The organism is Streptomyces sp. NPDC001530, assembly GCF_042894545.1.
GTDB lineage: Bacteria > Actinomycetota > Actinomycetes > Streptomycetales > Streptomycetaceae > Streptomyces.
On record NZ_JBIAVS010000023.1, the window covers coordinates 1 to 57,671 of the forward strand.

Annotated in this window: 44 protein-coding genes and 5 pseudogenes (1 of these 49 running past the window's edge); 32 read left to right on the forward strand and 17 right to left on the reverse strand. The window is 71.5% G+C overall.

Going from position 1 to position 57,671, the window contains the following annotated elements:
- Positions 1-218: 218 nt before the first annotated feature.
- Positions 219-407: pseudogene (locus ACFY0T_RS38270) on the forward strand (IS1380 family transposase); the annotation flags it as partial.
- A gap of 712 nt (positions 408-1,119) precedes the next feature.
- Positions 1,120-2,619 carry an FUSC family protein gene (locus ACFY0T_RS38275; RefSeq protein WP_388882186.1) on the forward strand — a complete coding sequence of 500 codons (1,500 nt, stop codon included), beginning with the start codon at positions 1,120-1,122 and terminating at the stop codon, positions 2,617-2,619.
- 41 nt (positions 2,620-2,660) lie between these two features.
- Here ACFY0T_RS38275 and ACFY0T_RS38280 read toward each other — a convergent pair whose 3' ends face one another.
- The 3 genes from ACFY0T_RS38280 to ACFY0T_RS38290 are packed head-to-tail and all read right to left on the reverse strand — an operon-like array spanning position 2,661 to position 3,826.
- Positions 2,661-2,921, reverse strand: a complete 261-nt coding sequence (locus ACFY0T_RS38280; protein ID WP_388881721.1) for a tyrosine-type recombinase/integrase — start codon at positions 2,919-2,921, stop codon at positions 2,661-2,663.
- Positions 2,849-3,412 (reverse strand): hypothetical protein, encoded by a 564-nt coding sequence (locus ACFY0T_RS38285; protein WP_388881724.1) that lies wholly within the window; start codon positions 3,410-3,412, stop codon positions 2,849-2,851. The genes ACFY0T_RS38280 and ACFY0T_RS38285 overlap by 73 nt, the downstream gene beginning before the upstream one ends.
- Before the next feature lie 9 nt (positions 3,413-3,421).
- Positions 3,422-3,826 (reverse strand): hypothetical protein, encoded by a 405-nt coding sequence (locus ACFY0T_RS38290; protein ID WP_388881727.1) that lies wholly within the window; start codon positions 3,824-3,826, stop codon positions 3,422-3,424.
- 523 nt (positions 3,827-4,349) lie between these two features.
- Here ACFY0T_RS38290 and ACFY0T_RS38295 point away from each other — a divergent pair.
- The 3 genes and pseudogenes from ACFY0T_RS38295 to ACFY0T_RS38305 all read left to right on the forward strand — a co-directional run.
- Positions 4,350-5,011 (forward strand): annotated as a pseudogene (locus ACFY0T_RS38295) (FUSC family protein); the annotation flags it as partial.
- A 1,009-nt stretch (positions 5,012-6,020) separates the two neighbouring features.
- The gene (locus tag ACFY0T_RS38300; protein WP_388882189.1) at positions 6,021-7,163 is read left to right on the forward strand and encodes a nitric oxide synthase oxygenase; all 1,143 of its coding nucleotides are present in this window, start codon (positions 6,021-6,023) and stop codon (positions 7,161-7,163) included.
- Positions 7,164-7,301: 138 nt separating this feature from the next.
- The gene (locus tag ACFY0T_RS38305) at positions 7,302-8,348 is read left to right on the forward strand and encodes a lactonase family protein (RefSeq protein ID WP_388881730.1); all 1,047 of its coding nucleotides are present in this window, start codon (positions 7,302-7,304) and stop codon (positions 8,346-8,348) included.
- Positions 8,349-8,424: 76 nt separating this feature from the next.
- Here the strand turns inward: ACFY0T_RS38305 and ACFY0T_RS38310 are convergent, their stop codons facing one another.
- From ACFY0T_RS38310 to ACFY0T_RS38325, 4 genes are all read right to left on the reverse strand, one after another.
- Positions 8,425-9,348 carry a sirohydrochlorin chelatase gene (locus ACFY0T_RS38310; RefSeq protein WP_388881732.1) on the reverse strand — a complete coding sequence of 308 codons (924 nt, stop codon included), beginning with the start codon at positions 9,346-9,348 and terminating at the stop codon, positions 8,425-8,427.
- 166 nt (positions 9,349-9,514) lie between these two features.
- A complete protein-coding gene (locus ACFY0T_RS38315; RefSeq protein ID WP_388881734.1) occupies positions 9,515-10,501 on the reverse strand; it encodes an N-acetylglucosamine kinase in 987 nt (328 codons plus the stop codon).
- Complete coding sequence (locus tag ACFY0T_RS38320; RefSeq protein ID WP_388881737.1) at positions 10,498-11,175, reverse strand: uracil-DNA glycosylase; 678 nt, start codon at positions 11,173-11,175, stop codon at positions 10,498-10,500. Before ACFY0T_RS38320 ends, ACFY0T_RS38315 begins: the two co-directional genes overlap by 4 nt.
- 213 nt (positions 11,176-11,388) lie before the next feature.
- Positions 11,389-12,474, reverse strand: a complete 1,086-nt coding sequence (locus tag ACFY0T_RS38325) for a WD40/YVTN/BNR-like repeat-containing protein (protein ID WP_388881740.1) — start codon at positions 12,472-12,474, stop codon at positions 11,389-11,391.
- Between the two features lie 271 nt (positions 12,475-12,745).
- Here ACFY0T_RS38325 and ACFY0T_RS38330 point away from each other — a divergent pair, with 271 nt between their 5' ends.
- Together ACFY0T_RS38330 and ACFY0T_RS38335 are read left to right on the forward strand one after the other, a co-directional pair.
- Positions 12,746-13,324 carry a hypothetical protein gene (locus ACFY0T_RS38330; RefSeq protein ID WP_388881743.1) on the forward strand — a complete coding sequence of 193 codons (579 nt, stop codon included), beginning with the start codon at positions 12,746-12,748 and terminating at the stop codon, positions 13,322-13,324.
- 315 nt (positions 13,325-13,639) lie between these two features.
- Positions 13,640-13,915: pseudogene (locus tag ACFY0T_RS38335) on the forward strand (Dyp-type peroxidase); the annotation flags it as partial.
- Here the strand turns inward: ACFY0T_RS38335 and ACFY0T_RS38340 are convergent.
- Positions 13,846-14,187, reverse strand: coding sequence for a hypothetical protein (locus ACFY0T_RS38340; RefSeq protein ID WP_388881746.1), 342 nt, complete (start codon positions 14,185-14,187; stop codon positions 13,846-13,848). The pseudogene ACFY0T_RS38335 and the gene ACFY0T_RS38340 overlap by 70 nt on opposite strands.
- A 283-nt stretch (positions 14,188-14,470) precedes the next feature.
- Between ACFY0T_RS38340 and ACFY0T_RS38345 the strand changes: the two are divergent.
- The 3 genes and pseudogenes from ACFY0T_RS38345 to ACFY0T_RS38355 form a co-directional block, all read left to right on the forward strand.
- Positions 14,471-14,653, forward strand: a pseudogene (locus tag ACFY0T_RS38345) (hypothetical protein); the annotation flags it as partial.
- A 6-nt stretch (positions 14,654-14,659) separates the two neighbouring features.
- A pseudogene (locus tag ACFY0T_RS38350) lies at positions 14,660-14,926 on the forward strand (hypothetical protein); the annotation flags it as partial.
- The gene (locus ACFY0T_RS38355) at positions 14,808-15,107 is read left to right on the forward strand and encodes an ArsR/SmtB family transcription factor (protein ID WP_388882192.1); all 300 of its coding nucleotides are present in this window, start codon (positions 14,808-14,810) and stop codon (positions 15,105-15,107) included. The pseudogene ACFY0T_RS38350 and the gene ACFY0T_RS38355, both read left to right, overlap by 119 nt.
- On the opposite strand, the gene ACFY0T_RS38360 is transcribed toward ACFY0T_RS38355, so the two are convergent.
- A complete protein-coding gene (locus tag ACFY0T_RS38360; protein ID WP_388881749.1) occupies positions 15,093-16,448 on the reverse strand; it encodes a nucleobase:cation symporter-2 family protein in 1,356 nt (451 codons plus the stop codon). The two genes, ACFY0T_RS38355 and ACFY0T_RS38360, sit on opposite strands and share 15 nt — an antisense overlap.
- Before the next feature lie 226 nt (positions 16,449-16,674).
- Entirely contained in the window at positions 16,675-18,024 is a 1,350-nt protein-coding gene (locus ACFY0T_RS38365; protein ID WP_388881752.1) for an FAD-dependent oxidoreductase, read from the reverse strand.
- A gap of 213 nt (positions 18,025-18,237) precedes the next feature.
- Here ACFY0T_RS38365 and ACFY0T_RS38370 point away from each other — a divergent pair, with 213 nt between their 5' ends.
- Complete coding sequence (locus ACFY0T_RS38370; protein ID WP_388882195.1) at positions 18,238-18,702, forward strand: DUF6214 family protein; 465 nt, start codon at positions 18,238-18,240, stop codon at positions 18,700-18,702.
- 9 nt (positions 18,703-18,711) lie between these two features.
- Here ACFY0T_RS38370 and ACFY0T_RS38375 read toward each other — a convergent pair whose 3' ends face one another.
- Positions 18,712-19,362 (reverse strand): DUF305 domain-containing protein, encoded by a 651-nt coding sequence (locus ACFY0T_RS38375; protein WP_388881755.1) that lies wholly within the window; start codon positions 19,360-19,362, stop codon positions 18,712-18,714.
- 193 nt (positions 19,363-19,555) lie between these two features.
- On the opposite strand from ACFY0T_RS38375, the gene ACFY0T_RS38380 reads away from it, so the two are divergent.
- Positions 19,556-21,058: an LVIVD repeat-containing protein gene (locus ACFY0T_RS38380; RefSeq protein WP_388881758.1), complete on the forward strand. Its 1,503-nt coding sequence runs from the start codon at positions 19,556-19,558 to the stop codon at positions 21,056-21,058.
- On the opposite strand, the gene ACFY0T_RS38385 is transcribed toward ACFY0T_RS38380, so the two are convergent.
- Positions 21,046-21,789, reverse strand: coding sequence for a TetR/AcrR family transcriptional regulator (locus ACFY0T_RS38385; protein ID WP_388881761.1), 744 nt, complete (start codon positions 21,787-21,789; stop codon positions 21,046-21,048). The two genes, ACFY0T_RS38380 and ACFY0T_RS38385, sit on opposite strands and share 13 nt — an antisense overlap.
- Before the next feature lie 237 nt (positions 21,790-22,026).
- Here ACFY0T_RS38385 and ACFY0T_RS38390 point away from each other — a divergent pair, with 237 nt between their 5' ends.
- Positions 22,027-22,272 (forward strand): DUF2630 family protein, encoded by a 246-nt coding sequence (locus ACFY0T_RS38390; RefSeq protein WP_388881764.1) that lies wholly within the window; start codon positions 22,027-22,029, stop codon positions 22,270-22,272.
- 16 nt (positions 22,273-22,288) lie between these two features.
- On the opposite strand, the gene ACFY0T_RS38395 is transcribed toward ACFY0T_RS38390, so the two are convergent.
- From ACFY0T_RS38395 to ACFY0T_RS38410, 4 genes are all read right to left on the reverse strand, one after another.
- Positions 22,289-22,981, reverse strand: coding sequence for an HAD family hydrolase (locus tag ACFY0T_RS38395; protein WP_388882198.1), 693 nt, complete (start codon positions 22,979-22,981; stop codon positions 22,289-22,291).
- Between the two features lie 38 nt (positions 22,982-23,019).
- Complete coding sequence (locus tag ACFY0T_RS38400) at positions 23,020-23,688, reverse strand: phosphatase PAP2 family protein (RefSeq protein ID WP_388881767.1); 669 nt, start codon at positions 23,686-23,688, stop codon at positions 23,020-23,022.
- 472 nt (positions 23,689-24,160) lie between these two features.
- The gene (locus ACFY0T_RS38405) at positions 24,161-25,096 is read right to left on the reverse strand and encodes a M56 family metallopeptidase (protein ID WP_388881770.1); all 936 of its coding nucleotides are present in this window, start codon (positions 25,094-25,096) and stop codon (positions 24,161-24,163) included.
- A gap of 110 nt (positions 25,097-25,206) precedes the next feature.
- Positions 25,207-25,755 (reverse strand): DUF5134 domain-containing protein, encoded by a 549-nt coding sequence (locus tag ACFY0T_RS38410; RefSeq protein ID WP_388881773.1) that lies wholly within the window; start codon positions 25,753-25,755, stop codon positions 25,207-25,209.
- A 179-nt stretch (positions 25,756-25,934) separates the two neighbouring features.
- Between ACFY0T_RS38410 and ACFY0T_RS38415 the strand changes: the two genes are divergently transcribed.
- The 3 genes from ACFY0T_RS38415 to ACFY0T_RS38425 all read left to right on the forward strand — a co-directional run bounded on the left by ACFY0T_RS38415 (position 25,935) and on the right by ACFY0T_RS38425 (position 31,216).
- Positions 25,935-27,590, forward strand: a complete 1,656-nt coding sequence (locus ACFY0T_RS38415) for an FUSC family protein (protein ID WP_388881776.1) — start codon at positions 25,935-25,937, stop codon at positions 27,588-27,590.
- Between the two features lie 425 nt (positions 27,591-28,015).
- Complete coding sequence (locus ACFY0T_RS38420; protein ID WP_388882201.1) at positions 28,016-28,507, forward strand: MarR family winged helix-turn-helix transcriptional regulator; 492 nt, start codon at positions 28,016-28,018, stop codon at positions 28,505-28,507.
- 162 nt (positions 28,508-28,669) lie between these two features.
- Complete coding sequence (locus ACFY0T_RS38425) at positions 28,670-31,216, forward strand: cellulosome protein (RefSeq protein WP_388881779.1); 2,547 nt, start codon at positions 28,670-28,672, stop codon at positions 31,214-31,216.
- A 58-nt stretch (positions 31,217-31,274) separates the two neighbouring features.
- Here ACFY0T_RS38425 and ACFY0T_RS38430 read toward each other — a convergent pair whose 3' ends face one another.
- Positions 31,275-32,039, reverse strand: coding sequence for a VOC family protein (locus ACFY0T_RS38430; protein ID WP_388881781.1), 765 nt, complete (start codon positions 32,037-32,039; stop codon positions 31,275-31,277).
- A 149-nt stretch (positions 32,040-32,188) separates the two neighbouring features.
- Here ACFY0T_RS38430 and fabG point away from each other — a divergent pair, with 149 nt between their 5' ends.
- The 16 genes from fabG to ACFY0T_RS38510 form a co-directional block, all read left to right on the forward strand.
- Positions 32,189-32,941: a 3-oxoacyl-[acyl-carrier-protein] reductase gene (gene fabG, locus ACFY0T_RS38435; protein ID WP_388881784.1), complete on the forward strand. Its 753-nt coding sequence runs from the start codon at positions 32,189-32,191 to the stop codon at positions 32,939-32,941.
- Complete coding sequence (locus ACFY0T_RS38440; RefSeq protein ID WP_388881787.1) at positions 32,938-33,756, forward strand: thioesterase II family protein; 819 nt, start codon at positions 32,938-32,940, stop codon at positions 33,754-33,756. The genes fabG and ACFY0T_RS38440 overlap by 4 nt, the downstream gene beginning before the upstream one ends.
- The gene (locus ACFY0T_RS38445) at positions 33,753-34,688 is read left to right on the forward strand and encodes a TauD/TfdA family dioxygenase (protein WP_388881790.1); all 936 of its coding nucleotides are present in this window, start codon (positions 33,753-33,755) and stop codon (positions 34,686-34,688) included. The genes ACFY0T_RS38440 and ACFY0T_RS38445 overlap by 4 nt, the downstream gene beginning before the upstream one ends.
- A 15-nt stretch (positions 34,689-34,703) precedes the next feature.
- Complete coding sequence (locus tag ACFY0T_RS38450; protein WP_388881793.1) at positions 34,704-35,696, forward strand: TauD/TfdA family dioxygenase; 993 nt, start codon at positions 34,704-34,706, stop codon at positions 35,694-35,696.
- Between the two features lie 7 nt (positions 35,697-35,703).
- A complete protein-coding gene (locus ACFY0T_RS38455) occupies positions 35,704-36,705 on the forward strand; it encodes a beta-ketoacyl-ACP synthase III (protein ID WP_388881796.1) in 1,002 nt (333 codons plus the stop codon).
- Positions 36,706-36,789: 84 nt separating this feature from the next.
- Positions 36,790-37,050, forward strand: coding sequence for an acyl carrier protein (locus tag ACFY0T_RS38460; RefSeq protein ID WP_388881799.1), 261 nt, complete (start codon positions 36,790-36,792; stop codon positions 37,048-37,050).
- Positions 37,051-37,052: 2 nt separating this feature from the next.
- Entirely contained in the window at positions 37,053-38,477 is a 1,425-nt protein-coding gene (locus tag ACFY0T_RS38465) for a condensation domain-containing protein (RefSeq protein ID WP_388881803.1), read from the forward strand.
- 46 nt (positions 38,478-38,523) lie between these two features.
- Positions 38,524-39,540, forward strand: a complete 1,017-nt coding sequence (gene sbnA, locus ACFY0T_RS38470; protein ID WP_388881806.1) for a 2,3-diaminopropionate biosynthesis protein SbnA — start codon at positions 38,524-38,526, stop codon at positions 39,538-39,540.
- Positions 39,534-40,550 carry a 2,3-diaminopropionate biosynthesis protein SbnB gene (gene sbnB, locus ACFY0T_RS38475; RefSeq protein WP_388881809.1) on the forward strand — a complete coding sequence of 339 codons (1,017 nt, stop codon included), beginning with the start codon at positions 39,534-39,536 and terminating at the stop codon, positions 40,548-40,550. Before sbnA ends, sbnB begins: the two co-directional genes overlap by 7 nt.
- 112 nt (positions 40,551-40,662) lie before the next feature.
- Positions 40,663-45,525: an amino acid adenylation domain-containing protein gene (locus ACFY0T_RS38480; RefSeq protein WP_388881812.1), complete on the forward strand. Its 4,863-nt coding sequence runs from the start codon at positions 40,663-40,665 to the stop codon at positions 45,523-45,525.
- Positions 45,526-45,570: 45 nt separating this feature from the next.
- Entirely contained in the window at positions 45,571-46,494 is a 924-nt protein-coding gene (locus ACFY0T_RS38485) for an ornithine carbamoyltransferase (protein WP_388881815.1), read from the forward strand.
- Positions 46,491-47,828 carry an MFS transporter gene (locus ACFY0T_RS38490; RefSeq protein ID WP_388881818.1) on the forward strand — a complete coding sequence of 446 codons (1,338 nt, stop codon included), beginning with the start codon at positions 46,491-46,493 and terminating at the stop codon, positions 47,826-47,828. The genes ACFY0T_RS38485 and ACFY0T_RS38490 overlap by 4 nt, the downstream gene beginning before the upstream one ends.
- On the forward strand, positions 47,821-48,591 hold the full coding sequence (locus ACFY0T_RS38495) for an ABC transporter ATP-binding protein (RefSeq protein ID WP_388881821.1): 771 nt from the start codon (positions 47,821-47,823) through the stop codon (positions 48,589-48,591). Before ACFY0T_RS38490 ends, ACFY0T_RS38495 begins: the two co-directional genes overlap by 8 nt.
- A gap of 8 nt (positions 48,592-48,599) precedes the next feature.
- Positions 48,600-51,080 carry an FtsX-like permease family protein gene (locus tag ACFY0T_RS38500; protein ID WP_388881824.1) on the forward strand — a complete coding sequence of 827 codons (2,481 nt, stop codon included), beginning with the start codon at positions 48,600-48,602 and terminating at the stop codon, positions 51,078-51,080.
- Positions 51,081-51,357: 277 nt separating this feature from the next.
- The gene (locus tag ACFY0T_RS38505; RefSeq protein ID WP_388881827.1) at positions 51,358-51,573 is read left to right on the forward strand and encodes an MbtH family protein; all 216 of its coding nucleotides are present in this window, start codon (positions 51,358-51,360) and stop codon (positions 51,571-51,573) included.
- A gap of 109 nt (positions 51,574-51,682) precedes the next feature.
- Positions 51,683-57,671: the 5' portion of an amino acid adenylation domain-containing protein gene (locus ACFY0T_RS38510; RefSeq protein ID WP_388881830.1), read on the forward strand. It continues 4,946 nt past the right edge of the window; 5,989 of the gene's 10,935 nt are visible here — the first part of the coding sequence; its start codon is at positions 51,683-51,685; the stop codon falls past the right edge of the window.

The following is a 57,671-nucleotide window of genomic DNA, read 5'->3' on the forward strand; positions in this document are numbered from 1 at the left end:
CATCTCGAAGCGTGGAGGACGGCCGCGTCACGCATGCCCGGAAACGGGAGGCTTCAGCAGGTCGGATGACGTGCGAGGTTAAACATCAAGCTTAGCCTCGCGCTTTCACGAGGCGGGCTTTCCGACTGGTGGTCAAGAAAGCAGAAAGTGCCTCTGACCAGCGAGAATGAGGATTGCTGAGGTCCTTGTTTCCCGCCACCGTCGGAGGCACTTCCCAGGTGAAGAAGCGTATCGGGTCCTACCCGTGTGTCCGCGTCGAGGGCGGCGGCCGGGCGGTGGTCTCGCAGGCCGGGGACGTGCTGCTGGTCGACACGGTCCGCAAGACCGGGCTGGATCAGGCGATATCGGCGGCGCTGTCGCCGTGGCGCAAGCCCCGTGCGGTGCACGACCCGGGCAAAGTCCTGGTGGTATCCATGAGGACGGGCTCCACTCGGCGGGCCCTTCGAGGAGGGTTGGGCGCACGCTGATGCCATCGGGAGGGGTGTTCACGGCGTCGAGCATCGGAGTCCTTTAGGCGGGCATCGGTCAACACATCTTCCGCAGTGCGCTACTGCCACGTATCGCACACGGACGACACCTATGCTCCGGAGCATCCCCGGTTTCCATAACCGGGGATTCGCTGCTATATACGGTCGGTCCGCCAGCAGGTTTGGTGTCCGTGAGCGGTCGGTTCACGGCCGCTGGACAGACGGGCTCGCTGTGAGCCGAAATCGGGTACGTCTCCACGATCGTCGGGGAGCCGGCCAGGTGAGATGCGGCGGAAGTTGCCGTGAGATCGCAGATGGGCGTGGGCGCGTGGCGATCGACTGCCAGAGTCCGGTGGAGTAGGTCACGTGCGGCCGAGGGCCTGGGCGATGTCTGATCCGTTGGCCTCCCACCAGTCGACATCGAGGCTGATCAGCTGTGCCATTGGCACAGCCCATGGCACGACAGTTGAGCCAGTGGGCCGAGAGGTGGTTATCTTTGTCCTATCCATGTACTTACGGCGCCGCGCAGCGCCGGACGGCGACGAGGCCGGATCCGGACCGCGGTGCCTTCGTTGTGTCTGCTTGCTGTCCCGGACGGCCGCTGGTGCGACGCGTACCACTGCAAGGGGGGCGGCCGACCGCCGTGAAGAGGATGTTCGTGGCTCCGGACCCGGGGCGCCTGCGACTGCGGAACTCGACCCGTGCCGTCCTCGGTGTCGCCGTAGCCGTCGCCGTATCCGAGCTGTGCGGGCTCTCGCTCACCGCGTCGATCACCGGGGGGCTCGCGGCGCTGCTCGCCCTCTTCACTGTCACCGACACGACCGTTCGTGACCAGCGGATCACCACTGCCCTGCTGCCCACCGCCGGATTCCCGCTGCTGGCGCTCGCCACCACCTTGCACGGCATCACCCTGGCCCGCGACGCCGCGTTCCTGTTCGTCGTCTTCTGCGGGGTCTACGCTCGCCGCTGGGGCCCGCGCGGCCACGCGCTCGGGATCTTCGCGTTCATGAACTTCTTCATCACGCAGTTCCTGCACGCCGTCCCCGCCCAGCTGCCCGAGCTGTACGCCGCCGTGGGCCTGGCCCTCCTAGCGGCCGGCGCCGTGCGCTTCGTGCTGTGGCCCATCGAGCGCCGTACCCTGCCCACCGCAGCCCCGCCGGCCCTGCCCGGCACCGGCCTGGCGCGGCCCACCACCCGGCAAGCCTTCCAGGCCACTGCTGCCTGCGCGCTCGCGCTTTCCGTCGGGCAGGTGCTCTCCGAAGACCGTTGGTACTGGGCCGTCGGCACCGCATGGTGGATTTTCGTCAACACGGCCTCCCGCGGCGAGACCCTGGTCCGTGGTTTCCGCCGTGTCCTCGGCACGTTGATCGGTATAGCCGTCGGTCTGCTGGTCGCCATCCCGCTGAACGGCGCGCCCGCGCCGACGGCCGGACTGGTCGCCATCTGTGTCTTCGGGATCTTCTACACCGCCGCCGTCTCGTATTCCTGGATGATGCTGGCGGTGACGGTTATGGCCAGCATCCTCTACGGGCTGCTGGGCGTGCTGGACCCCAGCCTGCTCGTGCTCCGCCTCGCAGAGACAGGTGTGGGCGCGGTGTGTGCCGCGCTGGCCGTGGTTCTCGTGCTGCCGGTCACCACGCACGCCACGAACGATGCCTGGATCCAGCGGGCACTGCACTCTGTGCACACCGCGGCGGCCGAGGCGGCGGCTCGCCTCGCCGGTGACGCCGAGGCCGACCCGGCCCCGCACGCCGCCGAGTTGGAGCTGCTGCTCGGCCGGGTACGGATGTCAGTCGCCCCGCTGGTGCACCCGTTGAGCCCGTTCCGTGCTCGGAAGGCGCGCGCCCGTCACGTCATCGAGCTGCTCGACGACTGCGCCTGCGAGGTGCGGGGTCTGGTCTCCGTTGCCGCCGATCCAACCGCGTCGCATGACGCCCGTCTGGCCGCTGCCTGCTGGCGGGTCGAGGCCGCCGTGGAGGCCCTCACCGTCGGCGAGATGCGGAGCAGTCGGGTGACGACCGCCACCCGCGAGACGCCCCATCAGTCGGAAACCGAGTCAGCCCTCGTCCATCTGCACGGCCTGGAGAAGGCCCTGTCGGAACTGGCGATGCCGCTTGGGCCCTCTCCGCGCTCTCCATTGGTCGGTTCCTGAACCGCTCGACTCAGGTGCGACGCTCTCTGATGAGCAGGCGCTCAAAGTCGCTCGTTGAGGATCTTGGCTGCTCTCGTGATGGAGCCCGGCAGGAGGTGCCGGTAGATCCGGCAGGTGACCTCGATTGATTTGTGTCCCATCCATTCGGCGACGTCAGTGATCGGAATGCCGTGGGTAAGGCAGTTCGATGCGAAGTAGTGGCGGAGGGAGTACATCGTGTACTTGATCTCTACGTCCGCCCGTTCGAGACACCTATTCCATCGCCACCGCAGGGGCTGGTCCCCGTAGAAGTAATGCTGCATGCGCTGGTTGCCGGACCCATTTCCCTTGACGAGGAGGTATCCGTCCTTGTCTGCCCCGTACGTATCGGCGAAATATGAGAGATGAATTCGTGGGTCTTCCTGGGCAGGGGAACTTCACGGAATTCTCCGCGCTTGCGGTGCTTCAGCGGTGCGGGCTTGACGCTGTTGCCGTGGATCTGCTCGCTGATCCGGTAGACGTCGTCAGCCACGATCGACTTGATGTTTGCCGCATGGGCCTCTCCGTTGCGATGGCCGCAGCCGGACATGAGCTCAATGACAAGTCGGAGATCATCGTCTTCGGCTGCATCGCGGATGGCATTCAGCTCTGCGAAGGTCGGAATGATCACCTCGTTCGGCACATAGTCAGGAGGGGCGATGTCTAGGAAGGGGTCCAGCGTGATAGCCCCGCGATGACGTGCCGCGTCGATGACGAGTTTCAGGACAAGGTACGCGTTCTTCTGGCTGGCCGAGCCGACCTTGTCCAGTTCCATGCCATTGAGTCAGTCCTCGATCACTCCAGGTGCGAAGGTACCGACGCGGCGGCTCCCGAAGCGCGGGTTGATCTGGGCCTTGAGGCTGCCCTCGTACTGGGCGATGGTGTTGGACTCCAGGCCGCGCTTCCGGTTCGAGATGTAGCGAGCCGAGAAATCCTCGAACCGCATCTCGGCTATCTCCTGGGCTTCTGTGTTCCCATTCTTCAGCGGGCCCTTCTTCGCTTGGTAGACCTCGGTGAGCCGAGTCGTCGCCTTGTCCTGAGTGGCGTAGCCGGCCTCTTCGCGCTGCCGGCCTGTGGCGTCCCGGTACCTGATCTTGTAGGGATGGGGACACTTGGACCAGCGACCCTGGGGGTGCTCGCACTCCTTGAAAAATGTGCCCATGCCGCGGGTGAGGGTCTTGCTGGCCATTGCTTGGTTTCTCTCCAGGGTTGTGGGAACAATTCGGTTTGAGGGGAGGGGAGTTGCGCTGAATCAGGCAAGCTTCGAGGGACACAGCTCGCTCCGACCGAAGGTGTCTCATCGGCAGTGGAGGCCGTTAAGGACGATGACCATGGTCCGGAGAATCCCCGATTTTCATAACCGGGGATCTACTGCTATACGTGACGCGTCTGTCGGCGCACAGACCTGCTGCGAATCAGCTGCTGCCAGTGCGAGCCGTCGGCTCAGGTAAGCAAGGGCTTGGGTCGTGGGGGCATTGGGTCGGTGAGCGGGGCAGTGTGTCACCCCAGCCAAAGCGAACCCTCAGCAGCTGGGATGGGCTCGTCGAGATGTCACATGGGAGGCTTCGAGACGTCATGGAAGACGGACGGACCGGCCCTCCCGCGTGATCGGGTTGGCGGCGAGTCCTGCCATCGGCGCGCTAAATGCTGATGCTGACTCTTTGCTGACCCCCTCCTCATCTGGTAGCCCTCTGACCTGCGAGAACCGCTGCTCCACAGCATTCATGATGTTCTTCGTCACCGTCATGGCGGGCCTGCTGTACGGGCTGCTCGGTGTGCTGCACCCCGGGCTGCTCGGCCTGCGGCTCGCCGAGACCGGCGTCGGCGCGCTCGGTGCCGCGCTCGCCGTCGCGCTGATCCTGCCCATCACCACCCACACGGTCACCGACCGGTGGGTCGAGCGGGCGCTGCACGCGGTGCACGGCTGCACCGCGGCGGCTGCCCGCAGGCTCGCGGGCGACGCCCAGGCCGACCCCGCGCCGCGCGCGGCGGAGCTCGAAGCACTTCTGGGGCGCGTACGCATGCGCTCGCGCCCCTGGTGTATCCGCTCAACCCGATGCGGGCGCGCAAGGCCCGGGCTCGCCAGGTCCTCGCCCTGCTCGACGACTGCGCCCGCGAGGTACGCGGTCTCGCGGCCGTCGCCGCCGACCCGGACGCCTCGCACGACGCCCGCCTCACGGCCGCGTGCCGACGCGTCGAGACGGCGGTGGAGACCCTGGTCGGCGCGGTGCCGGACCGCGCTCTGGCGGCCCATCCGGCCGTGCCGGGCCACCACCCCGGCGCCGAGCAGGCACTCGCCCACCTCCACGGCCTGGAGCGTGCCCTCGTCGAGCTGGCCACGCCCCTGCGCGGCTCACAGCTCATGAGCGTCTGACGCCTCCCGGACCGAGGGTCCGACGTCGGCGGCTGGACACCGGGCCCCGAAATGAGGCACTTTTACCGGCCACCTAGAGGGTGGATCACCGCACCGGCCGGGTAACCTCCGCGGCTATCAGACGCACGGAACCCGCGGACCGTGCGGGAGCGGCCCGCGGGCGGAGCCGCTTGGGGGTGGCACCATGCGGGACTTCCCGCGCAGAACCGGACACCAGGAGCGCTACGCCGACGACGGGAGCCCGGGGTGCCAAGCCCCGGGGGTCGACGGCCCGGGCGGCTGGCTGGACCGGCTCTACGACAGCCACCGGCGCGACGGCGCGGAGCCGGGCGGGCATCCGGACCGGGGCCCGGGCGAGCGCCGCGCGGACGGCGCGGACCTTCACACGGCGCAGGCGGGCGAGGTTGCGACCGGGCGATGGGTGGATGCCGCGGAGGTGCGTGCAGCGCAGGCGGGCCAGATCTCGGCCGGTCCGCGGATGGATGCCCTGGATGTTCGCGCGGCGCAGGCGCGTGAGGTGCCGACTGGTCGAGAGCTGGACGCGGGGGACGTCGGCGCAGCGGACGCGGCTGAGCTGCCGGCCGGTCGGCGAGCGGAGGCCGCAGAGTTCCGCGCACGGTCTGCGCAGGGCGGCGCCGAGCCTCGTGTCCGGCCCGAGCGAAGTGCCCCGTTACCGGGACTCCAGGGGCGGCTGACGGCCGGCGGCCCACCGGGCGAAGCCTGGGTCTCTCCGTCCACGGAGGCAGGCCCGAGTGTGCCGGCCACGCAGACCGGCCCTCTGCCGTGCGCCGAGACCGGCCGGACTGGCCTCGTTCGGGGCGCCACGACCGCGCAGACCGGCCCGGCACCGCACGCCGAGACCGGCCGGACTGGCTCAATACCGCGCGCCGCGACCGTACGCACCGATCCCCCACCGCGCAGCGCGATCGCGCAGCCCGACCCCGGACCCCGCGGCGCGACGGCGCGGATCCCCTCCGGCTCGGCGCCCGCACAGCACGAACACGCCCCCATACCCGCCCCGTACCAGTCCGCCTCCGCATCCGCCCCGTACGAACTCCCCCGGGCCGCCAGCGAGTTCCTCACCCTCCATCACACCGAGGAGCGCCTCGGTGACCCGGCCCGTCGGATCGGCGTCGCGCACGCGGAGATCGCGGAGACCGGGACGTACCGCCACACCACGGAGGAACTCGTCTTCGGCGCGCGTGTCGCGTGGCGCAATGCCAACCGGTGCATAGGGCGGCTGTACTGGCACTCCCTGTGTGTGCGGGACCGTAGGGACGTGAGGGACGCGGAGGACGTTGCCGAGGCGTCGGCTGATCATTTGCGGGAGGCGACGCGCGGTGGCCGGATACGAGCGCTCATCACGGTCTTCGCGCCCGACGCGCCGGGACGCCCCGGCCCCAGGATCTGGAACGAACAGCTCATCCGGTACGCGGGCTACGCACGCCCGGACGGCGGCGTGACCGGCGACCCGCGCAACGCGGGCCTCACCGCGCTCGCCCAGCGGCTCGGCTGGCCCGGCGGCCCCGGCACCCCCTTCGACGTACTGCCCTTGGTGATCCAGGGCGCCGACGTCAAGCCCCGCTGGTTCGCACTGCCGGACGACGCGGTGCTCGAAGTGGAGCTCGCCCACCCCGAGTACACCTGGTGGCGTTCGCTCGGACTGCGCTGGCACGCGGTTCCCGCGCTCGCCAACATGTGCCTGGAGATCGGCGGCCTCTGCTACCCGGCCGCCCCGTTCAACGGCTGGTACATGGGCACGGAGATCGGCGCCCGCAACCTCGCCGACACCGACCGCTACGACCTCCTGCCGTTCATCGCCGACCGCCTCGGCCTCGACACCCGTACCGACCGCTCCCTGTGGAAGGACCGCGCGCTCGTCGAACTCAACCGCTCCGTCCTGCACTCCTTCGACCGCGCGGGCGTCACGGTCACCGACCACCACACCGAGTCCCGGCGCTTCCTCACCCACCTCGGCCGCGAGGAGCGCAAGGGCCGCCGGGTCGGCGCGGACTGGTCGTGGATCGTGCCGCCCATCTCCGGCAGCGCCACGCCGGTTTTCCACCGCACGTACGAGACCGTGGAGCGGCGTCCCGCGTACGTTCACCACCCCGAGGCACTCGAACGGGCGCGGGGCGCGGCCCCGCTCTAGGCGCCCGCTGCCAGATCGCCGTTGCTGAAGTCGCCGCCGGCCAGGACGGCGTGGCCCCAGGTCCCCGTCCTGGTCTAGACCGCAGGTCTTCGGCTGCTACCGTCGCCCCGGACGAGGCAGGACGGAGAGGGGACAGCTGTGGCAGAGGGCGGCAGACGGCAACAACGGGCGTTCATCGGCTCGTTCACGGCAGCGGGAGGTCACGGCGTCCTCACCGCGGCCGTGGACCCGGGCAGCGGCGCGCTGACTGTCCTGAGCGCGGTGGACGGCGTCCCCGACCCCTCCTACCTCGCCCTGTCACCCGAGCGGGACGTGCTCTACGCGGTCAGCGAGACGGCCGACGGCGCGGTGGCCGCGTACCGCGTGCACGGCGACAAGCCGGAGCTGACCGGGCCGCCCGTGCCGGTCGGCGGCAGTGGCCCCACGCACCTCAGCGTCTTCGCCGGACACGTCCTGACCGCCAACTACGGCTCCGGCAGCGTCACCGCCGTACCCGTGCGCCCTGGCGGCGGGCTCGCGGGCGCCGCCTCCAGCGTGCTCCAGCACACCGGGTCGGGCCCGCACACCCCGCGCCAGCAGGGGCCGCACGCCCACCAGGTGCAGCCCGACCCGAGCGGCCGCTGGGCGGTGAGCGTCGACCTCGGCACCGACTCCGTACGGGTGTGCGCCCTGGACGGCGGCACCCTCACGCTGCACCGCGAGATCGCGCTGCGCCCCGGCTCCGGCCCCCGTCACCTCGTCTTCCCACCGCGCGGCGAACACGCGTACGTCCTGAACGAACTCGCGCCCACGGTCACCGTCTGCCGCTGGGACGCCGCCGAGGGCGGGCTGCGGCCGGTCGGCGAGACGCCGGTGCTGTCCGGCGTCCCGGACGGCGACGCCTACCCGTCGGGCATCGTCGTGTCGCCCGACGGCCGCTTCGTATGGACCGCCACCCGTGGCCAGGACGTCGTCTCCGTGCTCACGCCCGACGCGGTCGGGGAGGGGCTGCGGCTGGTCGCCACGGTGCCCTGTGGCGGCACCTGGCCGCGCGCGCTGGCCCTCGACCCCTCGGGCCGCTTCCTGTACGCCGCGAACGAGCGCTCCGGCGACGTGACCTGGTTCGCGGTCGACCCGGACTCGGGCGTGCCGCGACGGGGCGGCTCGGTCGAGGCCCCGGCGGCGTCCTGCGTGGTCTTCGGCTGACATCCTCACCACTGCGACAGAAGGGCCCGCTCCTGCGAGAGGAACGGGCCCTTCGGCGTACGGGTGGTGCGGGGCGTCAGCGCACCGGCGCGCCCTGCGGCTGCTGCGGGGCGATGCCCAGCGCCGACGTGTACTTGGCCAGCGCGAGCTTGCCGATCGCCGGGTACGGGCCGAGCGCCTCGGCGGCGGAGCAGCCCGCCTCCTTGGCGGCCGCGTCGAGCAGCCCCGCGTCGAGCTCCGGGCCGATCAGATACGGCGCGAGCGCGAGCTGCTGGGAGCCCGAGGCGCGCAACTGCTCGGCGGTGGCCGCGATCGCGCCCTCCTCGTCGAGCGCCGCCGCCATCACCGGCACGGCGAGCCGCGCGGCCAGCAGCATGCCGGTGATTCCGGCCGCCTGTACGGCCTCCTCGCCGCCGACGGAGGCGAGGATGATGCCGTCCGCGGCGGTCGCCACGGTGAACAGCCGGGCGCGGTCGGCACGGGCCAGACCCGCCTCGGACAGGCGGACGTGCAGCGCTTCGGCGAGCAGCGGGTGCGGGCCGAGCACATCGGTCAGATCGGCCGCGACACGGCTGTCCATGACGGCCTGGCGGACCCGGCGCAGCAGGGCGTTGTCCGGACCGGCGAGCAGCGGCACCACGACGGCGACGGGCCCGTCGGGCTCGGTCACGTCAGCACCGGCGGCGCGGGCCTGCTCGAAGCGCGCGACCCGCTCCTCGGCGGCGTGGGCCAGCACGGACTGCAGCGTGGGGAACTCGGCGTCGTCCCCGTCCAGGTACCCGATCCGGGCGTCGAGGCCGGGAAGCTCGGAGCGCGCGATGCTCACGACCTCCTCGGCGAGGCTGCGCGTGGCCGCGCTGGGGGTGCCCGGCACCGCGAGGACGAGCGCGGGCGCGCCCTCGGGAGCCGCCAGGGGTTCCGGGCGGCGGTGCCGCCCGGGCTGGCGGGGTCGCGGCATTCGTACTGGCAGGCCGGACGCGGGCCCAGTGGGGGAGCTCATGGCGCCGCATGTTACTGGCTTCTGGGGCTCCCCTGTTCGGGGAGGGTGCAGGTGAGCGGTTTCCGTCCGCTTTTGTCTGATGAGTTACATACAGATCAGAAGTGATCAGTATGAAGGGACTGTCCCTCCTCTGTGTGCGTCAACTGCACTTGTCCGACAGGGCGGATCAATCCGTCTTTTCGGTCACCACGTACAACATCCGCTGGTCACGAGGGAGTGCGAGCTCGCCGTGCGCCAGGTCCACGGCGATGCGCAGGGCGCCGTCCAGCGGCTCACCCGCGGCCGGCACCTGCCGGGCGTGCGGCAGCCGCTCCGCCAACTCCTCACGCAAGGGTACGAGAAGGGGGTCCCCCATCTTGAACAGGCCCCCGGTGACGGCGACTTGGGGCCCGCCGCCGGACGGGCAGACCGCCGCCGCCGACTCGGCCATATGCCGGGCGGCCGCACGCAGGACGTCCGCCGCCACCGGGTCGCTCCCGGCGCAGGCGGCCACTGCGGGGGCGAAGGAGGCGAGAACGGCGGGCCGGTCGGTGCGCGGGTACAACTGGCCCGGCAGTCCCGGGACCGGCCCGAACATCTCCTCCGCACGCGCCAGCAGCGCCGCCGAGCCGCCCCGGCGCCCGTCGAAGGCCCGTACGGCCGCTTCGAGGCCCGCGCGACCGATCCAGGCCCCGCCACCACAGTCGCCGAGCAGATGACCCCAGCCGTCGGCCCTGCGCCAGCTCGTCAGATCGGTGCCGACCGCGATCATGCCGGTGCCCGCCGCGATCACCGCGCCCGGCCGCTGACCGAGCGCACCCGTATACGCGGTCACCGCGTCGGCGACCAACGCGAGCCGCCGCACGCCCAGTTCACGCTCCAGCGCCGACGGCAGCTCGGCGCGCAGCTCGTCGCCGAGCGTGGCGAGGCCCGCGGCCCCGACGGCGACGGCCCCGAGTTCGTCGACCCGTGCCCTCTCCATCAACTGCCGGGCCATCGGCAGCAGTTGCTCCAGCAGATGCCCTGCGTCGATGCCCCGCGGGCCCGTGCGGACCGGCTCCTTGGAGGCCAGGGGAGCACCGATGGCCTCCCCGCGCACGGCGAGCACCACGCGCAGCCCCGAGCCTCCCGAGTCCACGGCCAGCACACCGGGCAGCGCACCGCCGGGCGTCACGGCAGGCGCCAGTCCACCGGCTGGGCTCCCTGCCTGGCCAGCAGGTCGTTGGCGCGGCTGAAGGGGCGGGAGCCGAAGAAGCCGCGGTCCGCCGACATGGGGGAGGGGTGGGCGGACTCCACCGAGGGCAGGTCGCCCAGGAGGGGACGCAGATTGCGGGCGTCGCGGCCCCACAGGATCGACACCAGCGGGCGCCCGCGCGCGGCCAGCGCCCGTATCGCCTGCTCGGTGACCTCCTCCCAGCCCTTGCCACGGTGCGCCGCCGGACTGCGCGGAGCCGTGGTGAGCGCCCTGTTGAGCAGCAGCACGCCCTGCTGGGTCCACGGCGTGAGGTCGCCGTTGGAAGGCTGAGCGAGCCCCAGGTCGGTGTTGAGCTCGCGGAAGATGTTGATCAGGCTGCCCGGCAGCGGACGGACGTCCGGCGCGACCGAGAACGACAGCCCCACCGCGTGCCCCGGAGTCGGATACGGGTCCTGCCCGACGATGAGGACGCGTACCTCGTCGAAGGGTTGCTGGAAGGCCCGCAGGACATTCGCCCCTGCCGGCAGATAGGTGCGTCCCGCGGCGATCTCCGCGCGCAGGAAGCCGCCCATCTCGGCGATGCGTCCGGCCACGGGTTCCAGGGCTTTCGCCCAGCCCGGTTCGACGATTTCATGCAACGGTCGTGGTGCCACGGGCGTCACCCTACTGCCGTACACACGGCGGAGATCAAACCGGTGGTCAGGGGCGACCGAGGATGACCGATCCGTTGACGAACCGGGTGGCCCTCCAGGACAAGGTGCGCGTCTTGATGGTCCGTTGGAGCCTCCCGCATGCTCTATTAGGGTGCGCAGGGTCTATTGGGGTTCGCAGGGGTTCGCAAGGGGCTGGTGGTTGTCTTCCGGGCCTCAGGCGACGATCGCGGCGCGTACGCATAGCACGTCCGGCAGGTGCGAGGCCAGTTGCTGCCAGCTGTCGCCGTCGTCGGCCGACGCGTACACCTCGCCGTTGCGGTTGCCGAAGTACACGCCTGCCGGGTTCGCGTCGTCCGTCCACAGTGCGTCGCGCAGCACTGTGCCGTAGTGGTCCTCGGCGGGCAGCCCGGCCGTGAGCGGCTCCCAGCTCTTGCCCGCGTCCGCCGTACGGAAGACGCGGCATCGCCGTTCGGCCGGGACCCGGTCCGAGTCGGCGTTGATCGGGAAGACGTACGCCGTGTCGCCGCGGTGCGGATGCGCGGCGACCGCGAACCCGAAGGTGGACGGCAGGCCCTCGCCGATGTCGGTCCACTGCCCGCCCGCGTCGTCGCTGCGGTACACGCCCCAGTGGTTCTGCAGATACAGCCGGTCCGGATTCGCCGCGTCCCGTGCGACCTTGTGCACGCACTGGCCGAACTCCGGGTTCGGATCCGGCAGGAACACCGCGGAGACCCCGGAGTTGGAGGGAGCCCAGCTCGCGCCGCCGTCAGCGGTGCGGAACACTCCGGCCGTGGAGACGGCGACCGTCACGGCGCGTTGGTCGCGTGCGTCGGTGAGGATGGTGTGCAGTCCCTCTCCGCCGCCGCCCGGCACCCACTGCGAGCGTGTGGGGTGCTCCCACAGGGGGCGGACGAGCTCGAAGGACTCGCCCCGGTCCTCCGAGCGGTACAGCGCGGCCGGCTCCGTGCCCGCGTACACGACGTCCGGTTCGGCGGCTGCCGGGTGCAGCTGCCACACCCGCTCCAGCGAGGCGCCGGTGTCCTTGGGGAACTTGACGGCGGGCTGGGCCGGTTCGCTCCACGTCCGGCCCAGGTCGTCGGAGTGGAAGACGGACGGGCCCCAGTGCGCGCTGTCCCCTCCGGCCAGCAGCCGGGGCCGCTCGCCGCGGGTGTCGATCGCGATCGAGTACACGGCCTGCGCGTTGAAGTACGGACTCTCGTCGAACTGCCAGGCGCCGCCGCGCCGTCGTCCGATGAAGAGCCCCTTACGAGTGCCTACGGTGAGCAGTACGTCGGCCATGCCGACCACCTCCGCGACGTCGTTGTCTCAGACACGGGCCAGTCTGCACCCCGGCACTGACAGTCACCTCTGGATGCGGCATTGTCCCAGGTCAGGGTGGTGGTGTCGGTGCTCGGCCGGGGTTCGCGTCCAGCGCCACCGAGCGCGGCCGCGGGGTGCCGGGACAGCTGGGACGGGGGAGTCGAGGGACTCGGCGTGAGCATCGGGCGCACCGGGCGCGTATGGGAGGGAGATGTGGCGTGTCGGGGCGGTTGTGAGGAGGATGCCATTGATGGCGGCAGTCCGCGGTCCGAAGGTGTGGCTGTGGCGGTGGCGGCGCAACCCGCTGCGGCGACGCAGCGATGCCCTGGAGGCCTGGATCGTGCTCGTCGCCTGGGCGCTCACCGTGCTCGGCGGCGTGTTCACCGGCCTCGCGGCCACGCAGAGCGTGGAGCACGGTCTCGCCCAGCAGCGTGCCGCGTGGCGCTCCGTCCCGGCCCTGCTCACCGAGGACGCGCCGGATGCGAGCACGACCGAATCGGGCGACGGCCTCGTGTGGGCGAAGGTGCGCTGGACCGCGGCGGACGGGTCGCCGCACGCGGGCCAGGCGAGGGTGTACGCCGGCAGCACCGCGGGCACCCCGGTCACCGTGTGGACCGACCCCGACGGCCGCCTCGTCAGCAGGCCTGCCACCGCCTCCCAGGCCCGGCTGCGGGCTTCCCTCGTCGGCATCCTGGTCGGCGTGAGCGCCGCGGGCGTGCCCTTCGTCGGCGGACGGCTCCTCCGGGGCCGTCTGGAACGGCGGCGCATGGAGCAGTGGGACGAGGAGTGGGAGCGGGTCGGGCCCCTGTGGGGGCGGATGACCAGCTGAGCGGGCGGTCGGGTCCATCGCGCTGGGCCCGTAGCCCGTCGCGGGCCGACCAGGCCCCCGGCAGGGCCGGTCGGCCCGTGGCCGGCCCGGTCCGCGCGGCGCGATGCTGATGGACGGCCACGGAGAAGCTTCTGCGGCGGCCTCGCCCACTCCGGTGACCGGCCGCCGATCCGGGCTCCGGCCTCGGAGGGCCGCCGCAGAGCGCAAGACGGGGGGAAGGGGAGCCGGGGACGGGGTCCCGAGGGATCCCCAGCCGGGGACCGGGGAGGGGGCCCCGAGGGATCGTCGCTACCACTCAGTACCTCGGCAGCAGTCCGCAACCCCCGTACGGCGAAGACCGACACGACCCGGATTCTGCGCCGCGGCTACAACTACGACCGGGGCGTCGACAAGGCCGGCAACCTCGACATGGGGCTGCTCTTCTGCTGCTACCAGCAGGACGTGGTCCGCCAATTCGAGGCGACCCAGGAGCGGTTGATCGACGAGCCGCTCGTCGACTACATCACCCCCACCAGGGGCGGCTACTTCTTCGCCCTGCCGGGCGCGCGGAACCACTCCGACTGGCTGGGCCGCGGGCTGCTCAAGGGCTGAGGCGGGCAGGGCTCCCGGCCGTCCCCGACCGGGCGGCCCCGCGTCGTCGCCCACCACAGCAGATCACCCAGGGCCGCTCCCGCCATCACGACGGCCGTGATCACGCCCGCCATGGTCAGTCCGTCGTCGAGGTGCGGGCGGCCGTGCACGGCGCGCAGATCGAAGCCGCACAGGTGGTACACGCCCACCGCGGCGATGCCGAGGCTCGGCACGAGCAGCGCCAGCACGGATGCCGGCCCGCGTCCCGTGCGTCCGGCCTTACGTTCCTCCATGGGGTCCCCCGATCCGTAAGAGGTCTACGGTGAGAACCTACAACACGTAGGGTCACCGTCGTCGTTGTGGGTGACGCTCGCCATACGGGGGCTCCGGGCGACTCCCTCCGCCACGGGGCCAGAGGGTCTCCAAGACGGTCGCACAGAGGAGTCGGCCCGGAGCTGTGGTGAGTTCCCGCGTCTTTCAGTGACTTGGATCACGGGTTCGCGAGGGCGGGACACCCGGCAGTTTTCCGTACCCACACATGACGACCGAATCTCGGATGCAAGGATGAGGGCCGTCATGACTGCTGGGTGGTGTTCTCGCACGGTACGGGCCGCGATGTTCGCGGCCGTCTGTGTGCTGCTCGCCGCCCTGGGGCACGTGATGATGTCCGGCTCCTCGGTGGCCTGGTGGGCGATGGCCGGCGGAGCCCTGGTCGCGGGCGGCACGGGCTGGTGCCTGGCCGGCCGGGAACGCGGGCTTGCGCACCGGCTGCACGTGCTGCACGAGGGGAGCGTGGTTGCCTCCGGTCCGCCGCGCGAGGTGCTCACCCCCGCGCTGCTCGCGGAGGTGTTGGGGGTGCGGGCGGCCGTGGTGGACCATCCGCTGACCGGCGACCCGCTGATCGCCTTCGACCATCGGGCTGGAGAGTGTGCTGCACGCGCTCTCCGCCCCCATGCGGCTCCAGGTCGTGCGAGAGCTCGCCGCCGACGGCGACGAGCTCTCCTGTTCGCACTTCGACCTGCCGGTCACTAAGTCCACGACCACGCACCACTTCCGGGTGCTGCGCGAGAGCGGAGTGATCCGGCAGACCTACCGGGGCACGGCGAAGATGAGCGCCCTGCGCACGGATGATCTGGACGCCCTGTTCCCGGGCCTCCGCGACAGTGTCCTGGCCGCGGCGGCCCGGCAGGCCGACCGGCTAGGCGCCGGCTGACGCGGCCTCCGGCTCGGCGGCGACTTCGGCCGAACTCGCCTTCCCCGGCAGGTGGTTGAAGAGCAGGTTCAGTACGATCGCGGTCAGGCAGCCCGCGCTGATCCCGCTGTTCATCACCGTCTGGAACCAGTCGGGGAACTTCTCGTAGACCGTCGGCACCCCGACCGGCAGCATCCCCACCGCGACCGAGACGGCCACCACCGTCAGGTTGTTGTTGCCCTTGAAGTCCACCTCGGCGAGGGTGCGCAGACCACTCGCGGCGACCGTTCCGAACATGACCAGACCCGCGCCGCCCAGCACCGGCGCCGGTATCGCCGCGACGACCGCGCCCAGCTTGGGCAGCAGGCCGAGCAGGACGAGGATGCCGCCCGCCGCGGCGACCACCCAGCGGCTGCGCACCCGGGTCATCCCGACGAGGCCCACGTTCTGCGCGAATGCCGTGTACGGGAAGGTGTTGAACACGCCACCCAGGACCGTCGACAGACCGTCGGCGCGCAGGCCGTCCGCGAGCGTGCGCGGCTGGATCGGCCGGTCGGTCATCTCGCCGACCGCGATGAAGTCGCCGGTCGTCTCGGTCATCGTCACCAGCGCCACGACCAGCATCGAGATGATCGCGGAGGCGTGGAACGACGGCGCGCCGAAGTGGAACGGCGTGCTGATCCCGATCCAGTCGGCGTCCCCGACCCCGCCGAAGTCCGTGAACCCGAACGGCACCGCGACCGCGAGCCCCACCGCGATGCCGATCAGTACCGCGATCCGGCTCAGGAAGGCCGGCGCGAACCGCTGCACCCCCAGCACCACGGCCAGCACGAAGCCCGCGAGAGCCAGGTTCTTCGGCTCGCCGAAGTCCTTCGAACCCACGCCGCCGGCCGCCCAGTTGCCCGCCACCGGCAGCAGCGAGACGCCGATGATCAGGATGACCGTGCCCGTGACGAGCGGCGGGAAGAAGCGGAGCAGTTTCCCGAAGACCGGGGCGAGCAGGACGATCGCGAGGCCCGCGACGATCACCGACCCGTAGATCGCGGGCAGTCCGCCGTCCGTCGTCCCGATGAGCACCATCGGCGACACAGCCGCGAAGGTGCATCCCTGCATGATCGGCAGCCGCACCCCGAAACGCCAGAAACCCACACACTGGATCAGCGTCGCGATCCCGCACACCAGCAGGTCGGCGGTGATCAGATACGCCAGATCGGCGGGCGACAGCTTCATCGCACCACCCACGATCAGCGGAACGGCCACCGCGCCCGCGTACATCGCGAGCACGTGCTGCAGCCCGAAGGCGGCCAGCTGGCGGACGGGTGGGACCTCGTCGACGGGATGCACGGGTGCGGTGGTTGCCATGGGCACTCCAGGAGCGGCGGGGAGCGGGGAACGTCGAACAGCACCAGACCGTAGGCGGCTTGAACAGTTTGTTGATTTCCGAGGTGTTGCCGCTGTGTGTCAAGCCCACGGGGCCGGAGCCCACTCTGCTACGACACTGCCGACCTGCTTGCGTGAAGAAGCCACGACACTGCCGACCTGCGTGCGTGACGAAGCCACGACGCTGCGACCCGCGTACGTGGCGAAGCTATGCCCCCGCCGTCCGCGCCGCCGCCAACAGCGACTGCCAGTCGGGAAGCTTGACCACGCCCCTGCCGAGCGAGGCCCCGAGCTCCGCCTCGGCCCGCTCGATCGCCTGCCACCCGGCCCACTCGACCGGCCGCAGCCCCTCCGCCCGCAGCGCCGCGAGCGGATCCTCGGGCACATCCCGTCGTACGAGGACGGGGGCGTCCTCCAGCAGTGAGGTCACCGTCTCCTTGGCGCACGGCCGGTTGGTGCCGATCACGCCCGTCGGGCCGCGCTTGATCCAGCCCGCCACATACTCGCCCCGGGAGATCGCGCCGTCCCGCAGGATCCGCCCCGCGAGATGCGGCACCGTGCCGCGGTCGGCGTCGAACGGCAGCCCTTCGAGCGGCACCCCGCGATAGCCGACCGAGCGCAGCACCAACTGCGCCTCGATGTCCTCGTACCGCCCCGTGCCCGTCACCCCGCCGTGCCCGTCCGGCAGCGTCCGCTCGAAGCGCACCGCACCCACGCGTCCTCCGTCGGCGAGCAGTTCGACGGGGCGCAGGAAGAAGCGCGGCCGGATCCGCCGGGGGAGGCCCTGCGGCGGCGCGGCGGCCCATCCCCGCAGCACCTCCACATTGCGGCGCTGCGCGGCGGGCAGGTCCGCGGGGTCGAGGTAGGCCGGATCGAGGGCCAACTCCTCCGGATCCACGACGACTTCGGCATCGGGCAGCGCGCCCAGCTCGCGCAGCTCCTTGGTGGTGAAACGGGCCTGCGACGGGCCGCGCCGCCCGACCATGCTGATCTCCGTCACCTTGCTCGCGGCCAGCGCGGTGAGCGCCGGCTGCGGCATGTCGGTGGGATTCAGCTCGGCGGCGCCGCGGGCCAGCATCCGTGTCACGTCCACGGCCACGTTCCCCACGCCGATGACCACGGCCGACCGCGCGCCGAGCACGAATCCGTCGGTCACCGAGTCGGGGTGCGCGCTGTACCAGGACACGAACTCGGTCGCCGACCAGCTGCCGGGCAGGTCCTCGCCGGGCACCCCGAGGTGGCGGTCGGTGGCCGCGCCCACGCAGTAGATCACCGCGTGGTACAGCTCCCGCAGCCGGGCCACCGGCACCCCGCCCGGGCCTACCTCGACACCGCCGAGGAACCGCACCCGCTCGTCCTCCAGCACCGCCCGCAGATTGTTCTGCAGCGACTTGATCTTCTCGTGGTCGGGCGCCACGCCGTAGCGCACCAGGCCGTACGGGCATGGCAGCCGGTCCAGGACGTCCACCCGGACCCCGGGCACCTGGCTCTGCTGGACAAGACCCTGCGCGCTGTAGACCCCGCTGGGCCCCGAACCTACGACGGCGACGTGCAGCACGGCGGAACTCCTAACCCGAGGGACCACGGAGAACGCTTACAGGAGATCGCTGATGGTTCCAGGATCGCACCGCCGATGCTCCGCTGACAGGGTGCGGTGCGCCACGCGCGCGTGCGTGTTTGTTCGTATGGAATGTGATGATGCGGTTACGTTCCGTATGTGCCAGAAGCATTCTTTCTTGATCTGGACGACCGCTGCCCTGCCGACGGTGCGGTGTCCGTGTGGCCCGCGTGGGAAGTGCAGGAGCACGACAGCGCCACGTCGTGGTTCTACGTCCGGCTGACCTTCGGCGACGATGCCCAGGTCGATGTACTCGCCGTGGTCTGCGAGCTCGGCGTGTCGATCGAGGACGTACGGGCCCAGCCGCCGCTCTCCCTCGACGATCTCGCGGTGCTGGCCGACTGGATCGAGGAACCGCTCTTCGAGGCGTGCGGCGCGCCGGCCGCCCCGTCGTACGAGCCCGGGGAGGCGCCGGCGCGCCGCGCCCGGCCCCCGTGGCCGCGCGGCAGCGAGGGGCGGTGGCTGGTCGCGGAGGAGTACCGCGCGGCGCAGGAAGAGGGCGTCGACCCGGTGCTCGCGGTCATGTGTGCCACCGGTCGCAGCCGGCGCACCTCACTCAGGCTGATCGCCGGAGCACGCGACGCAGGCTTCCTGACACCCCGTCACGCAAGGGGCTGAGCACGGTGGTCACGACATCTCGCGCATCCGCGTGATCTCGCTCGTCTGCTGAGCGATCACATCGTCGGCCATCTCCTCGATCTGGATGTTGTTGCCCTGGGCCTTCACATCCGTGGCCATGGTGATCGCCCCGTCGTGGTGCGTGATCATCAGCTTCAGGAAGAGCTCGTCGAACGCCTTGCCCTTCGCCGCGCGCAACTTGTTGAGCTGGGCCTCCGTCGCCATGCCGGGCATCGTCTCGTGCTCGTGCTCCGTGACGGTGCGTTCGTCGTCGTGCGTCTCCAGCCAGCTCTTCATGGTGGTGATCTCCGGCCCCTGAGCGGCGGCGATCCGAGCGGCGAGCCGCTTCACCTGGCCCGACTCGGCCTGCTTCGGGGCGAGTTCGGTCATGTCCAGGGCCTGTGTGTGGTGCTCGATCATCATCCGGGCGTATGCGAAGTCCGCCGAATTGGGGGAGTCGTCGTCGGCTCGCTGCTTCGCCGCGTCCTGGGCGGAGAGTGTCTCGGCCGCCTCGCCCGGCTTCCCGGGCGCGATCACCGAAGGCCCGCTCGCCTTCGCGGACTTGGTCCCGGAGTCGGAGTCGCAGCCCCCGAGTGCGAGCGCGGCGACCGCCAGCGACACCGCGACCAGGGACGCACGGGACGTACGGCGAACAAGCACAGCGACCTCCTGTGGCACACGAAGCGGCGGACACCTCAAGGGTGTTGGTGACCGTCCTAGCACGCTTCCGCACGTGACTGATCAAAAACATTCATTACGAGTACGTTGCCATCTGTTGATCTCCCGATGGTGCGGACGATACTTCAGGGGTCCGTGAACCGTTCAACTGCGAACGGCTACAAGGGAGGACACAGTGACCCTGTTGAACGACCCTCGAACGCGGCACAGACGCCTGGGAGTTGTCGTGGCCGCGGCCGGACTCCTGGCCGCGCTGCTCACGGCCGGCCCGGCGGCCGCGACCCCCGACCCCGGGGACGGTCCCGCCGCGCGGGAGCAGGTCTCCCAGAGCGACGCCGCCGAGGCGAAGGCGGCGATAGCGAGCGGTGAGATACCCGGGAAGGACGAGATCGTCCACTCCGACAACATCGAACACCTCGCCAATGTCCCCAAGGAGGCCTTCACCGGCCTCAATTCGGACCTGGCCTTCCAGGGCAAGTACGCGTTCGCCGGCAACTACGACGGCTTCCGCATCTTCGACATCAGCAACCCGAAGGCGCCCAAGACCGTCGCCCAGGTGCTCTGCCCCGGCTCGCAGAACGACGTCTCCGTCTCCGGCAACCTGCTGTTCCTGTCCACCGACTCCTCGCGCAACGACAACTCCTGCAACAGCACCTCGCAGCCCGCGACCGAGAAGTCGTCGTGGGAGGGCATGAAGATCTTCGACATCAGCGACAAGGCGAACCCGAAGTACGTCGCCGCCGTCGAGACCGCGTGCGGCTCGCACACCCACTCGCTGGTGCCCGAGCGCAGATACGTCTACATCTACGTCTCCTCGTACTCGCCGAGCGCCACCTTCCCCGACTGCCAGCCGCCGCACGACGGCATCTCGGTCATCAAGGTGCCGCGTAACGCCCCCGAGGAAGCGGCAGTTGTGAACTTCCCCGTCCTCTTCCCCGGCGAGGGCCCGGACGGCGGCGGCAACCCGGGCGCGCCCACCAACCCGGGTGTCTCCAAGACCACCGGCTGCCACGACATCACGGTCCTGCCGTCGAAGGACCTGGCCGCGGGCGCCTGCATGGGCGACGGCATCCTGTTCTCCATCGAGGACCCGGAGCACCCGAAGGTCATTGACCAGGTCGAGGACAACGTGAACTTCGCGTTCTGGCACTCGGCGACCTTCAACCAGAAGGCCAACAAGGTGGTGTTCACCGACGAGTTGGGCGGCGGTGGCGGGGCCACCTGCAACGAGGCCATCGGCCCGAACCGCGGCGCCGACGGCATCTACGACATCGTCGGCAAGGGCGACGACCGCAAGCTCGTCTTCAAGAGCTACTACAAGATCCCCCGCCACCAGGCGGACACCGAGAACTGCGTGGCCCACAACGGCTCGCTGATCCCGGTCAAGGGCAAGGACCTCATGGTCCAGGCCTGGTACCAGGGCGGCGTTTCCGTCTGGGACTTCACCGACTCGGCCAACCCCAAGGAGATCGCCTACTTCGAGCGCGGCCCGCTGTCCACCGACACGCTCCAGGTCGGCGGCTCGTGGTCGGCGTACTACTACAACGGCTACATCTACTCGAACGACATCGCCAAGGGCTTCGACGTACTAAAGATCAGTGACCGCCGTACGGACCCGGCGAGGTGGGTCCACCTGCGCGAGCTCAACGTCCAGACGCAGCCGGACTACTTCGACTGACCATCGGACTGATCGGGCCGATTGGACTGATGGGACTGATCGAGCTGACGCTCGGGTCCATCGCGCCGATCACCGGAGCGATGGCCGGTCGCGAAGAACCGTGACAGATCCGTCGCGCACGTCCCGCCGGGCACCTCGGTGTCCGGCGGGACACCCATCTCCCAGTCGAGGTGATAACGCTTGAACAGCTCGGCCCGCAGCGTCGGGATCGGCATCGGAACGCCCGGCACCAGGGCCGCGTACACCGCGCCCATGAGCAGCGCGCGCAGCATCGGGTAGTCGGTGGCGGCGTCCGGCGAGCCGTAGCGGGCGACGGTGTCCCGCAGCAGCTGCGCCAGCCGCTGCTGCTCCGGGCACTGCACGAACCCCTCGGCCTGCAGCAGACCGGCCATGTGCTGGCGCATCAGCACGGGCTGGCTTCGGGTGAGTCCCAGGATCGCGTCGATGGCCCGCGCCAGCCGCTCGCGGCCGTCCTCGGTACGCGGCTCGCGCTCCAGCGCCTCCTCCAGGGTGCGGTGCATCAGCCGGTGCACCGCGGACTGCAGGAGCTGACGTTTGCCGGGGAAGTAGTACGACACCAGTCCGCGCGCCGATCCCGCGCGATCCGCGATGTCGCCGAGCGTCGTCGCCTCGTAACCGCGCTCGCTCACCAACTCCACCGCGGCCTGCAACAGCCGCTCCCGGGAACGCCGCCGCAACTCTTCATTGACCGAGGCGCTGCGCGGGGACATGCTGTAACTCCTGCGTTGACTGGCTGCCAGCCAACTATACTCAGCGCGTCCGGACCGAGGCCCTTCGAGGGTCGGCTTCGGGCTGCCGTCTGCCCTGGGCGACGCGGGGGATCGTCCAGGGTGGGCGTGCAAGGCCCCCGATGGTGTGCTGAGGCTACTTCCGGCCGCCGATATCTCTCGCAGGGCCGCCGCGTCCTCCTTACAGTGGGCTGGAGTCCCCCGAGGAGGCGTACGGACATGGATCAAGAGCAGATCTTGGCCAGGATCGCGGCGATGGTGGACGACGAGCGACGACTGCGCGACGCCCTCGCGTCCGGGCAGATCGACAGCGAGACCGAACAGGAACGGCTCGGAGAGCTGGAGCGCGCGCTCGACCAGTGCTGGGACCTGCTGCGTCAGCGGCGCGCGAAGTCCGAGTTCGGTGAGAACCCGGACGAGGCGCGCGTCCGTCCGTCGTCGCAGGTCGAGGACTATCAGGGCTGAAGGAGCGCGTGGGGCGTCAGCTGATCAGGTCGAGGACCGGCCGCAGCCCGTCCGGGCGGTGCGTCACCGACAGATGGTCCACGAAGTGCACCCCGCAGCCGAGGGCCGCCGCACCGCCGTCCGCCCGGCGGTCGTCGCCGACCATCAGCGTGTCCTCGGGCGCGACGCCGAGCGCGTCGCAGGCGACCCTGAAGAGCCGTGGGTCCGGCTTTTGGATGCCGTGCTCGTACGACAGGACGTACGTGCCGACGTACGGGTCCAAGCCGTGCTCGCGGAAGACCGGCCGCATGTCCCAGCCGATGTTGCTGACCACGCCGACCGCGACCCCGCGCCCGCGCAGCGCGCCCAGCACGTCGGCCGCGTCGGGGTAGGGGCGCCATGCGGCCGGCGCCATATGGCGGTCGTACAGCGCGTCGTACAGCCGAGGGTCGGGCAGTGGAACCTGGCGGGCGGCGCCGGTGTACGCGGCCCGGTGGAGCTCGGCGGACCGGTCGCGGACCTTCCAGACATCGGCGAGGTCTTCCGGCAGCGGCTGGGACGGAAGGGCTCCGCCCGGAAGCGCGCCGGCGGATTCCAGGGCTTGCGCTGTCCGGGTCAACTCCAGTTCGGAAAGCGTGAGTTCGGCATCGGCCAGCACCGCGCGCAGCCATGACTCGGTGGACTCGATACGAAAGAGGGTGCCGGAGAAGTCGAAGAGGACGCCTTTGATCGTCATGGGGCGATCCTTCGTGGCGTGCCCCGGGCCGGTCAAGAACGCCTGGAGCCCGGCCACCGTTCGTACGAGGCCACCGCCAGCGCGACGATCAGCGCACCCATGAGCCAGCCGCCCACGACATCCGACGGCCAGTGCACCCCGAGCCAGACACGCGTCAGTCCGACGCCCACCACGGAGATCACGGCCAGGGCCAGTGCCGTACGCCGCAGGGCGCGTCCGGCGCCGTACCGGTGGATCAGCCAGAGCACCAGCCCGCACACCACCGTGGCCGTCAGGGTATGGCCGGAGGGGAAGGCCGCGTAGTGGGCGGAGTCCACGGGGTCGGACCAGACCGGGCGCGCCCGCCCGACCGCCGACTTCAGCCCCTGCTGCACCCCCGTGCCCAGCGCACATGTGGCCGCCACCCATAGGGCGAGCCACCATGCCGAGTGCCTCCACACCAGCCAGACCACGGCGGCGGCACACACCGCGCGCATCGTCCAGGGATCCCACACCCAGTCCGTCAGGATCCGGAACACATGGGTGACGCCCGGTTCGTCGACGGCCCAGGTGTGCGTGGTGCGGGCGACGTCGCCGTCGAAGTCGAGCAGCGGATGCCAGGACAACGCGACCAGCACGAGGAGCAACACCGAGGGCACGGCGAGAGCCACCGCGGTGAGGGCCGCGGTGCGCGGGCCCGGCGTGTAGGGCGGGGAGTGCATGGTGGTGATCCTCGCCGACCCGACACGAGGGAGGCCAACCTCGGGGATCCCGGCGGGCCAAACCTTGAGAAGGGGGCCGTGCCGCAGGCCCCAAGCCCCCACCACCCGCAGTCGCCGACGCACGGAAGGGGGGCCGCAAGCCCCCACCCACCCGCCGACGCACGGATAGGGGGTGCCGCAAGCCCCCACCCACCCGCACCCGCCAACGCACGGAAGGGGCCGTGCCGGTACATCAAATGCCCGTCGCTTACGTCCGGATCTGGAAACGGCTCCCTATAGGCCAACGTCTGATTCACCGGCGACGGGCGGATGTACCGGCACGGCCCCGACCCACGCACCGAAGCGCAGGCGGGTGGATGTACCGGCACGGGCCGATCCACGCACCGAAGCGCAGGCGGCCGGATGTACCGGCACGGGGCCGACCCACGCACCGAAGCGCAGGCGGGCCGGGCGGAGCGGAGCGCAGCAGCGGCTAGCCCAGCGCCCGCAACCCCGGCACGAACGCCACCAGCACCGGAATCACCGGCACCAGCGCGGCCGCCGCCGTCAGCCGCAGCCGCCGAGCCGCGGTGAGCCGGTCCGGGGGAGTGAGCAGACGATGAACGCGCTGCGGCACATGGGCGTCCGGGGTCGGACAGGGACCGAACACGCCCCGGTCCTCGTTGAGTTCCACCAGCGCGAGCGCGATGGTGAGGCGACCGAAGCGGCGCGATGCCATATCGTCGGCGGCGAGTTCGACCAGACGGTGCATCTCGTTCCGGAACGCGGCGAACACGGGCACCTGCGGAAAGCCGACGGCCAGCGCGGCCGAACAGTGCAGCAGCCAGTCGTGCCGGGCCCGCGCGTGCCCCTGCTCATGGGCGAGCACGGCATCCAGCTGACGCCCCTTGAGACGGCGCAACGCGGCCGTGGTGATGACGAGTTGGGGCGCGGTGCCGGGCAGCCACCAGGCGTCCGGGCGCTCGCCCTCCAGGACCACCAGACGGTCGGCGCCGGGCTCCTCGCCCGGCAACAGCGGGGCGCGCACGAGGAGTTCGGCCCGTCGCTGCCGACGGCGCCTCCGGGCCCGTACGATCTCGCGGGCCAGCATCGCTGCGGTCCACACGCCCCCGCAGGCGAGCGCCACGGCGGTCGTCGCCGCCCATGTGCCGCCCGTGCTCAGCGCATAGGCGTCCACCACCGGGCGCGGCGCCGAGCCGAACACATGGCCGCGCACCGCCACCCACGCAGCGGCCGCGCTCAACGTCATCGACAGCACGCAGCACAGCAGAACGGCCGCCACCACGCACTGCCACACCCACAGGGCGACCACCGGTTCACGGTCCGGCCAGTCCGCCCGGGCGAGCAGTCGCGGAGCGACCACGGCGGCCAGGGCGCCGAGCAGCAACAGTGCCGCGGGGACCATCATGGGGTGAAGCCTATGAGCGGGGCGTCGCCGGAGGATACGGGCTGCGACGGCAAGTGACGTACGCCACGGTTTCGTACAGCACGGGAAGCTCGTCTTCCCGCGGGCCGGTCTCAGAGCGTGACCAGCATCGCCAGCATGGCGATTCCCATGGACAGACGGCAGGCCTGGGAGAGTTCGGGACGATCACCCCAGCCGAGGGTACGGGTGCCTCCGGGTGTGGCGGCGGCCAGCGGGAGAAGGCGGACGCCGGAGCGCAGAACGTAACCGGTGAAGTAGAGGAGGAGCACGCCGGTCACGAGGGGAACGCCGGAGCCGCCGTGCCCGTGGTGCCCAGGAGAGGCGGCCATCACGCCCGCCATGTAGACCATCGCGAAGGCGCCCATCAGATGGTGCAGGTGGTGCGGGCTCGTGCGGGCCGTCCACAGGGCGCGTACGGCGGTGGCGCCGAAGACGGCGGTGTAGGCGAGCCAAGCCCAGCGGGGCGGAGTCGCCACTGCTGCCGGGACGGCCATCGCGGCCATGCCGAATCCCATGAGCGCCTCGCCACCCGCGATGCGGCGCTGTTCCTCGACGGGGCTGCGCATCCGCAGCAGACAGTAGGCCCCGGTCGCCGCGCACAGCACGACGAGCAGCCAGCCGGGCGAAGCCGGTCCGTGCACCGCGTACCTCCCCGCTCGACGATGTCGGACATCAGGCAGTCGGTCAGGGCATGCCCGGGATGCCTGGTGCGCAAGCGAGCGCAAGGGTGTACGCGGGGGAGCGTGCGGGGGTGCACGGCAGGTGGGGTAGGTGATGCGGCATATGTTTTACAAGTAAAACACCTGCTAAAGTTATTGCTATGAGCAGTGCGCCCAGCCCCACGCCCCCACGTGTACGCCGCCTCCCCCTGACCGGTGTGCTGCGCCTCGGCAGGCCATCCGACATCTGGTTCAAGCCCGCGCTCAGCGTCGTCGTCGCGGTCGCTCCGCCGAATCTGACGCTCCTGGCGCTCGGCCGGCTGGACCTGGCGATGTACACGATGGCCGGGTCGCTCTGCGCGCTCTATGCCCACCACCGCCCGTACGCCGCCCGGGCCCGCGCCCTCGCCTGGGTGGTGCTCGGCATGCTCGGCGGTCTCGCCGTCGCCCTCGTCACGGCCTCGCTCACCACGGACGCGGTGGTCCTCGTCACCGTCGGCGCGTTGCTCGCCGCCGTGCAGAAGGTGCTGTGCGACGCCACACGCATCGGCCCGCCCGGCCATGTGGTCCTCGCCTTCATCTCCTCCGCGTCGCTGTTCGCGCCGCAGACCCTCGGCCAGGTGCCGGGCCATCTCGCGCTCGGCGCCGCGGCGGGTGCCTGGGCCTGGATCGTCGGCATGGCCCCCGGGCTCCTCCGACCGCACGGGCCGGAGCGGCGCGCCACCGCGCACGCCCTGAACGCCACGGCCGCGTACGTGGTGACGCGGGGGAACGGCGAAGGGGCCGCCCGGGCCCGCGCCGCCGCGGCCGCCGCCGTGCACGGCGCGTGGCAGTCGCTGCTGTCCACCGGCGCCCGCTCCGCGCCCAGGCGCGCGCTCGAACGGCTCGTCGTGCGCGCCGAGGTCGCGCTCGCCGCGCCCGCCGAGACGGAGCCCGAGCGGCTGCGCGCGTGGGCCCGCGCGCTGCGCGGCACCGGACCCGTGCCGCGTCCGGGTGACCTGGCGGACGCCGCCGACGAACTCCTGGGCGTGGACGCCGCACTCGCCTTCGGCGAACCGCCGCTGCTGCGCCGTCTGGGCCCCCTCGCGCCCATTGCCCTGCGCACCGCGCTCGGCTGCGCGCTCGCCGGGTACGTCTCGCTGGTGCTCGGCGTCGGCCGCCCCTACTGGGCGCTGGTCACCGCCGCCTCGCTCTACCAGGCCAACGTCACCCTGACCTGGAGCCGGGGGGTGCAGCGCGTCGTCGGCAACCTTGTTGGCGTTCTCGTCTTCGCGGCGATCGCGCCGCTCGCCCACCTCGGTCCGGCGTCCCTCGTGCTGTGCTGTCTCGTCCTCAACTTCGGAGCCGAGGCGCTGATCGGCCGCAATTACTGGCTCGGCAGCATCTGCGTGACCCCGATGGCCCTGCTGATCACCGAGTTCGCACGGGTCCAGCAGTCCGGGGAGCTGATCACCGACCGTGTCGTGGACACCTTCGTGGGCGCGCTGGTCGGCTTCGTCGCGGCGATCGCCGTCACCAACCGGCGGGCCGGCGACCGCATCGAGTACGCCCTCGACGCGGTCGAGCGTGCCCGCGAGCAGGCGGCGGGACTCCTCGCCCCCGCGCACGCCGAGGCCGGCGCCCTGGAGTCCGCCAGGCGCGGTCTGGCCGCCGCCGTCGTCGACCTGCGCGCCACCGCCGACGCCGCGGCAGGCGAATGGTGGCAACGCGCCCTGCCGGAGGAGCGGGTCATGCGGGCCGAGCAGGCCGGACACCGTACGCTCGCGGCGACGGTACGACGACAGGGACTGCACTCCTTGGAGGGCGCACAGGCATGACGACAGCGGACGGCCGGGCGGAGACGGACGGCACCCCCGCCGGGCGAGCGGAAGAGGGCGACGCCCCTCCCGCGCGGGCCGAGACGGGCGATGCCCCCGCCGGGCGAGCGGAAAGGGGCCATGGCCCCGCCGGCCGGGCCGGGACGCAGAGTGCCCCTGACGGTCGGGAGGAAGGGGACGGCACCTCCGCCGGGCGGCCGGAAACGAGCGATGCTCCCGCCGGCCGGGCTGCGACGGACGCCACCTCAGCTGGGCGGCCGGAAGCGGGCGACGCCGCCGTCGGCCGGGTCGAGACGGAGGGTGCCCTTGAGGGGCGGGCGGAAGCGAACGGCACCTCCGCCGGGCGGGCGGAAGCGGGCGACGCCCCCGCCCGGCGGTCGGACACGGACAGTGCCCCCGCCGGGCGGCCCGCGTCCGCGGACACCGTGGCCGCCGTCGTGCGGCAGTGGCAGACCGTGCGTCCTGATCTCGACACCGGGCCCATGGAGGTCATCGGCCGCGTCAACCGTTGTGCCGCGCTCTTCCAGCAGGCCGAGGACGCCCCGCTGCGCCGGGCCGGGCTCACCCGCCCCGAGTTCGACGTCCTCGGGACCCTGCGGCGCACCGGACACGAGCTGACCCCGAGCGAGATCGCCCGTGAGACGTTCTCCTCGGGTGCCGCCGTCACCAAGCGGCTGAAACAGCTGACCGAGCGCGGTCTGGTCGAGCGGCGCGGTGACACCCGTGACCGCCGGGTCGCGCACGTCCGGCTCACCGACGAGGGGCGCGACCTCGTGGACGGCATCCTGCCCGAGCAGCTCGCGTACGAGACGACGGTCCTGTCCGGGATCGACCTCGGCCGACAGCGTGAACTGGCCGAACTGCTGGGCGAGTTGCTCGGTCAGCTGGAAGGCCGACTGGGACTGCCGCGCGCCTGAGCGTCTCGCGGACCGTCGGGAGCCCGGTGGCGACGGACCGTTGACACGCGTCGCACGCCACTCCTACGTTCGGGCACGTCGGTTCGGTGTTCCGGTCGACGTACGGGATATCGAACCACCGGGATCTCGAGGGACGTCGAGGCCGCGGGGAGGGGAGACGGCATGACGCTCACCATCGACCTGGGGACCGACACCGGCCCCTTCCATGGCGGTGCGAGCGGCACCCTCTACGGCCTGTACGGCGACGGCGTGCCCAGCCGCAACGTCGTCGAGGGCATGTACGTGCGCACGGTCTCCACCAAGGCCCAGGACGGCACCCAGCACCCCGGCGCCGACGCGCTCGACATCCTGCCGCCCTTCGTGGACTCCGGCGGCAAGGACGTCTACGTCTACATGACCGACATCTACCGCGGCTTCCCCTACCAGTGGCCCGGGGCCACGGGGGAGGAACGGCTCGCCGGCTTCATGACGCTGATCGAGAAGCAGGTCCGCCAAGTGCTGACCATGGGCGACTACACGTCTCATGTGGTGTACGTGCCGTTCAACGAGCCCGAGGGCAACATGTTCGGCACGGAGGAGTGGAGCTACAACCGGATCTCCTGGCGCACCGACCCGCGCTCCTACTTCGCCGCCTGGAAGGACGCCGTCCGCCTCATCAAGCGCCTCGACCCGGACGCGCGCGTCGCGGGCCCCAACACCTGCATCCTGTACGAGGAGGTCAAGGGCTTCCTGGAGTTCGCCAAGGTCCACGACGTGCTTCCTGACGTGATCACCTGGCACGAGCTGTCCACGCCCGCCGCGATCCGCACCGGCGTCGCCAAGTACCGGGAGATGGAACGGGACGTGGAGATCGGGCCGCTCCCCATCAACATCAACGAGTACGCGCACAACTACCACTTGTCCGTGCCGGGCCAGGTCGTCCAGTGGATCTCCGCCATCGAGGAGTCGAAGATCGACGCCGACCTGGCGTACTGGAACATCGACGGCAACCTCAACGACTCGGCGGTCGAGGCGAACAAGGGCAACGGCCAGTGGTGGCTGTTCAACGCCTACGGCCGGATGACCGGTCACACGGTCCGGGTGACCGCTCCTCGGCCCAACGTCCAGTACACCCTTCAGGGCGTCGCCACCCTGGACCGGGACAAGCGGCAGGCCCGGGTGTTGTTCGGCGGTGAAAGCGGTGCCGCGGACATCGTCTTCGCGCAGGTCCCGGCCGAGGTCTTCGGCGACACGGTGCACCTACGACTCCACGAGATCCCCTGGACCGGCCAAGTCGGCGCGTGTGCACAGCCGTTGCGCCTCCAGGACCGCGAACTGCCCGTCCTGGAAGGGAAGGTGACCCTGCCGCTGACGGACCTCCACGAGATGTCCGCCTACGAGGTCATCCTCTCGCCCGGCGGAATGGGCGCCGTTCTCATACCGCCGTCGGTGGGCTGGCGGGCGACGTACGCGGCCGAGAACGCCACGTACACGGGCGGCGGTTACGCGAAGAACGGGCCCGAGGGTTCGCCCTCGGACGTCGACAAGTTCGCCTCGTTCGGCACCTACCACATCGGTGGTCTGCGCACCGGTTCCGACGGCGTCCTCGCCTTCGCCGTCGAGGTCCCGCGGGACGGGACGTACGACCTGAGTGTCTTCGCCAACGCGTACAACCTGGACGACCTGGTCAAGGAGCAGGGCCCCACCAACGTCTTTCTGCGCGTCGACGGCGCGGACCCGCAGGAGCTGCGGCTTCCGCTCGGCTACAAGCGGGCGGTGTGGGGCCGCACCGACACCCGGGTGTGGCTGACCGCGGGCCGTCACACCATCACGCTCGCCGCCCAGGACCCCGATCTCGGCGTCACCCAGGGCGACGCGGTCATCGACAGGATCGACCTGGTGCTGCGGGACGAGTACGTGACGGCTCCCGCGCTGTACGAGGCCGAGTACGCGGTCCTCGGCGGCGGGGCGTATGTGAGCCATGCGCACCGGGGGGCCTCGGGGCCGGGTGCCGCCGTGCTGCCCCACGGAGGCACCGCCACGTTCTGGGTGCACGCGGCGGCCGACGGCGAGGCGACCGTGACGGTTGGTCAACTGGGCGGCGGCGAGGGCATGTTGACCGTCAACGGCGAGACGGTGGGGCGGCTGGGGCGGGTCCCGCTGTTCCTGGCCGCTGGTGTCAACAAGCTGACGGTCACGGCCACTTCGGGTCGGCTCGTCCTGGACCGCCTGCTGGTGGCACCGGGGCAGGGCTACCTGAAGACGATCGTATACGCCGCCGAGGACGGCACCGTGACGGGCGACGCGCGGGTGACCGGCGCCCATACCTTCGCGACCGGAGGGAAGGCGGTCGACGGGATCGGCAGAGGAGCGGGCAACGCGCTGACCCTCACCGTCACGGCCGCGCACACCGGGCGGCACGCCCTCACCATCCGCTACTCCAACGGCGAGCAGGCCCCGGCTACCCACTACAACCCGGACCCGGTCTGCCGTCACGCGGACATCTCCGTCAACGGGGAGCCACCGCGCCGCGTGCTCTTCCCCACCACCTTCCACTTCAACAACTTCTGGGACCTCACCGTCCCGGTGACGCTGAGGGAAGGGGCCAACGCCCTGACCTTCACGGCCGACGCGCCGCCCGACGCCGACGGCGCCACGTCCCACCGGTTCGGGCTGCGCTCCGCGTACGCGCCGGTCATCGACCAGGTCGCGGTGACACCTCTGGCCTGACCTGTTCCCGGGGCCTGTGGTCGGTGTTGGAGGCAGGGTCGTCTCTCGGAGGGCCCTACTAGCCCTCCTCGCCCGCCACATGAATCCCGAACACCGCTCCCTGCGGGTCCCGCAGGACGGCGATGCGCGGGCCGTCCGGTACGGAGGTGGGCTCCATCAGCATGCTGCCGCCCGCTCCGACCGCGGCGTTCGCCGTGGCGTCCACGTCCTCGACGGCGAAGTACGGCAGCCAGTGCGAGGGCACCTCGTGCGGGAACTTGTCGTCCATCGTCAGCATGCCGCCGAAGTCGGCGCCCTCGATGCCCCACTGCGTGTAGTGCTCCGAGGCGTTCACGGTCCAGCCGAAGACGGTCGTGTAGAACTCCGTGACCCGGTCCGGGGCCCGGGTCAGCAGCTCCACCCAGCCGAGCGCGCCCGGCGCGTTGAACAGCCCCGCGCCGGGGAAGGACCGTGCCTGCCACAGCTGGAAGGTCGCGCCGCCCGGGTCGAACGCCACCGCGAAGCGGCCCACGTCGAACACGTCCATCGGGCCGAGGACCACCGTGCCGCCGGCGGCCGTCACAGCTTCCGCGGCGGCGTCCACGTCGGCCACCGCGAAGGACACGTTCCAGGCGACCGGCTGTGAGTCCTGGTACAGCGGTGTGATCGCGGCGACCGGGGCGTCACCGAGGTGCGCGACCGTGTAGCCGCCCGCCTCCTGGCGGGGATCCGTCTCCGGGCGCCAGCCGAGCAGGTCGGAGTAGAAGCGCTTGGCCGCCTCCAGATCGCTGGTCCCGAGCTCGGTCCAGCAGGGTCCGCCGGTCACCGGCCTGTCGAGCTTCATGACGTTCCACCTTCCACAGCGGGCCCCCTCAGCACGCTAAGCCCGACAGGTGGTACCAGCCATCCGGACGCCGTGCTGGACACCGTATAGGCCCCATATAGCGAGCGAACCCACGCTCGACTCATTCGAACGGACGAGGGGGCTCGGACATGGGGCGGGACGGCAGCGCGGCACGGGTGGCGGTGGTGACCGGGGGGTCGCGGGGCATCGGACGTTCCGTCGCCGTACGGCTGGCGCAGGACGGTTTCGACGTCGCGATCTGCTACCGGTCGGACGACGCGGCGGCGCAGCTCGTGCAGAAGGAGATCGAGGACGCGGGGCGCCGGGCGCTGGTCCGCCGGGTGGACGTCGCCGTGCGTGAGCAGGTGCAGGAGTTCGTGACCGCCGTGGAGGCGGAGCTCGGCACTCCCGCCGCCGTCGTGACCTCGGCGGGCATCACCCGGGACCGGCCGCTCGCCCTCATGGGGGACGAGGACTGGAACTCCGTCGTCAGTACCAATCTGAGCGGCACCTACCACCTGCTGCGCTCCGTGATCCGGCCGATGATCCGCGAGCGCGCGGGTGCCGTCGTCACCCTGTCGTCGGTCGCCGGGGTCGCGGGCAACGCGGGCCAGGCCAACTACTCGGCGTCCAAGGCGGGCATCATCGGCCTCACCCAGTCGCTGGCCAAGGAGGCCGGCCGCTACGGAATCCGGGCCAACGCGATCGCCCCCGGATTCATCGAGACCGAGATGGTCGCCGGACTGCCCGAGGATGTCGTCAAGGGCGCGCTCACCCGTATCCCGCTGGGGAGGTTCGGGCAGGCCGACGAGGTCGCCGCCCTCGTCTCGTTCCTGGTCTCCCCGCAGGCCGGGTACATCACCGGCCAGGTGCTGCGCGTCGACGGAGGCATGGCGCTGTGACCTTCGAGACCTCCGACGACGTGTGGTTCCGCCGCTACCCCGCGGCGCGCACCCCCAGGGTGCGGCTGGTGTGCTTCCCGCACGCCGGCGGCAACGCCCAGCTCTTCCACGGCTGGCCCCACCGGCTGCCCGGCGACGTCGATGTGCTCGCCGTGCGCTACCCCGGACGCCAGGAGCGGATGGCCGAGCCGTGCGTCGAGTCCATGGACGAGCTCGCCGGCTCGGTCGCCGGGGCACTGGCCGGGTACCGGGACGTGCCGCTCGCGCTGTTCGGGCACAGCATGGGCGCGGCGGTGGCATACGAAGTCGCGACCCGTCTGGAAAACGACGGTGACGACCTCCTTCACGTCTTCCTGTCCGCGCGCAACGCCCCGCACCGCGCGCCCCGCACCTTCCTGCACCGGTCCGCCGACGACGTGCTGCTCGCCTCCGTCCGACGGCTCGGCACCCTCGGCGGCGACCCCTACGGCGTACCGGAACTGCGCGAACTGCTGCTGCCCGTGCTGCGCAGCGACTACCGCCTCATCGAGACCTACGCCCCGCAGGACCCGCCGCGGCTGCGGGCCCCGATCACCGCGTACGTCGGTGCGGCCGACCCCGGTTGCGACGTCGAACGGGTCGCCGCCTGGGCCGAGTTGACGGTCGGCGGCTTCGACCTGCGGGCGTTCCCCGGCGACCACTTCTACCTCGCCCCGAAGGAGGCCGAGCTGACCGCGGACATCGCCGCGCGCCTGGCCCGGCCGCCCCGGGGACTCACCGCATCCGCCATCCCGGCCGCACAACCGGCGGCCACGACTGCGAGGACTGCTCCATGACCAACACCGAGACCTGGGCGCCGCTGGAGATCAAGGCCGAGGACGGTGGCGGCGCCGACGAACTGCTCGCCCGGCTCGACACCCTGGACCCCGGCCTGGACGAGCTCCTCGTCCGCGAGAAGGGCCTGGTCTTCCGCGGGTTCGGCGTCACGCCCGAGACACTCGACAAGGCGCTCGACCGGCTGCTGCCGCACCGCCTCGCGTACGTCCACGGCAACTCGCCGCGCACCAAGGTCGGCGGCAACGTGTACACGTCGACGGAGTACCCGCAGGAGTACACCATCTCGATGCACAACGAGATGAGCTACGCGCACGCCTGGCCGACCCGGCTCGCCTTCTACTGCGAGGTGACGCCCGGCGGTGGCGGCGCGACCCCCGTCAGCGACGCCGCCCGCTGGCTGGCCGCGCTCGACGACGAGGTGCGCGAGGCCTTCGCGGGCGGGGTGCGCTACCTGCAGAACCTGCACGACGGGTACGGCCTCGGCAAGAGCTGGCAGGACACCTTCGAGACCAAGGAACGCGCCGACGTGGAGGAGTTCCTGTCGCACGCCGGCGCCGAGTGGACCTGGCGGCGCGACGGCAGTCTGCGCGTCGAGTCGGTGCGCCCGTCCACCATCCGGCACCCGGTCACGGGCGCCGAGGTGTGGTTCAACCAGGCCGACCAGTGGCACCCGGCCGGGCTCGGCGACGACACCGCCGCCGAACTCGCCGCGATCCTCCCCGAGGACGAGCTGCCGCAGATGGTGAAGTTCGCCGACGGGAGCCCGATCCCCGCCGAGTACGTCACCCAGATCCGGGACCGGGGCCTGGCCGTCGCCGTCGACGTCGACTGGCACCGGGGCGACCTGCTGCTCATCGACAACGTGCTGCTGGCCCACGGGCGGCGGCCGTTCACCGGGGACCGCCGGGTCCTCGTCGCGATGTCCGACTGAGCCGGGGGTTCCACGATGACGACCACTGAAGAAAACGTGCTGCCCGGCTGGGCCGGCACCGGCACCGCACCCGCGCTGCACCGGGCCGCCGCCGAGGGCGCCTCCGTCCTCGACGACATCGGCCGGCACCGGGACGAACTGCGCCGGTTGCTCCGGCAGCGGGGCGCGGTCCTGCTGCGCGGCTACGCCATCGGCGGAGTCGACGGCTTCGACGCCGTCGTGCGCGCCTTCTCCGGCACACCGCCGCTGGCGTACGCGGAGCGCTCCTCGCCCCGCAGCACGATCAAGGGCCAGGTCTACACCTCGACCGACTATCCGCCGGGCGAGGAGATCTTCCTGCACAACGAGAACTCCTACCAGGCCGTGTGGCCCGGCACCCTGTACTTCTACTGCGCCGAGCCGCCCACCACCCAGGGCGCCACCCCGCTCGCCGACACCCGGCGCATTCTGGCCGCCCTCGACCCGGACGTGCGCGCGGAGTTCGAGCGCCGCGGCTGGCAGGTCGTGCGCAACTTCCACACCGGATTCGGTGTGCCCTGGCAGGAGGCGTTCAACACCACGGACCGGGACGCCGTGATCGCGTACTGCAAGGAGCGGGACATCGTCGCCGAGTGGCGGCCCGACGGCGGACTGCGCACCACGGCGAACCGCGCGGCCGTGCACCGCCACCCCGTGACCGGCGAGCACGTCTGGTTCAACCACGCCACCTTCTTCCACGTCACCACCGTGGCCGAGGAGGTGGGTGCGGGACTGCGGGCGATCTTCCCCGACGAGGACCTGCCCACCAACACGTACTACGGCGACGGCGGAGCCATCCCGGACGAGGTGACGGACCATCTGCGCGCCGTCTACCGGGCGGGCTCCGTCCGCTTCGACTGGCAGCGCGACGACGTGCTGATCGTCGACAACATGCTCACCGCGCACGCGCGCGAGCCGTTCACCGGGCCGCGGCGGATCGCCGTGGCCATGGCCGAGCCGTCCGACGCCCCGTCGGACGGGGGGAGTTGAGGACGTCATGTCACAACCTGAGGCTGGGAAGGTCCCGTTGGAGACCTATCTGACCCCGCAGACCCATGGGTCCCGGATCACCGGCATCGCCGCCTACCGGCCCACCCGGCTGCTGTCCAACGAGGAGCTGTCACCGCTCACGACGGTCTCCCCCGAGTGGATCGAGCAGCGCACCGGGATCAGGACCCGCCACCACGCGAACGAGGCCGAGGACCTGGTCACCATGTCGGTCACCGCGGGCGAGAAGGCCCTGGTGATGGCCGACATCGACCCCGCGGAGGTCGACCTGACCATCGTCGCCACCGCGACCCGCAAGCGCCGTATGCCGGGCATCGCCCCGGAGGTGGCCAGCCGCATCGGACTGCCCAACTCGGGCGCGTTCGACCTGAACGCCGTGTGCGCGGGCTTCACCTACTCGATGGCGATGGCCTCCAACGCCGTACGGCTCGGCGAGGCGCGCCACGTCCTTGTGGTCGGCGCGGAACGCACCAGTGACTGGATCGACCCGAACGACCCCGACACCTTCGTCATCTTCGGCGACGGGGCCGGCGCCGCCGTGGTCTCGCGCACCGAGCACACCGGCATCGGGCCCGCCGTGTGGGGCAGCGACGGCGCCCGGCACAGCGTCCTCGGCCTCACCGAGCGGCCCGACGGGCGCGAGTACGTCGCCATGAACGGCCCGCTCGTCTACAAGTGGTCCACCGCGACCATGCCGGACGTCGCCCACCGGGCCTGCGCCGCCGCCGGGATCACCATGGCGGACATCGACTGGTTCGTGCCGCACCAGGCCAACAACCGCATCATCAAGACCCTCACCCGCGAGTTGGAACTGTCGCCCGAGCGCGTCGTCAACGACGTCGTCGACACCGGCAACACCTCCGCCGCCTCCGTGCCGCTCGCGCTCAGCCGCCTCTACGACAGCGGCCGCTCCACTCCCGGCGACCACGTGCTGCTGCTCGGCTTCGGCGCCGGGCTCACCTACGCGGGACAGGTCGTCCGCATGCCCTGACCAGGACCGCGGTCCTGTCCGCGTGCTCCGCTGCGGGCGCGCACCTCTTCATCGCACCTCACCACCACAGAGACGGAACCTCACATGACCACGCACGAGTTGACCACCGACGCCCTGACCGCCGAGGTCATCGCCCTCGTCCAGCGCACCGCGCCCGACCTGGAGGGCGACATCGACGCCGACTCCAGCTTCGAGGAGCTCGGCATGGACTCGCTCACGCGGGTCGACCTGCTGGCCGCCGTCGAGAAGACCTACAGCCTGTCGGTGCCCGACGAGACGGTCGCCGAGCTGCTGCGCGTGCGGGACGTCGTCGCCTTCCTCGCCACGGCAAAAGCGGAGGTCTGACGGTGGAACCTCACTACGGGGGGCGGACGGCGGACACCGTCCTCGACACACCACTCCCGCTGTCGGTGGGCCAGGAAGGGCTGTGGCTGCTGCAGCGCCTGGCCCCCGACAGCGCGACATACAACCTCGCCGGCGGGGCCCGGATGACGCCCGCGCCGGACCCGGAGATCCTCGGCCGTGCCATCCGAGCCCTGACGGACCGTCACCCCATGCTCCGCTCCCGTTACACGGAGACGGACGGGCAGCCCTGCCGCATCGTCCAAGAGGCCGGTGTGCTGGGTGAGTTGACGGTACGTGAAGTGCCGGACGCCACGGACGAGGAGCTCGACGAGCTCGTCACGGCGGAGGTGCGACGGCCCTTCCGGCTGGACACCGAGGGCCCCTTCCGCGCCGTACTGCTGCGCCGCCGCGACGACGCCGTGGCGCTGGTCGTCACCCACCACATCGCCACCGACGCCTTCTCGCAGTGGCTGCTGTGGCGCGACCTGCTCCAGGCGTACGAGGCCTTCGCGTCCGGTGAGGAGGAGCCCGGCTGGGAGCCGCTCCCCGTCGGCTACGACGACTTCGTCGAGCGGGAGCAAGTGCTCCTCGACTCCTCGCGCGGCAAGCGGCAGGCGGAGTTCTGGCAGGAGGAGGCCGCCGGAGCGCAGGCCGCCGAGCTGCCCACCGACCGGCCCCGCCCCGCCGTGTCCTCGCAGTCCGGTGCGAGCCTGCTGCGCCGGCTGCCCGACCGGCTCTCCGACAAGGTGCTGCGCACCGCCGCGCGGCGCGGAGTCTCCCCGTTCGCCCTGACCCTCGGCGCCTTCCAGTCACTGCTGCACCGCTGGGGCGGCCAGAGCGACTTCCTCCTCGCCTGCCCGGCGTCCACCCGGCGCTCCTCCGCGGCCCAGGTCGTGGGCTACTTCGTCAACCCGGTGCTCATCCGCGGCCGGTTCGACCGGGAGACCACGCTCGGGGACGCGATGGCCCAGGCGGCCGACCGGGTCCGGCAGGCCACCGCGCGCGTCTCCTACCCCTACCCACTGGTCGCCCGCGACGCGGGCACGGCGGGCCCGCTGTACCGGATCTCGGTGACGATGGTGGCCACCGACCGGTTCGGGCCGGGCATGGGCGGCGCCGCCTCGGGCGAGCCGATGAACGTGGCGGGCATCGAGACGACGTACCTGGAGATCCCGCATCTGGAAGGCCAGTGCGACCTCTCGCTGGAGATCACCCGTGACGTGTACGGGCTGACCGTGGCCCTGCGCTATGACACCGACCTGTTCGAACGGGCCACCGCGGAGCGGCTGTTCGATCTGTTCGTCCGGTTCGTCGAGGCGGCCGCCGACGATCCCGACCAGCGAGTCTCCCGGATCCCGCTGACCGACGACGCCGAACGCCGGGCGCTCCTCGCCCTCGGCAGCGGCGGACCCGGCGGCACCCCGTGACCGACCACCTCGTGATGGACCACGAACCCGGCAGGAGCCTGCGGTCATGACGCCACGACCGGTGCTCGACGGCATCCTCGACGCCATCGGCGACACACATCTGGTGGAGCTGGGCGGCCTGCTGCCCCGCTTCCCCTCCCGGGTCCTCGCCAAGCTCGAAGGGTTCAACCCGGGCGGCAGCGTCAAGGACCGGTCCGCGCTGTCCATGCTGCTCGGCCGGATCCGGGGCGGCGAGCTGATCCCCGGCCGGTCCACAGTCGTGGAGTCCAGCTCCGGCAACCTGGCCATCGGGATCGCCCAGATCTGCCGCTACTACGGGATCGACTTCATCTGCGTGGTCGATCCCAAGACCACCCGGCAGAACCTGGCGATCCTGCGGGCCTATCAGGTCACGGTCGAGATGGTCACCGAACCCGACCCGGACACCGGCGCCTTTCTGCCGGCCCGGCTCGCCCGGGTACGGGAGTTGGTGGCCGCCCTGCCCGGCGCCTACTGGCCCAACCAGTACGCGAATCCGCTCAATCCGCGGGCCCACACCCGGACCATGCGGGAGATCGCCGAGGCGCTGGACGACCAGGTGGACTACCTGTTCTGCGCCACCGGCACCGGTGGCACCATGACCGGCTGCGCCCAGTACATCCGCGAGCGCGGCCTGTCCACGACGCTGGTCGGCGTGGACGCGCTCGGCAGCGTGCTGTTCGGCGGTCCGCCCGGGCCGCGGCTGCTGCCCGGGCACGGCGCGGCCGTCCGCCCGGCGCTGTTCGATCCCACGCTCGCCGACGAGGTGGTGCTCGTCTCGGACCTCGACTGCGTGGTCGGCTGCCGGACCCTGACGCAGCGCGAGGCGATCCTCGCGGGCGGCTCGTCCGGTGCCGTCACCGCCGCCCTGCTGAAGTTCGCCGACCGCGTTCCGGCGGGCAGCACCTGCGTGCTGATCTTCCCGGACCGCGGCGACCGCTACCTCGACACGATCTACGACGACGAATGGGTGCGCCGCCAGTTCGGCGAGGTGAGCCACCTGTGGAAGGAACCGGAGCACACCATGGCGGTGGGAACATGCTGATCATCGGCCACCAGACGGTCGCGGGGCTCCTCGAAGGGCGCGAGAAGGAGGTCGTCGACCTCGTCGCTGACGCCTACCGGCGCCACGACGAGGGACGCACCAGCCTGCCGCACTCCGTCTTCCTGCGCTTCCCCGACCGGCCCCGGGACCGCATCATCGGCCTGCCCGGATACCTCGGCGGCAGCGCGGACGGCGGCGAGGACGACATCGCCGGAATGAAGTGGATCGCCTCCTTCCCCGGCAACATCGCCTCCGGAGTGCAGCGCGCCAGCGCCGCGATCCTGCTCAACAACCTGCGCAACGGGCAGCCCGAGGCGCTCATCGAGGGCTCCCTGATCTCCGCCCAGCGCACCGCCGCCTCGGCCGCCGTGGGCGCCCGCATGCTCCTCGGCGGCCGCAGGCCCTCCGGGGTCACGCTCATCGGCTGCGGCGTCATCAACCGCGAGGTGCTGCGCTTCCTTGCCGTCGAACACCCCGGCCTCGACCAGCTCACCGTGTACGACACGGACCCCGGGCGCGCCCGGCGGTTCACCCAGGACAACGCGCGGTTGCTGCCGTCGGCCACCGTCCGCCACTGCGACACACTCGAAGAGGCGCTGGCCGCCCACGACCTGGTATCCATCGCCACCACCGCCGCGACCCCGCACACCACGCTCGACGCCTGCCCGCCCGGCACCGTGGTGCTGCACGTCTCGCTGCGCGACCTGACCGCGCGGGCCGTGCTCGACGCCCACAACATCGTCGACGACCCCGACCACGTGTGCCGCGAGAACACCTCGGTGCACCTCGCCGAACTCGCCACCGGCGGCCGGGACTTCATCGACGCGAGCATCGGCGCGCTGCTGCGCGGCACCGCGACGCTCGACCCGCACCCCGGCAAGCCGCTCGTGTACTCGCCCTTCGGGCTCGGCGTCCTCGACCTCGCGCTCGCCCGCTTCGTCCGCGACAGGGCCCGCGCCGGCGGCCTGGGCACCGACGTCGCGGACTTCCTGCCGGCGCCCGCCGCGTAATAGCCCGCCGCGCCGCAGCACCCGCCGACGCCCACCCGGATGGAGCGGCGACGCTCCCTCGCCGCGCAGGGCCGCCGCACCGCCGTACGTGATGACCTTCCCTGGAGAAGAGATGACAGTCCCGCTGCACGAACTCGTCGCCCGTCAGGCCGTGTCGACTCCGCTCGCCGTCGCGGTCGACGGCGACCAGGGGCCGCTGAGCTACGAAGCGCTCGACCGGCGCGCCAACCGGATCGCGCATCTCCTCGCGGCCCGCGGTGTCGGCGCGGAGGACCGGGTCGTCGTCTGCCTGCCGCGCGGCCACGACCTGGTCGCGGCGCTGCTCGGCGTCTGGAAGGCGGGCGCGGCCTATGTGCCGCTGGACGCCGGGCATCCGCAGGAGCGTACGGCCTGGGTGGTCGCCGACAGCGGCGCGGGAACGGTGGTGACGACCGCGGCCGACGCCGAGATGTTCGAACAGCTCCTGCCCGGCGGCGTCGTGGCCCTGGAAGCCGAGGCCCTGGACGAACTCCCGGACACAGCACCTCAGGTGGAGGTCACCTCCGACCACGCCGCCTACCTCACCTACACCTCGGGCTCGACCGGGCGCCCCAAGGGTGTGCTCGTGCAGCACGGCGGCATCGCGGGGCGCGTCGGCTGGTCGCTGAACAACCAGGGGCTGACGCCCGCGGACCGGGTGCTCCAGAAGACCGTCCTCACCTTCGACGCCGCCGCCTGGGAGCTGTTCACGCCGCTCGCCGCGGGTGCCACCGTCGTCATGGCGCCGGCGGGGGCCGAGGCCGACCCGGCACTGCTGGTGCGGACGGTCGCCGACGAGCACATCACCGTGCTCCAGGGTGTGCCGTCCGTGTTGCGGCTCCTGGTCGCCGAGCCGCACTGGGCGGACTGCGCGGACCTGCGCCTGGTGTGCTCGGCGGGCGAGCCGCTGGACGCCGAACTCTGCCGCCGCCTCGCCGAACCGGGCGGCGCCCGGGTGTGGAACACCTACGGTCCCACCGAGTGCTCCATCGACGTCACCGCCCAGCTCTTCGACCCCGAGCGGCACACGGAGGCCGTCCCCATCGGACGCCCCCTGGACCACCTGCGCGTCTACGTCCTCGACGCCGAGTTCGACCCGGTGCCGATCGGCGTCGTGGGGGAGCTGTACGCGGCGGGCGAGGGCACGGCACGCGGCTACGCGGGACGCCCCGGACAGACCGCCGAGCGCTTCCTGCCCGACCCGCACGGCCCCGCGGGCAGCCGCATGTACCGCACCGGCGACCTGGTGCGCTGGCGTTCCGACGGCTCCCTGGACTTCCTCGGCCGCGCCGACCACCAGGTCAAGGTCAACGGCGTCCGCATCGAACCGGCCGAGGTGGAGGCCGCGTTGAACGCCCACCCGGATGTCCGCGGCGCCGTCGTCGACGCCCGCGTCATCGGCGACGGCAAACGGCTCGTCGCCTATCTGACGACGGGCCGCCGCATCCCCCGGGACGAGCTGCGCACCTTCCTGCGCGGTCGCCTTCCCGAGCCGATGATCCCCTCGCTCTTCGTGCCGCTGGAGGCCTTCCCGCTGACCAGCAGCGGCAAGGTGGACCGCGGCGCGCTGCCCGACCCGGTTCTGGAGCAGGCACAAAGCGCCGAGTACATCGCCCCGCGCACCCCCGCCGAACGGCTCGTCGCCCAGGTGTGGGAACAGCTCCTCCAGGTCGAACAGGTCGGCGCGCACGACGACTTCTTCGCGCTCGGCGGCTCCTCCCTCGTCCTCACCCGGCTCGCCGACGCCCTGCGCAAGGCGTCCGGCGACGACATCCAACTCCGCGGCCTGTTCGGCGCGTTCACGGTCGAGGCGCAGGCCAAGCTCCTTCAGGACGCCCGTCCCGCCGTACCCGGTGTGACGCCGGTCGGCCGCGACGAGCCGCTGCCGCTCTCCTTCGGCCAGCACCGGCTGTGGTTCCTCGACCGCATGCACCCGGGCAGCCCCGAGTGGGTGGCCCCGTTCTTCCTGCGGCTGCCCGCCGGCACCACCCGCGACGTCATGCAGTCCGCCCTCGACGCGCTGGAGACCCGCCACGAGTCACTGCGCACCCGCTACGTCGTCGAGGGCGAGGAACCCCGCCAGCTGATCGTCGCGCCGGGCACCGTCGAACTGCGCGTCGAGGACGCCTCGGAGGCACATCTGGAGCGGCTGTTCGGGGAGCAGTTCGCCCGCGGCTTCGACCTCACGGACGGCCCCCTGTGGCGGGCGCTGCTGGTCCGTGTGCCCAAGGGCGGCCCGGTCCTGCTGGTGACGGCCCACCACATCGCCACCGACGGCTGGTCGACCGTCCTCCTCGACCGCGAGCTGCGCGAGCTGTGCGCGGCGGCCACCGAGGGCCGCACCCCCGAACTCGACCAACTCCCGGTGCAGTACGCCGACTTCGCGGCCTGGCAGGCGGCCCACGGCTCCGACATCTCCTCCTCGCGCGAACTGGACCACTGGAAGCAGACCCTCGCCGGACTGCCCGAACTCAGGCTCCCCACCGACCGCCCCCGCCCCGCGCAGCGCGACGCGCGCGGCTCCGGTGTCAGGTTCTCCGTGCCCGCCTCGCTCGCCGACGCCCTCACCGGCATCGGACGCCGGCACGGCGCGACCCCGTACGTGACGCTGCTCGCCGCCTTCGGCGCGCTGCTCGGGCGCTACAGCGGCCAGGACGACTTCGGCATCGGCAGCCCGGTGACCGGCCGGACCCGCCCCGAGACCCAGAGCACCGTCGGCTTCTTCCTCAACTCCCTTGTCATGCGCTGCGATCTGACCGGCGACCCCACCTTCGCCGAGCTGCTCCAGCGGGTCCGCGCCACGGTCATGGCCGGCTTCGCCCACCAGGAACTGCCCTTCGAACGGCTCGTGGACGAACTCCAGCCCACCCGCGACCTCTCGCGCACCCCGCTCTACCAGGTCGCCTTCGACCTCCAGGACGAGGGAGCCACCTCGGTGGCCGCCGACGACATCCTCATGGACGCCTTCCAGGGCGCCTGGCGGGTCGCCAAGACCGACCTCACCCTCTTCGTCTGGCGCCAGTCCGACGGCTCCCTGATCGGCGCCTTCGAATACGCCACCTCCCTCTTCGACCACGACACCGTCGAGCGCCTGGCCCACCACTTCGTCCAGTTCCTCGAAGCCGTCGCCGCCGACGCGGACACCTCCCTCTCCGCCGTCGACATCACCTCCGTCCAGGAGCGCCGCCTGCTCAAGGCGTGGAACGACACGGCGACGCCGGTAGGTGAGGTGTCGGTGCCGGAGCTGATCGCGGAGCGGGTGGCCGAGTCGCCGGGTGCGGTGGCGGTGGAGGCCGGGGGTGTGCGGCTGACGTTCGGTGAACTGGACGCTCGGGCCAACCGCCTTGCGGGTGTGCTGGGTTCGCGTGGTGTGCGTGCGGAGTCGTCGGTGGCGGTGCTGCTGGATCGCTCGGTCGATCTGGTGGTGGCGTTGTTGGCGGTGTGGCGGGCCGGGGCGGGCTATGTGCCGCTCGATCCGGCGCTGCCTCGGGAGCGGGTCGAGGGCATGCTGGCGGATGCCGGGGTGTCGGTGGCGGTGACGTCGGCCGCGTACGCGGACCGGTTCGCTGTCGATGTCGTACGGGTGGACGAGGTTCACCCGGAGGCGGATGTGTCGCTGGCGCCGGTGGATCTGGACTCGTTGGCGTACACGATCTTCACGTCGGGTTCGACGGGCCGCCCGAAGGGTGTGCAGGTCACGCACCGCGGTCTGGTGAATCATGTGGGCTGGGCGGTGCGGGAGTTGGCGTCGTGCGGCTCGGGTGGTGCTCCGGTGTTCTCGTCGGTGGCTTTCGACCTGGTGGTGCCGAATGTGTGGGCGCCGCTGGCGGCCGGGCAGCGGGTGTGGCTGTTCGACGGTGAGCTGACCGAGCTGGGCCAGGCGCTGGCGGAGGCAGGCCCGTTTTCCTTCCTCAAGCTGACTCCCGGTCACTTGGACGTCATCGGCAGCCAGTTGAGCGATGAGCAGATCCGGGCGCTCACGACACGGATCGTGGTCGCGGGCGAGGCGCTTCCCGGCGCTCTGGTGGAGCGCTGGCGTCAACTCCTCGGCGACGGACGGATCTTCAACGAGTACGGTCCCACCGAGGCGACCGTCGGCACCTGCGTCTTCCCGATCGAGACGTCGTACGACGGCGTCGTGCCGATCGGCCGCGCGCTGCCCAACGTCCAGATGCGCGTCCTGGACGCGGAACTGCGCCCGGTTCCGGTGGGCGTCGTGGGGGAGTTGTACGTCGGTGGCGCCGGGGTCGCGCGCGGCTACATCGGCGATCCGGTGCGGACGGCGCAGCGGTTCCTGCCCGACGCATACGGCGAGCCGGGCGCCCGGCTCTACCGCACCGGCGACCTGGCGCGCTGGCGCGCGGACGGTGCGGTGGAGTTCCTGGGCCGGATCGACGACCAGGTGAAGGTGCGCGGCTATCGCATCGAACTCGGTGAGATCCGGGCCGCGTTGATCGCGCATCCGGAGGTGTCGGACGCGGCCGTGACCGTCACCGACGACCAGCGTCTGGTCGCCTACGTCGTCGGCGGCATCGACGACCTCCGTGACGCGCTGGGGTCCGCCCTGCCCGAGTACATGATCCCGTCCACCTACATCGAGCTGGACAAGATCCCGCTGACGGCCAACGGCAAGCTCGACCGGCGCGCCCTGCCGGACCCGGAGGCCGGGGCCGCCACGGATTCGTACATCGCGCCGCGCAGCGAGGTCGAGGAGAGCATCGCGGCCATCTGGGGTCAGGTCCTCGGCCTGGACAAGGTGGGCGTCGAGGACAACTTCTTCGACCTCGGCGGACACTCCATCCTCGCCGTACGGCTGATCTCGCGACTGCAGACCGAGTACGACCTCGATCTGCCGGTGCGGGTCGCCTTCGAACGCCCCACCGTGGCGCAGCTCGCCGCGGAGATCGAGGACCGGGTGCGGGCCGAGATCGACGCGCTCCTGACCGACGCCCGCTGAGCTCCCAGCCTCTCAGAAGCCCCACAAGAAGGGACCCCCATCGTCATGGGATCCGCGCGACACCTGATCTCCCTCACCGACCTGACCGACGACGAGCTGCGCGGCATCGTGGCGAGAGGCGTGGAATTCGCCTCCGGCGCACGGGCGAACACCATGGACGGCGCTGTCGTCGGTGTCTACTTCCGCCGTACGTCGACCCGCACCCGTACCGCGTTCACGGCGGGCGCGCTGCGTCTGGGCGCGCAGACCGTGACGTTCGGGCCCGGCGATCTGCAGACCAACACCGGAGAGACCAGCGAGGACACCGGGCGGGTGTTCGCCGGGATGCTCGACCTGCTGGTGGCCCGGACCGCCGATGCCACCGCGGAGCTGCGGACCTGGGCCGCCGGCGACATGTCGGTGATCAACGCGATGAGCGCCGAGGAGCATCCGACGCAGGGGCTCACCGATCTGACCACGCTGCAACGGCACTTCGGGCGGGTGGACGGACTGCGGCTGCTGTACGTCGGCGAGGGCAACAACAGCGCCGCCGCCCTCGCGCTGGCCCTCACCCGCTACCCCGGCACCGAACTGGAACTGCGCACTCCGCCCGGCTACGGACTCGCGCCCGAGATTCTCGCCCAGGCGGCGGAGCAGGCGGTGCGCAGCGGCGCGAAGGTGGTCGAACGGCACGACATGAGCGCGCTGCCCGCCGACCTCGACGCCGTCTACACCACCCGCTGGCAGACCACCGGGACCAGCAAGCCGACCGAGGACTGGCGGGACGTCTTCGCGCCGTTCCAGGTCACCCGGGCCCTGTGGGAGAGCAGCCCGAAGGCCGTCTTCCTGCACGACCTGCCCGCCCACCGCGGCGAGGAGGTCACCGCCGAGGTGCTCGACGGGCCGGCGAGCATCGCCTTCACGCAGGCCACGCACAAGCTGCACAGCGCGATGGCCGTCCTGGAGTGGTGCTGGGCGGGCCATCGATGAGTACGGACATCCAGGCGCGGGACGGCGGCGAGGAGAAGCTGCCGCCGCTGCGCAGCAACGGGCGCTTCCGGCTGCTGTGGGGCGGTTCCGCGCTGTCGGTCATGGCGGAACGCTCCTCCACCATGGCCTTCACCCTGCTGGTGCTCTGGCACACCGGGTCGAAGAGCGCCGCGGGCCTGGTCGGCTTCGCCGCGCTGCTGCCCATGCTGGTCATGCAGTTGCCCGCCGGAGTGCTGGTGGACCGCTGGGACAGACGGCGCGTGATGCTGGTGTGCGTGGCGGGGCGGGCGCTGGCCATCGGGTCGGTGGCGGTCTCGCTCGCCGGGGACGAGGTGCGCGTCTGGCACATCGCGATCGTTGCCTTCGTCCAGGGCAGCCTCACCGTCTTCTACCAGCTGTCGGAGCGGGCGGCGGTGCGCGGTGTCGTGCCGCCGCAGCAGGTGTCCACCGCGATGGCGCAGAACGAGGCGCGCTCCCGCGCCGTGAACTTCGTCGGGCATCCGGCGAGCGGTGTGCTGTTCGGCCTGTCGGCCTGGGTGCCGTTCCTGTCCAGCACCGGGCTCTACCTGATGTCCCTGCTGACGCTCACCCGGCTGCGGATTCCCCGCAATCCGCGCTCCGGCAAGGCCAAGAGCGCCCGCGGCATGCGCGAGGAGATTTCCAGCGGACTGCGCTGGGTGTGGCAACGTGCCTATTTCCGCTCGGCGTTGCTCATCATCGCGGGCAGCAACCTCGTCTTCCAGGGGCTCATCCTCACCGTGGCCGTGCTGGTCAGGGAGCAGGGCAGACCGGCGAGCACGGTCGGTCTGATCATGGCGGCCGGCAGTATCGGAGGACTCCTCGGAGCCTTCAGCGGCGGGTGGTTGAGCAGGCGGCTGCCGATGCGGCGTGTGATGATCTACGCGCATGTCGCCTGGGCCCTGATCATGCCCGGAACGGTATTTCTCTTGCATCCTGTGACACTTGGGATTCTCTTCTTCATAACGTCGCATATAGGAGCCGCTGTTACGGTCTCCGGTATGTCCCATCAGGTGCGCATCACACCCGACGCCATGCAGGGGAGGGTCGGCAGCGTCGTCATGCTCCTTGTCTCCGGGGCGAGTTCGCTCGGCGCGCTCGGAACCGGATACCTCTTGGAAGGTGTCGGTACGCGCGGGACACTGGCCGTCGCATCCGGAGTGATGGCCCTGCTCGCCGTGGTGGCGACCGTCGTGTTCACCCGCCCCGGGGCGGAGCTCGAGGACCGGAGCGCCCAGGAAGAGGCGTCCGGACATCGGCAGGAGCTGACGGCCGGTCCCCCCACCACCATGACGCTACGGAGAAGTGATGGATGACGCAGTGCGGCTGGAGTCGCTCACCAAGACCTACGGCTCGGGCAGTGGCGCGGTCAGCGCGTTGCGCGAGGTCGGCCTGTCCTTCCCGCGCGGCAGCTTCACTGCCGTCATGGGACCCTCGGGATCAGGCAAGTCCACCCTGCTGCAGTGCGCCGCCGGGCTCGACCGGCCCACGTCCGGGCGGGTGTTCATCGACGGCACGGACATCGGCGGCCTGAACGAGACCCAACTGACCGAGTTCCGCCGGGAGTCCACCGGTTTCGTCTTCCAGTCGTTCAACCTGCTGCCCTCGCTGACGGCCGCGCAGAACGTCGGGCTGCCGCTGCGGCTGGCCGGCCGCAAGCCCGGGCGCCAGACGGTGCTGCGGGCGCTCGCCCAGGTCGGCCTGGAGGACCAGGCGGGCAAGCGCCCCAGCCAGCTCTCCGGTGGCCAGCAGCAGCGGGTGGCGGTGGCCCGCGCCCTCGTCACCCGTCCCGCCGTGCTCTTCGCCGACGAGCCCACCGGTGCGCTCGACATCACGACAGGCCGCGAACTGCTCGAAGTGCTACGGAAGTTGGTCGGCAGCCCGGTCACGGGCGGCCAGGGCGCCGACGATCCCGAGCTCGACGAGCCCACCACCATCGTGATGGTCACGCACGACCCGAACGTGGCCTCGTACGCGGACCGTGTGGTGTTCCTCGCCGACGGCGCCCTGGTCGGCGAGCTGACCACGCCGACGGCCGAGGCGGTCGCCGCCCGCATGACCGATCTGGCGGTGTCGTAGTGCTCGGCGTGGCCTTCCAGACCCTGCGGGCGCGCTGGGTGTCGTTCCTCGGCACCGTCGTGGCGCTCGTGCTCGGCGTCGCGCAGGTCGCCGCGATGGGCGTCCTGCTGATGACGATGCTCGATCTGCCCGACCGTCCGCCCGAGCGGTTCGCCCAGGCCTCCGCCGTGGTGCTGCCCACCGACCCCGACTGGGACCCGGCCCACCACGACCTCGGCGTCCGCTCGCTGCCCGAGGCCGAGGGCGTCTCGCAGGACCTGCTCGGCCGGGTCTCGGCCACCGGGGAAACCGTGGTCGACCGGGCCTTCTACGCCCAGCTCCACGGCGGCCCGAAGAACCAGGTCGGCCACCCCTGGGCGGTCGCCCGCTTCGGCGGATACAAGCTGACGAGCGGTCAACAACCCTCCGATGACCGGGAGATCGTTGTCCCGTCCGACCAGGCGCACACCGGCGAGAAGGTGACGGTGATGACCGCCGCCGGCGTCTCGACGTACACGGTGTCCGGCACGGTCGCCCCGGTCGACTGGGAGAACGCGGTGTTCTTCGGCGACGCCGAGGCCGCCCGGATCTCTCCGCGCATCCAGGCCCTGGTGGCGCTCGGCCCGCTCGACCAGGTGCGCGGCGCCGTCGGCAAGGACGCCGAAGTCCTCACCGGCAAGGACCGGCACAAGGCCGACGCCAGCGAGGCCGAGGACCGCGAGACCCTCGACAACACCATCACGCTGGTCCCGGTGATGGCCTCCGTCGCGGGCACCACGTCCGTCTTCGTCGTTGCCTCCACCTTCGCCTTCGCCGTCATCCAGCGGCGCCGCGAGGTCGCCCTGCTGCGCACCGTCGGCGCCACGCCCAAGCAGGTCCGCCGCATGGTCCGCGGCGAGGCCCTGCTCGTGGGCACCCTGGCCTCCGCGCTCGGCACGGCCCTCGGCCTGTACGGGGCGCAGCTGCTCACCGACATGCTCATCGACCTCGACATCTCACCGCCCTGGTTCCGTGTGCGGCCCTCGTTGCACTGGACGGTGACCGCCCCGCTGGCCGGCGCGTTCCTCGTCGGTGTCCTGGTCGCGCTGTGCGGTGCGGCCGCCGCCGCGCACCGCGCAGGACGGGTCCGGCCCGTGGAGGCGCTGCGCGAAGCCGCGGTCGACGACTCGGGGATGACGCCCGGACGGCTGCTGATCGGCGCCCTCGGCGTCGGCGGCGGCGTGGGCCTCGCCGCATGGATCGCCGTCGGCAAACCGGCCACCATCCTCTCGCCCAACACCTACGTCACCGAACTGCTGGTCCCCGTGCTGGCCGCCGCCGTGATCGCGCCCCTGGCGATCGGCCCGCTGGCCAGGCTGCTGATGTGGCCCTTCCGTAACTCGGCCGGGCCCACCGCGATGCTCGTCCGCGAAAGCGTGCTCACCTCGCGCCGTCGCACGGCCGCCACCGCGGCACCCATCCTTCTCACGGTCGGCCTCGCCCTGTCGCTGCTCGCCGCCACCGACTCGCTCGGCGCGGCCCGCGACCACGGACTGCGCAACCAGGTCGCCTCGCAGTACGCGCTCGCCCCCGACGGCACCCCGGGCATCAGCCCCGAAGTCGTCGACCGGGTCAAACGCATCGACGGCGTACAGATCGCGGCGCCCCTCCTCACCACGGTCTACACCCGTGACGAGGACCGCTACGAGGAGAACGACGGCATGGTCGTGGACACCTCCGCGCTCAAGCGGACCATGGACCTCGACATCACTCAGGGCTCCCTGGACAAGCTCGACGACAACAGCATCGCCGCCCCCGACCTGTGGGGCTGGGACGCCGGCACCACGCAGAAGATCCTGCTCGGCGACGGCACGGAGGCCACGCTGAAGGTCGCGGCGGTCTACAAGGCGATGCGCGGCGAGGACGTCGCCTACCTCCCGGAACGCTTCGCCCCGTCCGCCGCCTATGCCCGCGACGGCCTGGCCCGGCGCGCCTATATCTCCCTGAATCCCGGTACGGACAAGGCAGCTGCCACCGCGGCGATCGCCAAGGCCGTCCAGGGCACCGGGGCACGCTTCCTGACCCGGGACGAGCTGGTCGCCTCGGAGAGCGCGTACGCCCGCCACCTCATCGAAGTGCGACAGCGCTCCACTGCCGTGATCGTCGTGCTGTTCTGCTTCATCGCCATCCTCAACACCCTGCTCATGGCGACCTCCGACCGGCGCCGCGACCTCGCGGTGCTCCGACTGGCGGGGGCCACCCCCAAACAGGTCGTACGGTTCTTCGTCGCCGAGTCGCTGCTGGTGGCCGGCATCGGCATCGTCCTCGCCCTGCTCGCGTCCGCCGTGAACATCGCGGCCCTGTGGGCGGCACTGCTCCAACTCTTCGGTACGACACCGATCGTGGCGCCGTGGCTCGTGGTCGTCGGCATCGCCGCCGTCTCCACGGTGCTCGCCGTCATTGGCACGGTGCTGCCGGTCTCGGCGGCGCTGCGCTCCCGGATCGTCCAACTGGTCGGCGCCCGCGAATAACGCGGACGCCTCGCCCGACAGGAGCCTCCGCCCCGGCGGACGCCCCGCCCGAAAGACCGCGCGCGGCCTGGTCCCTCCCCCCGTGGGGACCGGGTCGCGCGCTTCTTTGTGCCCGCGCACGGGCCCGTAGGGGCCCTGGATACGTCCTGAATGCGTCCTGGATGCGTACGACAGTTCGCGTAGAGGCCCGGTATAGGCCCCCACCGGAAGCTGACGGCGGATCCGGGTGCGTATCCCGATCCGATGTCCGAACAGACCTCCGAGAGGGAGAGCCGACATGGCTGACGAGCAGACCGACAACCGCGTGTACCGGGTGGTGCTCAACGACGAGGAGCAGTACTCCATCTGGGCCGCGGACCGGGACATGCCCGCGGGCTGGCACGCGGAAGGCACCGAGGGGACCCGGCAGGAGTGCCTGGACCGCATCGAAGAGGTCTGGACGGACCTGCGCCCCGCGAGCCTGCGCCGCCGCATGGAACAGGCGACCGCCTGAGGCAAGCGCCTAAAGGCAACCGCCTCACAGGCGCTCGCACGCACACGCACACGCACACAGCACCACGGCCGGAAACCGAAAAGCACACGGTGGGGGAGGAGCGCTCAGCATGAGCACGGGCGGAGTTCGTACGGGCCAGGAAGCCGGGGACCAGCGCGAGGAACTGGTGCGCGCCCGGCTCGCCGGTGCCCGCCGGGGGCGGCGTGCCGCACTGCGGCGGGCGGACCGGGACGGTCCGCTGGCCCTCTCCCACGGTCAGCAGCAGATGTGGTTCCTCAGCCGCCTCGACCCGGACAGCTGGGAGTACAGCGTCCCGGTCGTGCTGCGGCTGCGGGGACCCCTCGACGCCGAGGTGCTGCGCCGCGGCTTCGAGGCCCTGCACGCGCGCCACGAGATCCTGCGCACGCGCTACCGCCTCGACGGCGCGGAGCCGGTCCAACTCATCGACCCGCCGGGCCCGTTCGACCTGCCGGTCGACGACCTGACGGGGCTGGCCGACGCGGCGGAGCGGGAGCGGCGGGCGCAGAGTCTCGCCGAGGCCGAACCCGGCCGCCCCTTCGACCTGGAGCGGGGCCGGCCGCTGCGCGCCCGGCTGATCCGCCTCGCGGACGACGACCACATCCTCGCCGTGGTCCTGCACCACGTGGCCTGCGACGAATGGTCCGTCGGCCTGCTGCTCGGCGAACTCGCCGCCCTCTACGAGGAGTTCGCGGCAGGCAGGCCCGACCCGCTGGCCCCGATCGACTTCCAGTACGCCGACTACGCGGCCTGGCAGCGCTCCCGCCTCGCCGACGGCACCCTCGCCCCCCATCTGACCTACTGGCGCGAGCAGTTGGAGGGCATCACCCCCCTGGAGGTGCCGACCGACCGGCCCCGCCCGGCCACCCGCAGCTGGGCGGGCGACGCCGTGCCCGTCACCCTCCCCGCGGCGCTCACCGACCGGCTGCGCGCCCTCGGCTCCGCGCACGGCGCCACCCTCTTCACCACCCTGCTCACCGGCTATCAGGCCCTGCTGGCCCGCTACACCGGACGCACCGACATCCCCGTCGGCACCGTCGTGTCCGGGCGCGGCCGCCCGGAGCTGGAACAACTGGTCGGCTACGCCATCAACACCCTCGTGCTGCGCGGCCGCTGGCAGGGCGACCCTTCCTTCCGCACCCTGCTGAACGGCGCCCGCGCCACGGTCCTGGACGCCTTCGACCACCAGGAGTACCCCTTCGCCCGGCTGGTCGACGAGCTCCAGCCCGAACGCGACATGTCCCGCACACCGCTGTGCCAGGTCGCCTTCACCCTGCACCAGGAGCGCACCGAGGCGTTCCGGCTGCCCGGCGTCGCCGCCGAACCGCTGCGCGCCACCTCCCGCGTCTCCCGCTTCGACCTCACCCTCCAGCTGGGCGAGCGGGCCGACGGCTCCGTGCACGGCACGCTGGAGTACAGCACCGCGCTGTACGACCGCGCCACCGCCGAGCGGCTCGCCCGTCACTACGTACGCCTGCTGGAATCCGCCGCCACCGACCCGGACCGCGCCCTGTCCCTGCTCGACCTCCTCGACGACACGGACCTGGCCGTCCTCGCACCCGCGCCGCGCCTCTTCCCGGCACCGGAGCGCTGCGTCCACGAGGTCTTCGAGGAGCGGGCCGCCGCCACCCCGGACGCCACGGCGGTCGTCTGCGGCGGACAGCGGCTCAGCTACGCCGAACTCGACGCCCGCGCCAACCGGCTCGCCCACCATCTGCGCGAACTCGGCGCAGGACCAGGTGAGTTGGTCGGTGTCAGCCTTGACCGGGGCATCGACCTCGTCCCCACCCTCATCGGCGTCCTGAAATCCGGCGCGGCCTACCTCCCGCTGGACCCCGAGCACCCCGCGGACCGCCTCGCCTACACCCTCAAGGACGCCGGCGCCCGCGTCGTCGTCACCTCGGACACCCACGCCGCGCACCTCGCCGCCGCCCACGACGGCCTCCTGGTGAACCTGGACGGCGAGCGCGACTCCGCGGCCCTGGCGGCCGCGCCCAGCACCGCCCCCGCCTCCGGTGTCCGCCCCGACGACCTGATCTACACCATCTACACCTCGGGCTCCACCGGCCGTCCCAAGGGCGTCGGACTCACTCACGCGAACGTATTGCGCCTGTTCACCATCACCGAGGAGCACTACGGCTTCGACGAGCACGACGTCTGGACGCTCTTCCACTCGTACGCCTTCGACATGTCGGTGTGGGAGCTGTGGGGCGCCCTGCTCTACGGAGGCCGCCTCGTCGTCGTCCCGCCGGACATCGCCCGCTCCCCGGAGGACTTCCTGCGCCTGCTCGCCGACGAGCGCGTGACCGTCCTGAACCAGACCCCGTCCGGCTTCCGCGGCCTGGTCGCCCTCGCCGCCGACGGACACCCGCTGATCGACGAACTCGCCCTGCGCGTCGTCACGTTCGGTGGCGAGCGCCTCGACATGCCGGCCCTGCGTCCCTGGGTCGCACGCCGCGACCTCGACCGTACGGCGCTGATCAACATGTACGGCATCACCGAGACCACCGTGCACACCACCTACCACGCGGTCACCGAAGCCGACCTCGACGCCGACCACGGCAACGACGTGGGCGTTCCGCTGTACGACCTCCAGGTGCAACTGCTCGGCGCACACGGCGAGTTGGTGCCCATCGGCGTCCCCGGCGAGATCCATGTCGGCGGTCCCGGAGTCGCCCGCATGTACCTGGGCAGGCCGCGGCTCACCGCCGAGCGGTTCGTGCCCGATCCGTACGGCCCGCCCGGCTCCCGCCTCTACCGAAGCGGCGACCTCGCGCGCCGCCGCCCCGACGGCGGCCTCGACTACCTCGGCCGCATCGACCACCAGGTCAAGATCCGCGGTCACCGTATCGAACTCGGCGAGATCAAGGCCGCGTTGACGGCCCACCCGCTGGTGCGCGACGCGGTCGTCGTCGCCCGCGAGGACACTCCCGGCGACAAGCGTCTCGTCGCGTACGTGGTGCTCGCGGGCGAGGCCGTCGTGGCCCCCAGCGAACTGCGGTCCCTGCTGGCCCGCACGCTGCCCGCCTACATGATCCCCACCGCCTTCCTGGCCCTCGGCAAGATCCCGCTCACCGTCAACGGAAAGCTCGACCAGGCCGCCCTGCCCGCCCCCGACCGGGGCGCGCTCACCGTCGGGCGGACCCAAGTCGCCCCGCGCACGGCCGCCGAGGAACGGATGACCGACGTCTGGCGCGAGGTCCTCGGCGTCGACCGGGTCGGTGTCACGGACAGCTTCTTCGACCTCGGCGGTGACTCCCTCCGAGCCGTCGCCCTGGCCGCCGCGCTGCGCGACGCCGAGTACGACGTGACCGTCCGCGACGTCTTCGCCCACCGCACCCCGGCCGAGCTCGTGGAGTTCCTCACCGGGCGCCCGGCCCCCGCCCGCCCCGAACCGGGCATCGCCCCCTTCGCCCTCCTCACGGACGAGGACCGCGCACGCCTGCCGGAGGGCGTCGTCGACGCCTACCCGCTCGCCCAGGTGCAGCTCGGCATGGTCGTGGAGATGCTCGCCGACGACGGCCGCAACCACTACCACAACTCGACCTGCTTCCGGATCCTCGACGACGACCCGTTCGTCCCCGAGGCGCTCCAGCAGGCCGTGCACGTCGTCATCGGCCGCCACGAGATCCTGCGCACCTCGTTCGCGCTGGACGGGTACGCGGTGCCGCTGCAATTGGTCCACGACCCGGCGCAGGTCGACTCACCCATCCGCACACGGGACCTGACGGACCTCGACGCCGAGGCGGCCGAGCAGTCCCTGCGCGCCTTCATGGCCGAGGAACGCACCGAACTCTTCGACCTGACCAGGCCCCCGCTGATCCGCTTCACCGCGCACACCCGCGACGACGGCAGCTGGTGGCTCACCCTCACCGAGTGCCACGCCGTCCTGGAAGGCTGGAGCCATCACTCGCTGCTGATGGAACTGGTCACCACCTACCGGGCTCTGCGCGACGGGCAGCCGCTCCAGGAGCCGGAACCCGCCGCCGTGCGCTACGCGGACTTCGTGGCGGCCGAACTCAAGTCCCTCGACTCCGAGGAGGACCGCGACTACTGGCGCGGCATCGTCGAGGGCCACCCCAAGTTCGTACCGCCCGCCGGATGGGGCGACGACCCGCTCACCACTCCGCGCGGCCTGCACCGCGCCTGGGTCCCCTACCACGACCTCGAAGCCGGGCTGCGCGCCCTGGCGAGCGAGGCCCAGGTCCCCATCAAGAGCGTGCTGCACGCCGCCCACCTCAAGGTGATGAGCCGGCTCACCCCCGAGGAGACCTTCCGCACCGGCCTGGTCACCAACGCCCGCCCGGAGGCCGTAGGCGCCGAGCGCGTCCACGGCGTCTACCTCAACCCCCTGCCCTTCGCCTACCGGCGCGGCGCCCGCACCTGGCGCGACCTCGTCCGCCAGGTCTTCGACCAGGAAATCGAGGTCTGGCCGCACCGCCGCTACCCGCTCGGCGCCATGCAGCGCGAATTCGGCGCCGCCGAACGCCTCGTGGACGTCCGCTTCAGCTACCAGAACTTCCGCCAGGTCGACCAGGACCTCATCGACTACGCCGCCACCATCGACGACAGCCCCACCGAGTTCCCCCTCGGCGTCTCGACCCGGGCCGGCTTCATGGTGATCACCGCCAACCGGCACGTCATCGGCCGCGCGGGCGTCGACCGGCTCGCCTCCATGTACCGCTCGGTCCTCGAAGCCATGGCCACGGACGCGGACGGCGACGCCGAGCGGGCGGTCCTGCCGGGCGGCGAACGGGACCTGGTGCTCGCCTCCTGGAACGACACGGCGACGCCGGTACGTGAGGTGTCGGTGCCGGAGCTGATCGCGGAGCGGGCGGCCGAGTCGCCGGGTGCGGTGGCGGTGGAGGCCGGGGGTGTCCGGTTGACGTTCGGTGAACTGGACGCTCGGGCCAACCGCCTTGCGGGTGTGCTGGGTTCGCGTGGTGTGCGTGCGGAGTCGTCGGTGGCGGTGCTGCTGGATCGTTCGGTGGATCTGGTGGTGGCGTTGCTGGCGGTGTGGCGGGCCGGGGCGGGCTATGTGCCGCTCGATCCGGCGCTGCCTCGGGAGCGGGTCGAGGGCATGCTGGCGGATGCCGGGGTGTCGGTGGCGGTGACGTCGGCCGCGTACGCGGACCGGTTCGCTGTCGATGTCGTACGGGTGGACGAGGTTCACCCGGAGGCGGATGTGTCGCTGGCGCCGGTGGATCTGGACTCGCTGGCGTACACGATCTTCACGTCGGGTTCGACGGGCCGGCCGAAGGGTGTGCAGGTCACGCACCGGAGTCTGGTGAATCATGTGGGCTGGGCGGTGCGGGAGTTGGCGTCGTGCGGCTCGGGTGGTGCCCCGGTGTTCTCGTCGGTTGCTTTCGACCTGGTGGTGCCGAATGTGTGGGCGCCGCTGGCGGCCGGGCAGCGGGTGTGGCTGTTCGACGGTGAGCTGACCGAGCTGGGGCAGGCGCTGGCGGAGGCAGGCCCGTTCTCGTTCCTGAAGCTGACGCCAGGTCATCTGGAGGTGATCGGCGGGCAGTTGAGCGACGAGCAGATCCGCGCGCTCACGACACGGATCGTGGTTGCCGGTGAGGCTCTGCCCGGTGCTCTGGTGGAGCGCTGGCGGCACTTGCTCGGCGACGGACGGCTGCTGAACGAGTACGGCCCCACCGAGGCAACCGTCGGCACCTGCGTGTTCCCGGTCGAGGAGGCGCACGAGGGTGTCGTGCCCATCGGCCGCCCGTTGCCGAACATGACCATGCGTGTCCTCGACGCACGGCAGCAGCCCGTGCCGGTGGGCGTGGTGGGGGAGTTGTACGTCGGTGGCGCCGGCGTGGCGCGCGGTTACACCGGGGATGCGGTGCGGACGGCGCAGCGGTTCCTGCCCGATCCGTACGGGGCGCCGGGCGCCCGGCTCTACCGCACCGGTGACCTGGTGCGCTGGCGCGCGGACGGTGCGGTGGAGTTCCTGGGCCGCATCGACGACCAGGTCAAGGTGCGCGGCTACCGCATCGAACTCGGTGAGATCCGAGCCGCGTTGATCGCGCATCCGGAGGTGTCGGACGCGGCTGTGACCGTCACCGACGACCAGC

Coding starts and splice junctions, on each gene's coding strand:
- ACFY0T_RS38275 (WP_388882186.1), top strand. CDS start 1,120: ATGTTCGTGGCTCCGGACCCGGGGCGCCTGCGACTGCGGAACTCGACC.
- ACFY0T_RS38280 (WP_388881721.1), bottom strand. CDS start 2,921: ATGCAGCATTACTTCTACGGGGACCAGCCCCTGCGGTGGCGATGGAAT.
- ACFY0T_RS38285 (WP_388881724.1), bottom strand. CDS start 3,412: ATGGAACTGGACAAGGTCGGCTCGGCCAGCCAGAAGAACGCGTACCTT.
- ACFY0T_RS38290 (WP_388881727.1), bottom strand. CDS start 3,826: ATGGCCAGCAAGACCCTCACCCGCGGCATGGGCACATTTTTCAAGGAG.
- ACFY0T_RS38310 (WP_388881732.1), bottom strand. CDS start 9,348: ATGAGCTCCCCCACTGGGCCCGCGTCCGGCCTGCCAGTACGAATGCCG.
- ACFY0T_RS38325 (WP_388881740.1), bottom strand. CDS start 12,474: ATGGCCGACGTACTGCTCACCGTAGGCACTCGTAAGGGGCTCTTCATC.
- ACFY0T_RS38330 (WP_388881743.1), top strand. CDS start 12,746: ATGGCGGCAGTCCGCGGTCCGAAGGTGTGGCTGTGGCGGTGGCGGCGC.
- ACFY0T_RS38340 (WP_388881746.1), bottom strand. CDS start 14,187: ATGGAGGAACGTAAGGCCGGACGCACGGGACGCGGGCCGGCATCCGTG.
- ACFY0T_RS38360 (WP_388881749.1), bottom strand. CDS start 16,448: ATGGCAACCACCGCACCCGTGCATCCCGTCGACGAGGTCCCACCCGTC.
- ACFY0T_RS38385 (WP_388881761.1), bottom strand. CDS start 21,789: ATGTCCCCGCGCAGCGCCTCGGTCAATGAAGAGTTGCGGCGGCGTTCC.
- ACFY0T_RS38390 (WP_388881764.1), top strand. CDS start 22,027: ATGGATCAAGAGCAGATCTTGGCCAGGATCGCGGCGATGGTGGACGAC.
- ACFY0T_RS38400 (WP_388881767.1), bottom strand. CDS start 23,688: ATGCACTCCCCGCCCTACACGCCGGGCCCGCGCACCGCGGCCCTCACC.
- ACFY0T_RS38405 (WP_388881770.1), bottom strand. CDS start 25,096: ATGATGGTCCCCGCGGCACTGTTGCTGCTCGGCGCCCTGGCCGCCGTG.
- ACFY0T_RS38415 (WP_388881776.1), top strand. CDS start 25,935: ATGAGCAGTGCGCCCAGCCCCACGCCCCCACGTGTACGCCGCCTCCCC.
- ACFY0T_RS38425 (WP_388881779.1), top strand. CDS start 28,670: ATGACGCTCACCATCGACCTGGGGACCGACACCGGCCCCTTCCATGGC.
- ACFY0T_RS38430 (WP_388881781.1), bottom strand. CDS start 32,039: ATGAAGCTCGACAGGCCGGTGACCGGCGGACCCTGCTGGACCGAGCTC.
- fabG (WP_388881784.1), top strand. CDS start 32,189: ATGGGGCGGGACGGCAGCGCGGCACGGGTGGCGGTGGTGACCGGGGGG.
- ACFY0T_RS38445 (WP_388881790.1), top strand. CDS start 33,753: ATGACCAACACCGAGACCTGGGCGCCGCTGGAGATCAAGGCCGAGGAC.
- ACFY0T_RS38450 (WP_388881793.1), top strand. CDS start 34,704: ATGACGACCACTGAAGAAAACGTGCTGCCCGGCTGGGCCGGCACCGGC.
- ACFY0T_RS38455 (WP_388881796.1), top strand. CDS start 35,704: ATGTCACAACCTGAGGCTGGGAAGGTCCCGTTGGAGACCTATCTGACC.
- ACFY0T_RS38460 (WP_388881799.1), top strand. CDS start 36,790: ATGACCACGCACGAGTTGACCACCGACGCCCTGACCGCCGAGGTCATC.
- sbnA (WP_388881806.1), top strand. CDS start 38,524: ATGACGCCACGACCGGTGCTCGACGGCATCCTCGACGCCATCGGCGAC.
- sbnB (WP_388881809.1), top strand. CDS start 39,534: ATGCTGATCATCGGCCACCAGACGGTCGCGGGGCTCCTCGAAGGGCGC.
- ACFY0T_RS38480 (WP_388881812.1), top strand. CDS start 40,663: ATGACAGTCCCGCTGCACGAACTCGTCGCCCGTCAGGCCGTGTCGACT.
- ACFY0T_RS38485 (WP_388881815.1), top strand. CDS start 45,571: ATGGGATCCGCGCGACACCTGATCTCCCTCACCGACCTGACCGACGAC.
- ACFY0T_RS38490 (WP_388881818.1), top strand. CDS start 46,491: ATGAGTACGGACATCCAGGCGCGGGACGGCGGCGAGGAGAAGCTGCCG.
- ACFY0T_RS38495 (WP_388881821.1), top strand. CDS start 47,821: ATGGATGACGCAGTGCGGCTGGAGTCGCTCACCAAGACCTACGGCTCG.
- ACFY0T_RS38505 (WP_388881827.1), top strand. CDS start 51,358: ATGGCTGACGAGCAGACCGACAACCGCGTGTACCGGGTGGTGCTCAAC.